The 51,425-nt window shown below is 43.6% G+C and carries 46 protein-coding genes and 1 riboswitch; of the genes, 7 read left to right on the top strand and 39 right to left on the bottom strand.

All coding sequences use genetic code 11. The features are described 5' to 3' along the window. Positions 1–575: 575 nt before the first annotated feature. The 14 genes from tyrS to purC form a co-directional block, all read right to left on the bottom strand. A complete protein-coding gene (gene tyrS, locus LKJ51_RS03060) occupies positions 576–1,829 on the bottom strand; it encodes a tyrosine--tRNA ligase (RefSeq protein WP_291978871.1) in 1,254 nt (417 codons plus the stop codon). Positions 1,830–2,481: 652 nt separating this feature from the next. After that, positions 2,482–3,480, bottom strand: coding sequence for a hypothetical protein (locus tag LKJ51_RS03065; protein ID WP_291980096.1), 999 nt, complete (start codon positions 3,478–3,480; stop codon positions 2,482–2,484). 335 nt (positions 3,481–3,815) lie between these two features. Further along, positions 3,816–4,370, bottom strand: coding sequence for a folate family ECF transporter S component (locus LKJ51_RS03070; protein WP_291978869.1), 555 nt, complete (start codon positions 4,368–4,370; stop codon positions 3,816–3,818). 57 nt (positions 4,371–4,427) lie between these two features. After that, a riboswitch (THF riboswitch) is annotated at positions 4,428–4,522 on the bottom strand. Positions 4,523–4,742: 220 nt separating this feature from the next. Next, positions 4,743–5,000 (bottom strand): hypothetical protein, encoded by a 258-nt coding sequence (locus tag LKJ51_RS03075; protein ID WP_291978868.1) that lies wholly within the window; start codon positions 4,998–5,000, stop codon positions 4,743–4,745. Positions 5,001–5,233: 233 nt separating this feature from the next. Then, complete coding sequence (locus LKJ51_RS03080) at positions 5,234–5,920, bottom strand: 2,3-diphosphoglycerate-dependent phosphoglycerate mutase (protein WP_291978867.1); 687 nt, start codon at positions 5,918–5,920, stop codon at positions 5,234–5,236. 121 nt (positions 5,921–6,041) lie between these two features. Beyond that, positions 6,042–7,298 carry a phosphoribosylamine--glycine ligase gene (purD, locus tag LKJ51_RS03085; RefSeq protein WP_291978866.1) on the bottom strand — a complete coding sequence of 419 codons (1,257 nt, stop codon included), beginning with the start codon at positions 7,296–7,298 and terminating at the stop codon, positions 6,042–6,044. A 407-nt stretch (positions 7,299–7,705) separates the two neighbouring features. Then, positions 7,706–9,244, bottom strand: a complete 1,539-nt coding sequence (gene purH, locus LKJ51_RS03090; RefSeq protein WP_291978864.1) for a bifunctional phosphoribosylaminoimidazolecarboxamide formyltransferase/IMP cyclohydrolase — start codon at positions 9,242–9,244, stop codon at positions 7,706–7,708. 3 nt (positions 9,245–9,247) lie between these two features. Further along, the gene (gene purN, locus LKJ51_RS03095; protein WP_291978863.1) at positions 9,248–9,826 is read right to left on the bottom strand and encodes a phosphoribosylglycinamide formyltransferase; all 579 of its coding nucleotides are present in this window, start codon (positions 9,824–9,826) and stop codon (positions 9,248–9,250) included. A 9-nt stretch (positions 9,827–9,835) separates the two neighbouring features. Further along, positions 9,836–10,873, bottom strand: coding sequence for a phosphoribosylformylglycinamidine cyclo-ligase (gene purM, locus LKJ51_RS03100; RefSeq protein WP_291978862.1), 1,038 nt, complete (start codon positions 10,871–10,873; stop codon positions 9,836–9,838). Next, positions 10,870–12,333: an amidophosphoribosyltransferase gene (gene purF / locus LKJ51_RS03105; protein ID WP_291978861.1), complete on the bottom strand. Its 1,464-nt coding sequence runs from the start codon at positions 12,331–12,333 to the stop codon at positions 10,870–10,872. Before purF ends, purM begins: the two co-directional genes overlap by 4 nt. Beyond that, on the bottom strand, positions 12,309–14,537 hold the full coding sequence (purL, locus tag LKJ51_RS03110) for a phosphoribosylformylglycinamidine synthase subunit PurL (RefSeq protein WP_291978860.1): 2,229 nt from the start codon (positions 14,535–14,537) through the stop codon (positions 12,309–12,311). Before purL ends, purF begins: the two co-directional genes overlap by 25 nt. Positions 14,538–14,540: 3 nt before the next feature. Beyond that, positions 14,541–15,221 carry a phosphoribosylformylglycinamidine synthase subunit PurQ gene (gene purQ / locus LKJ51_RS03115; protein ID WP_291978858.1) on the bottom strand — a complete coding sequence of 227 codons (681 nt, stop codon included), beginning with the start codon at positions 15,219–15,221 and terminating at the stop codon, positions 14,541–14,543. Next, on the bottom strand, positions 15,222–15,470 hold the full coding sequence (gene purS / locus LKJ51_RS03120) for a phosphoribosylformylglycinamidine synthase subunit PurS (RefSeq protein ID WP_291978857.1): 249 nt from the start codon (positions 15,468–15,470) through the stop codon (positions 15,222–15,224). Continuing rightward, on the bottom strand, positions 15,471–16,190 hold the full coding sequence (gene purC, locus LKJ51_RS03125) for a phosphoribosylaminoimidazolesuccinocarboxamide synthase (protein ID WP_291978856.1): 720 nt from the start codon (positions 16,188–16,190) through the stop codon (positions 15,471–15,473). It lies immediately after the preceding gene. Positions 16,191–16,876: 686 nt separating this feature from the next. On the opposite strand from purC, the gene LKJ51_RS03130 reads away from it, so the two are divergent. From LKJ51_RS03130 to LKJ51_RS03140, 3 genes are read left to right on the top strand one after another with little or no spacing between them, the layout of a single operon-like run. Beyond that, entirely contained in the window at positions 16,877–17,743 is an 867-nt protein-coding gene (locus tag LKJ51_RS03130; protein ID WP_291978855.1) for a homoserine O-acetyltransferase/O-succinyltransferase family protein, read from the top strand. Beyond that, positions 17,740–19,029 (top strand): O-acetylhomoserine aminocarboxypropyltransferase/cysteine synthase family protein, encoded by a 1,290-nt coding sequence (locus tag LKJ51_RS03135; RefSeq protein WP_291978854.1) that lies wholly within the window; start codon positions 17,740–17,742, stop codon positions 19,027–19,029. Before LKJ51_RS03130 ends, LKJ51_RS03135 begins: the two co-directional genes overlap by 4 nt. A gap of 22 nt (positions 19,030–19,051) precedes the next feature. Next, positions 19,052–20,287 carry a homoserine dehydrogenase gene (locus LKJ51_RS03140; RefSeq protein ID WP_291978853.1) on the top strand — a complete coding sequence of 412 codons (1,236 nt, stop codon included), beginning with the start codon at positions 19,052–19,054 and terminating at the stop codon, positions 20,285–20,287. 182 nt (positions 20,288–20,469) lie between these two features. Here the strand turns inward: LKJ51_RS03140 and LKJ51_RS03145 are convergent, their stop codons facing one another. After that, entirely contained in the window at positions 20,470–21,216 is a 747-nt protein-coding gene (locus LKJ51_RS03145) for an alpha/beta hydrolase (protein WP_291978852.1), read from the bottom strand. Positions 21,217–21,288: 72 nt separating this feature from the next. Here LKJ51_RS03145 and LKJ51_RS03150 point away from each other — a divergent pair, with 72 nt between their 5' ends. Next, positions 21,289–22,041: an NADPH-dependent oxidoreductase gene (locus LKJ51_RS03150; protein ID WP_291978851.1), complete on the top strand. Its 753-nt coding sequence runs from the start codon at positions 21,289–21,291 to the stop codon at positions 22,039–22,041. Between the two features lie 61 nt (positions 22,042–22,102). On the opposite strand, the gene LKJ51_RS03155 is transcribed toward LKJ51_RS03150, so the two are convergent. The 5 genes from LKJ51_RS03155 to LKJ51_RS03175 all read right to left on the bottom strand — a co-directional run bounded on the left by LKJ51_RS03155 (position 22,103) and on the right by LKJ51_RS03175 (position 28,091). Beyond that, positions 22,103–23,503, bottom strand: coding sequence for a DHA2 family efflux MFS transporter permease subunit (locus tag LKJ51_RS03155; protein WP_291978850.1), 1,401 nt, complete (start codon positions 23,501–23,503; stop codon positions 22,103–22,105). Between the two features lie 202 nt (positions 23,504–23,705). Then, entirely contained in the window at positions 23,706–25,001 is a 1,296-nt protein-coding gene (gene purB, locus LKJ51_RS03160) for an adenylosuccinate lyase (protein WP_291978849.1), read from the bottom strand. A gap of 57 nt (positions 25,002–25,058) precedes the next feature. Next, positions 25,059–26,174, bottom strand: a complete 1,116-nt coding sequence (gene purK / locus LKJ51_RS03165; RefSeq protein ID WP_291978872.1) for a 5-(carboxyamino)imidazole ribonucleotide synthase — start codon at positions 26,172–26,174, stop codon at positions 25,059–25,061. 1 nt (position 26,175) lies between these two features. Beyond that, positions 26,176–26,661, bottom strand: coding sequence for a 5-(carboxyamino)imidazole ribonucleotide mutase (purE, locus tag LKJ51_RS03170; RefSeq protein ID WP_291978848.1), 486 nt, complete (start codon positions 26,659–26,661; stop codon positions 26,176–26,178). A 248-nt stretch (positions 26,662–26,909) separates the two neighbouring features. After that, positions 26,910–28,091: an SAM-dependent methyltransferase gene (locus LKJ51_RS03175; protein ID WP_291978847.1), complete on the bottom strand. Its 1,182-nt coding sequence runs from the start codon at positions 28,089–28,091 to the stop codon at positions 26,910–26,912. Positions 28,092–28,227: 136 nt separating this feature from the next. Between LKJ51_RS03175 and LKJ51_RS03180 the strand changes: the two genes are divergently transcribed. Both LKJ51_RS03180 and pyrE read left to right on the top strand, forming a co-directional pair. Continuing rightward, entirely contained in the window at positions 28,228–29,283 is a 1,056-nt protein-coding gene (locus LKJ51_RS03180; RefSeq protein ID WP_291978846.1) for an AI-2E family transporter, read from the top strand. A 239-nt stretch (positions 29,284–29,522) separates the two neighbouring features. Then, a complete protein-coding gene (gene pyrE, locus LKJ51_RS03185; protein ID WP_291978845.1) occupies positions 29,523–30,176 on the top strand; it encodes an orotate phosphoribosyltransferase in 654 nt (217 codons plus the stop codon). A 279-nt stretch (positions 30,177–30,455) separates the two neighbouring features. On the opposite strand, the gene LKJ51_RS03190 is transcribed toward pyrE, so the two are convergent. From LKJ51_RS03190 to rsmG, 17 genes are all read right to left on the bottom strand, one after another. After that, on the bottom strand, positions 30,456–30,815 hold the full coding sequence (locus LKJ51_RS03190; protein ID WP_291978844.1) for an AzlD domain-containing protein: 360 nt from the start codon (positions 30,813–30,815) through the stop codon (positions 30,456–30,458). A 15-nt stretch (positions 30,816–30,830) separates the two neighbouring features. Then, positions 30,831–31,712: an AzlC family ABC transporter permease gene (locus LKJ51_RS03195; RefSeq protein ID WP_291978843.1), complete on the bottom strand. Its 882-nt coding sequence runs from the start codon at positions 31,710–31,712 to the stop codon at positions 30,831–30,833. A 275-nt stretch (positions 31,713–31,987) separates the two neighbouring features. After that, entirely contained in the window at positions 31,988–33,127 is a 1,140-nt protein-coding gene (locus LKJ51_RS03200) for a sensor histidine kinase (protein WP_291978841.1), read from the bottom strand. 28 nt (positions 33,128–33,155) lie between these two features. Further along, positions 33,156–33,845 (bottom strand): response regulator transcription factor, encoded by a 690-nt coding sequence (locus tag LKJ51_RS03205; RefSeq protein WP_291978840.1) that lies wholly within the window; start codon positions 33,843–33,845, stop codon positions 33,156–33,158. 320 nt (positions 33,846–34,165) lie between these two features. After that, positions 34,166–35,197 carry an LCP family protein gene (locus tag LKJ51_RS03210; protein ID WP_291978839.1) on the bottom strand — a complete coding sequence of 344 codons (1,032 nt, stop codon included), beginning with the start codon at positions 35,195–35,197 and terminating at the stop codon, positions 34,166–34,168. 136 nt (positions 35,198–35,333) lie between these two features. After that, the gene (locus LKJ51_RS03215) at positions 35,334–36,257 is read right to left on the bottom strand and encodes a type II toxin-antitoxin system antitoxin SocA domain-containing protein (RefSeq protein WP_291978838.1); all 924 of its coding nucleotides are present in this window, start codon (positions 36,255–36,257) and stop codon (positions 35,334–35,336) included. Between the two features lie 321 nt (positions 36,258–36,578). After that, positions 36,579–37,034 (bottom strand): DUF441 domain-containing protein, encoded by a 456-nt coding sequence (locus tag LKJ51_RS03220; protein ID WP_291978837.1) that lies wholly within the window; start codon positions 37,032–37,034, stop codon positions 36,579–36,581. Between the two features lie 122 nt (positions 37,035–37,156). Next, entirely contained in the window at positions 37,157–38,299 is a 1,143-nt protein-coding gene (gene guaB, locus LKJ51_RS03225) for an IMP dehydrogenase (RefSeq protein ID WP_291978836.1), read from the bottom strand. A gap of 216 nt (positions 38,300–38,515) precedes the next feature. Then, positions 38,516–39,709 carry a phosphopentomutase gene (locus tag LKJ51_RS03230; RefSeq protein ID WP_291978835.1) on the bottom strand — a complete coding sequence of 398 codons (1,194 nt, stop codon included), beginning with the start codon at positions 39,707–39,709 and terminating at the stop codon, positions 38,516–38,518. Positions 39,710–39,724: 15 nt separating this feature from the next. Next, positions 39,725–40,396 carry a deoxyribose-phosphate aldolase gene (deoC, locus tag LKJ51_RS03235; RefSeq protein ID WP_291978834.1) on the bottom strand — a complete coding sequence of 224 codons (672 nt, stop codon included), beginning with the start codon at positions 40,394–40,396 and terminating at the stop codon, positions 39,725–39,727. A 172-nt stretch (positions 40,397–40,568) separates the two neighbouring features. Next, on the bottom strand, positions 40,569–41,345 hold the full coding sequence (locus LKJ51_RS03240; RefSeq protein ID WP_291978833.1) for a DUF1129 domain-containing protein: 777 nt from the start codon (positions 41,343–41,345) through the stop codon (positions 40,569–40,571). A 228-nt stretch (positions 41,346–41,573) separates the two neighbouring features. Next, positions 41,574–42,671 carry a redox-regulated ATPase YchF gene (ychF, locus tag LKJ51_RS03245; protein WP_291978832.1) on the bottom strand — a complete coding sequence of 366 codons (1,098 nt, stop codon included), beginning with the start codon at positions 42,669–42,671 and terminating at the stop codon, positions 41,574–41,576. A 34-nt stretch (positions 42,672–42,705) separates the two neighbouring features. Continuing rightward, positions 42,706–42,906 carry a DUF951 domain-containing protein gene (locus tag LKJ51_RS03250; protein WP_291978831.1) on the bottom strand — a complete coding sequence of 67 codons (201 nt, stop codon included), beginning with the start codon at positions 42,904–42,906 and terminating at the stop codon, positions 42,706–42,708. A gap of 15 nt (positions 42,907–42,921) precedes the next feature. Further along, complete coding sequence (locus tag LKJ51_RS03255) at positions 42,922–43,809, bottom strand: ParB/RepB/Spo0J family partition protein (RefSeq protein WP_291978830.1); 888 nt, start codon at positions 43,807–43,809, stop codon at positions 42,922–42,924. Then, positions 43,796–44,566 (bottom strand): ParA family protein, encoded by a 771-nt coding sequence (locus tag LKJ51_RS03260; protein ID WP_291978828.1) that lies wholly within the window; start codon positions 44,564–44,566, stop codon positions 43,796–43,798. Before LKJ51_RS03260 ends, LKJ51_RS03255 begins: the two co-directional genes overlap by 14 nt. Positions 44,567–44,577: 11 nt before the next feature. Continuing rightward, complete coding sequence (locus LKJ51_RS03265; protein ID WP_291978827.1) at positions 44,578–45,552, bottom strand: nucleoid occlusion protein; 975 nt, start codon at positions 45,550–45,552, stop codon at positions 44,578–44,580. Between the two features lie 18 nt (positions 45,553–45,570). Beyond that, positions 45,571–46,296: a 16S rRNA (guanine(527)-N(7))-methyltransferase RsmG gene (gene rsmG / locus LKJ51_RS03270; protein WP_291978826.1), complete on the bottom strand. Its 726-nt coding sequence runs from the start codon at positions 46,294–46,296 to the stop codon at positions 45,571–45,573. Between the two features lie 614 nt (positions 46,297–46,910). On the opposite strand from rsmG, the gene LKJ51_RS03275 reads away from it, so the two are divergent. Further along, positions 46,911–47,894, top strand: a complete 984-nt coding sequence (locus tag LKJ51_RS03275; RefSeq protein ID WP_291978824.1) for an aldo/keto reductase — start codon at positions 46,911–46,913, stop codon at positions 47,892–47,894. 411 nt (positions 47,895–48,305) lie between these two features. Here the strand turns inward: LKJ51_RS03275 and LKJ51_RS03280 are convergent, their stop codons facing one another. Beyond that, a complete protein-coding gene (locus LKJ51_RS03280; protein ID WP_291978823.1) occupies positions 48,306–49,343 on the bottom strand; it encodes a hypothetical protein in 1,038 nt (345 codons plus the stop codon). A 231-nt stretch (positions 49,344–49,574) separates the two neighbouring features. Beyond that, on the bottom strand, positions 49,575–50,687 hold the full coding sequence (locus tag LKJ51_RS03285; RefSeq protein WP_291978821.1) for a PTS transporter subunit IIC: 1,113 nt from the start codon (positions 50,685–50,687) through the stop codon (positions 49,575–49,577). Positions 50,688–51,425 lie beyond the last annotated feature (738 nt).

A 51,425-nucleotide genomic window follows, 5' to 3' on the forward strand; every position in this document is an offset into this window, starting at 1 on the left:
ACCGCCGGCGTTCATCCTGAGCCAGGATCAAACTCTCATATAAAATATAAGAACTTGAATAGCTCTAATTCAAATTAATTAAGCGAATTGACTTCGCAAATGTTTTGCTTCAAATCATAATGATTGAAGACCCTACACATTTGATTCGTCGAAACTTTGTTCAGTTTTCAAAGTTCTACCTTGTTCAGCAACAAGAGCTGAACAACATTTAATATATTATCACATGTCTGTTTCACTGTCAACAACTAATTTCAATCAATTAGTTAACTCAGCAGCTCAATCAAACAGCTTTTATAATATATCATCTTGCCAAGAAGCAGTCAACACTTTATTTGAAACAAAAAGAATCAATTTTAGGACAAACAAAATATCCCGCTCTCAACAGAAATTTACTATACCTTCTTTTAGTGAGATCGTCAACATCAAAATCAGAGCGCTTCTCACCACCCAAACTCTAATCATGAACATTCACTACAAATTGTCCTGACATAGTTAATTAAACCTACTCCAAACTAAAAGGCACCCGCCATTCATAGTGACTAGGTGCCTATAATCTGAACATTTTAATTTTAAAATTATTTCACACGTACTAGGAAGTAGCGTTTCTTTCCCCGACGAACGATGACGAACTTACCATTAAAGTGGCTGTTTGGATCGATTTCAGCATCAACATCGGTAACTTTTTCTCCATTAATATGAATGGCTCCATTTTCAACATCTTGCCGTGCTTGCCGACGGGATGGTTCAATTTTGGTGTCATCAACTAACCACAAGATGATGTTCTTCTTCTCGTTAGTAACTTCAGCTGAAGGAACATTCTTAAAACCTTGTTCGATTTCTTCGGTAGTTAGGTCAGCAACATCTCCAGAGAATAATGCTTTCGTAATTCGTTGGGCTTCTGCTAATCCTTCTTCGCCATGAACGAACTTAGTTACTTCTTCAGCTAAGCGGCGTTGAGCTTCACGCTTCCATGGTTCGTTCTTTACCTTTTCGGCTAAGTCTTCAATTTCATCTTTAGACAAGAAGGTAAAGTACTTAAGGTATTTAACAACGTCGCGATCATCCTGGTTAATCCAGAATTGGTAGAACTCGTATGGTGATGTCTTCTTTGGATCAAGCCAAATTGCCCCACCGGCAGTCTTACCAAATTTTGTTCCGTCAGCCTTGAGCATCAATGGAATTGTTAAACCATAAACTTTAGTATCTGGGCCTTCTACCTTATGAATCAGGTCAATTCCAGCGGTAATGTTCCCCCATTGATCAGACCCACCAATTTCAAGTTGAACATCATTGTTTTGGTAAAGGTGAAGAAAGTCAACCGCTTGAAGAATTTGATAAGTAAATTCAGTAAATGAAATTCCTGAGCTAAGTCGACTAGCAACAACTTCCTTATTCAGCATTGTATTAACGTTAAAGAGCTTCCCAAAGTCACGTAGGAAGTCGATCATGGTGAAGTCCTTTAACCAAGAATAATTATCAACGATCGTAAAATTCTCTGTTCCAAAGAGCTTCTCCATTTGTTCGGTCAATGCTTTTTTATTGTGTTCTAGCTGTGATTCAGTTTGTAGAGTCCGTTCTGTCTTCCGTCCAGATGGATCACCAATTGCACCAGTACCACCACCAATAATAATTACCGGATGGTGCCCCGCAAGTTGAAACCGTTTCAGGATCATGAATGGAATCAAGTGGCCAATATGAAGGCTGTCACCAGTTGGATCGGTTCCGCAGTACAAGCCAATATTCTTCTTTGTCGTTAACTCTTTTAATGCTTCCTTGTCAGTGGTTTGGTTAATCGCACCACGCCATTCAAGTTCATCGATAATGTTCATCGTGTATCCCTCCTATAATGTCTGGATCAAAAAATCCCCGGCTTCATATCGAAGTCAGGGACGATTTACCGCGTTACCACCTTGAATTGCAACCGCCAAACAGCAGCTACCTCTCTAGTCGATAACGAGACGATCCGTTCATAGTTAAAAAGCTCCGTAAGTGTAATTCGTTCGCTAACCTTGTCGCGCTCACAACAACCGCCCGATCTCTAAGTGTCCAGTCAGTAAACTACTTAAATTACCTCAACGCCTTTAGATATTGCCGTCATTGTACCGGGGTTGAGGGGGAATGTCAAGAGTAAGAGTGTGAAGCCGTTAAAACCTTCCGGTGGCTAACGATTTCTCCACCGAACGGCGCCTTGCCGTCGGAGGTGGAGGTCGTTAGCTCGAGGAAGGTTAGACTGAACAGATCTTAGCTATGTTGCCTAGAACAATTTCTCCTGACAAAGGCGTCTTGCGCCTAGGAAGGAGGTTACTAGTTCTAGCGAGTCCCTGGCGAGCAGATCTCGACTATGTTGTCTAATCCACTGCTCAAGGAAGGTTAGGCTGAGCACATTCAGTCTATGCCACAGCAGTACGATAGAACGTTCTAACTCACATCACCTTTAAAACAACAAAGAGACCAGGTTCATCCCCAGTCTCCTCAAGCTAATTATTTATTTTCTTCGTCCTTTTTGGCTTTCTTATCTTTCTTTGCCTTTTTTGGTGTGTAAACTTCGTGGACGTATGCTTCACCGGTTAATTCAGCAACTGGTTTAAACGTTCCGGCAAAGTCTTCATCAAGGTTAGCCGTTTCCTTTGCTTTTTCGTAGTAAAGGGCACCGCTGGCAAAGATTACTGGTAAGTAAGCAGCAAAGCCAAGAATCATCAACAGTAATCCGATGTATACCAATGGATAAGTAGCTGTGTAAATACCCCAGTATGTTAATGCACCAAAGATAACTTCCCAAACAACCATTGGAACAAAGATGACAACAAGCATGATTAGTAAGTAGTTCCATTTCCGGCCGCCCATAAGCCGACGACTCGCTGTTAAGGCGTGACGCATTGATTGGCCAAGAAATTGTGGTTGCCGATCACGGTAAAGGAAGTTTGCTTGTGAATATTCAATTCCCTTCCAAGCCATCACAATGTCATTCAAGATCCGGCAAATGATTACTAATACTTGATTCTTTGCGACCAGGCCACCAATGATGTCTAGTGGTAGGCTCCAGAGGAAAACGAATAGTCCGGTATAAAGGATAATCCGCCATAATTGATTCTTCCGTAAGTGTTTGTAGTGCATCCAGACGGAACCAGCACTGACAATTTGTTCAGGGTGACGCACCTTATCTTGATAAGTAAACTGTGCGGCAGTAGTAAAGAATGAATAGAAGAATGACAGTGCTATTAAAATAACGACTGCGACTAATAATTCAAGTAATGCTAAACCGATTGCAGCAGGTGATGCCATCCCATACATAATCATCATCATGGCCATTCCCATTGAACTCAAGATTCCTTGAGCAAAATAACCAACAATAAATGATAAGGCAAGGAAAATAATCATCACTCCACCAAGGGGCCACATTGAAGCTTGATAATGTGGCTTTACCAGTCCCTTCAAGTCATGAATGAACTGTTTCAAAGATAGATGATAACGTTTCTTCATTTAAAACTCTCTCCAATTATTTCAGAATATATTTTTCATCTTAACACAAATCAAATAAAGCTCAATTTTCGAGCCGTTATTTTCATAAAAATTTCAAAAAGTGATTACCAACCCAACATTTAGATTTGTGTGTTAATGGTAATCACTTTATTTAATGTTTATTTAGTTTAACAGTAACTGAGTAAAAACGCGCTCAACCTAATCTTCCTAATGTCACATAGTTGAAACCTGCTTGTCAGGAACTTGCTAAAGCTAGCGACCTCCTTCCTAGGCGCTTAGTCGCCTTCGTCAGGAGAAATCGCTAGCTTTCCGCAAGTTCTCTGCTGACAAGTACTCTATTCATTTACCCTCAAATTAATCTTGCTTAGTCGCTGAAGGATAAGGAAAACGATGATTCCTTCGAGAGGCCAGGTGATGACTTCTTTGGGTAAGCGGATGAATAATAGTGCCCAGAATGTTTTTCCGGTACTGCCGGTATTCAGGCTCATAATGTAAATCCATAAGGTCGTAAAGATAACATTAGTAATTAAGATCTGGAAGAACTCATAGATTAGTGCCCGTTGCCAGGTAACCTTTTGATTATATAGGAACATCCCCGCAAGAACCCCAGAAACAAAGGCGGAAAAGGTAAAGCCAGGGAAAAAGGCCGTTCCCGAATTAAGAATAGTATTGCTAATAATGTCGGTGACAACCATCGCCCAACCACCGATCCATGGTCCGAGGTAATAGCCAATCAATGACGTCGCAATAAAGCCAAAGCCAAATTTAAGGATTGTGGGATCCCCAATCGACAATTTCCCCAGAACACCCTCAAGGGCAATCAGCATTCCAGCTAGCGTTAGCCTCTTCGTCGTGAAACGCGGGCCAGTAAAAGATAAAATTGATGTCATCTCAATCAACTCCCTACTTAAAAATATTTTGTTAGGGAGCACATTGACAGGTGTCTCTGTGGTGAATGCGGAATTATCAAGCAGCTCAGTGCTTCCTTCCGACGTTCACATTCCGTTCCGTCGGACAATAACTCGGTAATTCCTACCCCAACAACACATAATATACTATAACCACGGATATTATTCAATATTTTCTTTGAAATATATGTAATTTATGTTGTTAAGGATTGAACAATCGATATATAGTTCGTTTTTTACTTCAAACTCCCAACAATCCTCCAAAATAAAACAGCTTCCAAGATCCAGTAAAACTGAATTCTAGAAGCTGCTCCAATTTATAAAAACATGAAAATGAAATTATGTTTAATATTTCTAGTCTAACTTACCGGCGCTCCGTAAGATTTCTTGGGCTTTTTCGAGGTAGTGGTGCTCTGCACGGAATGCCTTAATCTTTCCACCCTTACTCTCATCCATTTCATCCAATTGCTTTTCGAGTTCTTCGAAGCCCTTCTTAAGGTCCTTAATAACGGGCTCTTCATCTTCCATGTAAATGTAGTGGTTTTCAGCATCCGCAATCTTCTTTGCGATCCGGTCCAATGCTTTTAATTGACGTTTTGCATAATCAGCCATAATAATAACCTCCTGATAAATATTTATTTATACTATTATTATATTTTTAATAATAAAGATATACAAGTAATAGCACTTGTCCTTGAAATTGTGGATGGATGTAAATCGATATTTTAATAATCAGTTATTATATAATGGCTCAAATACGTAATTTAATTATCTGTCAATTATTTTTGCGATAAACAAAAGAAGACTGGGATTTAACCTAGTCTCCTAAATCTTAATATCTTATTTTAGTATTTTTCCTTGCTTAATACGTTAAGTTTTTCATCGAAGTCATAAACAACTGGTTGACCAGTAGCCATTTCAAGGTTCATGATATCGTCATCAGAAATGTTTTCGATGTACTTGCTCAAAGCACGGAGAGAGTTACCGTGGGCAGCGATGATAATGTTCTTGCCATCAAGAAGCTTTGGAGCAATTTCATCTTGCCACAAAGGAATAACCCGTTCCAAGGTAACCTTTAAGTTTTCACCACCAGGAACAGTCCGTGGGTCCAAGTTAGCGTAACGACGGTCGTGCAATGCTGAACCTTCATCAGTAGCCTTTAGCAATGGAGGTAAAACATCGTATGAACGACGCCAAATGTGAACTTGTTCGTCACCGTACTTTTCAGCAGTAGCCTTCTTGTTAAGGCCTTGCAAAGCACCATAGTGACGTTCGTTCAAACGCCAAGTCTTGGTTTCAGGAATCCAAAGTTGGTCACATTCTTCAAGAGCGTAGTGCAAAGTCTTGATCGCACGCTTCAATACTGAAGTGTATGCGTAGTCAAATTGGATACCGTGTTCCTTAAGGGCCTTACCAGCGTTCTTAGCTTGCTCAACACCCTTTTCACTCAAATCAACATCGATCCAACCAGTGAACTTGTTAGCAAGGTTCCATTCACTTTGGCCGTGACGAATTAAAACTAGTTTTGCCATGTTTTAATGACCTCTTTCTTCTTAAAATCGCTATACTAAACAGCATTACTTAATCATTTTAATCCAAACGCCCAAAAATTCCAATAGGGGAAGCTCGGTTCTTGTGAAAAATGATTCAATTTTAGAGACCCGCTTTTGCACCAATATCATGTCGGTAAAAGCATTCAGGCTGATCGAGCTTTTCTAAATACCTGTAAACACGATCATGGGCTTCTTGGAGGGTGTCTGCCTGTGCAAGGACCATCAGCAAGCGACCACCGCCTCCCTTAAGATCCGTTAACGTCCCCGTTACATTAGCATAGTCGATCGCAACGTTTTCACTTTCAGGGAAACTCCCTAGCTTTTGCCCGTGAACCGGTTTTTGCGGATACCCCTTTGACGCTAAAACAACGCCAAAGCTGGCCTTAGAACTTTCCTTAATTTCCGGTAATGGTCGGTCATCAATTGCCGCATCGACTAACTGATAAAGATCCGTTTCTAACTGTGGAAGAACTACCTGGGTTTCTGGATCACCAAGCCGAACATTGTATTCAATCACCTTTGGACCTTCCGCGGTTAACATTAGGCCGATATAAAGGACACCATGATAATGATATTCTCCCTTTACCAACCCGTTAACTGTTGGCTCAACCACTTCATCAATCATCCGCTGGCGATCACTAGCCGCGAGTTGCGGAAGCGGGCTATATGAACCCATCCCCCCAGTATTCGGTCCCCGATCATTATCATAGGCCCGCTTATGATCCTGAGCCATTGGCAAGATCCGGTAGTGGCCGTTACTGATCACCACAAACATTGAATATTCTGGACCGACCAAACACTCTTCCAAAACAATCCTCGCCTGACCAGACGCAAACATTTCTTTAATCGTTTGGACAGCTTCATCGTGATTTTGGGCGATCACAACCCCCTTACCACCAGCCAGGCCATTTTCCTTGATCACTACCGGATAGCCAAACTGATCAACATGGTCCAGGATTGCCGTTTGGTCACGATAAGAAGCGTGCTTGGCAGTTGGAACACCGTAATTATTCATAAAATTAAGCGCGTATTCCTTTGACCCTTCCAACTGTGCCGCTCGTGCATCAGGGCCAAAAATCTTCAATCCAGCAGCATGAAATTCATCTACGATCCCGTCAACAAGGCAGTCTTCAGGGCCAACGAAAGTCCACTTTACATTCCGTTCCTTAGCGAATTTGATTAATCCAGCAAAGTCATCTTCAGCAATATCGACCGGTTCAACCCCAACAGTCGGCATCCCGACATTACCAGGAGCACAGTAAACATGGTCGACATGATCACTTTCCTTTAATTTCTTGGCAATCGCGAATTCGCGACCCCCTTCGCCAATTACTAGTAAGTTAACTTTATCTGTCATGAGATCCTCCTGAATGTGGTTGAGCTGGAGTGAACCAGAAATTGATTCATCAATTTCGTCTGTGAACCCACGCAAGGATGAGTAGGCTTTTGACTATCAACTTGTTGATGGTAAAAGCCACTCAGCTACTGCGCTTTGCACGAGTTTTCGTTCTACTGTTACATAGTCAAGATCTGCTCGCCGTGACCGCAACTTCCGCCTAGCTATCCCGTCCTTGATTGCAAGCCAATCATCGTCCGGGATTTTCTAGTGCTCAGTTGCTAATCCGTCACGGCTCACACTCTCTTTTAAACGTGCTTCGCCCAAGTTTCCTTGAGCTAGCAACCTCCTTCCTAGGCGCAAGCCGCCTTCGTCAGGAGAAATTACTAGCTTTCCGGAAACTCTTTGGAGCGAAGGCACTCTATTTTTTAATGTCTGAAATGCCTTACCCCCGTTGTAACCATGGCGATGCCGTATTTGTTGGCCATGTCGATGGATTCTTGGTCGCGGATGGAGCCGCCGGGTTGGACAACGGCTTTGATGCCGTGTTTGCCAGCGTATTCAACACAGTCGCCAAACGGGAAGAAGGCGTCGGAAGCCATGACGGTGCGGTCGTCGATATCGTCCCCGGCATGCTTGACGGCAATCTTTAAGGAGTCAATCCGGTTAGGTTGTCCTTCACCGACACCAAGAGTTCGTTCATCATTTGCCAGTACAATTGCGTTTGACTTGGCGTGCTTAACAGCCTTCCAGGCGAACATTAACGTCTTCAATTGTTCTTCGGTTGGTTGGACATCGGTGACGCACTTCCAGTCATGATAATCCTCTTTCAAGGTATCCTGCTCCTGCATTAGCATTCCACCCATTACTGAGACTACTTCATGCTTAGTTGGTTCATCTTTCTTACTAAAGTCAAGGCTTAGTAAGCGGATATTTTTCTTCTTTGCCAAAACTTCGTAGGCATCATCATCAAATCCAGGAGCGATCACGATTTCCAAGAAAATCTTGTGCATCTTTTGTGCAGTTGCAAGATCAACTTTCCGGTTAAGGGCAATCACACCACCGAAGATTGAAACGGTATCTGCTGCGTATGCCCGATCCCAAGCTTGTTCCAGGTTATCGCCCCGGCCAATACCACAAGGATTCATGTGCTTCATTGCAACTACGGCTGGTTCATCAAATTCGCGGATACAACGGAGTGCTTCATCAGCATCCTTAATATTATTGTAGGAAAGTTTCTTACCATGGAGTTGCTTAGCAGATAAGACGGAGAACGCTTTTGGCATTGCATCTTGGTATAACCAAGCCTTCTGGTGACTGTTTTCCCCGTAACGCATCGTTTCCTTCAAATCCCATGTCAAAGTTAACTTTTCTGGATCTTCTAGGCCATTTTTCTTAGTGAGGTATTGTGAAATTAAAGCATCGTAAGCCGCAGTGTGACGGAATGCCTTAGCAGCAAGTTGAGACCGGGTTTCTAAAGTAGTTGAACCATTCTCCTTAATCTCGCTTAATACCTGGTCATAATCATTTTGATCGACAACGATCGTGACGTCACGATAATTCTTAGCAGCTGAGCGGACCATGCTTGGGCCACCAATATCAATGTTTTCGATTGCGTCTGCTAGTTTTACATCCGGTTTTTCAATTGTTTGTTTAAATGGATAGAGATTAACACAAACCAAATCAATTGGCGTAATGTTAAGTTTCTTCAGAGTTGCCATGTGTTCTGGTAATTCACGTCGAGCTAATAACCCACCGTGAACATAGGGATTCAGCGTCTTTACTCGACCATCGAGGATTTCGGGGAAGTGGGTGACGTCTTCAATGCTGATCGTCTTTACCCCGGCATCATCCAGGACCTTCTTTGTTCCACCAGTTGAAACAATTTCAAAGCCGTTTTCCTCTAGGCCCTTAACAAAGGGAACCAAGTTTGTTTTATCAGATACGCTTACTAATGCTCGTTTCATGGGTTAATTCTCCTTTTCTAACTTTGTTAAAACCTGCTTAACTGCTTCTGGATAAAGCTGATGCTCAGTCTCGTGAACCCGGCTTTCCAACGTCTCAACCGTATCGTCCGCCAAAATCGGAACATGCCGTTGAGCGATAATCGGCCCGGAATCAAGGCCAGCATCAATATAGTGAACTGTGACCCCAGTTTGTTTGCGGTGATCATTAAATGCCCGTTCGATCGAGTGCAATCCTGGATATTCTGGCAACCAGGCAGGATGAAGGTTAACGATCCGTCGTTCATAGTGATTCAGGATTGTCGGTCCCACCACCCGGAGGTAACCCGCTAACGCAATAAAATCGATTTTGTAGCGACGAAGCAACTGTAATAGTTGTTTTTCGTACTCATCCTTTCCACCACACGACTTTACCGTGAAGCTTTCAGCCGAAACTCCTAATCGCTTCGCCCGTTTCATCACCGGTGCATCTGGGTGATTACAAAAGAGTAATGACAATTCTCCAGGAATATCACCGGCTTGAAAGTGTTTGGCTAACACTTCAAAATTCGTCCCGTTCCCGGACGCGAAAATAGCAACTTTCATTTTCAACCCTCACTTAATCTCAATCTTTGCGGCATTCTCAGGACGGTGACGGAGCTGACCAATCCGGTAGCTCTTCTCGCCTGCTCCCGTTAGCTTCTCTTGGACCAGATCAACCTTTGCTGGATCAACCGCTAACACTAAGCCAATCCCCATGTTGAAAGTCTGGAAGCAGTCAGCTAACGGTAATTGCCCTAATTGCTGCAAGTAGTCAAAAACTGGCAAAGACGGCCATGAGCGATGAACAATCACGGCTTGTAACTGATCGCCAATCATCCGGGGAACATTCTCGATTAATCCCCCACCGGTAATATGACTGACGCCCTTAATCAGCTTTTGCCGAATCAGCGGCAAAACTTGCCGGACATAGATCCGGGTTGGCTTTAAGATTGCCTCACCGACTGTCATCCCTTGAAGAACACTTGGTTGATTGTTAAGTCGGATGTCATGATCCTTAAATAAAATCTGTCGAACAAGTGAAAAGCCATTTGAGTGGATCCCGCTTGAAGGCAGTCCCAAGAGAACATCCCCCGCTTGCGGTAATTCCGTTGTTAACAATTGGTCCTTTTCTGCAACACCAGTAACCGTTCCCGCCAAGTCATATTCTTCTTGGGAATACATATCCGGCATTTCAGCTGTTTCGCCACCGATTAAGGCTACTCCTGCATCACGGCAACCAGCTGCCACACCACTCACAATTTCCGCCATCTTTTGTGGATCATTATGGCCGGTCGCAATGTAATCAAGGAAGAATAATGGTTCAGCCCCCTGAGCTAAAACGTCATTCACACACATGGCAACGACATCAATTCCAATCGTGTCGTGTTTTCCCAGCCGTTGAGCAATCAACAGTTTCGTCCCAACTCCATCGGTTCCGGAAACCAGGACGGGATGTTTCATGTGTAACTCGCCGAGATCGAACATCCCGCCAAAGCTACCAATGCCGCCAACAACTCCCGGTCGGTCAGTCGAGCTAACCGCCGCCTTAATTCGGTCAACCAATTCGTATCCGGCATTGACGTCAACGCCTGCTTCTTGATAGCGATTCATGATTCTCGTTCCTTTCGTGCCAGCTTTTCCTGTTCATTTAATGACTTCAAGTAACCTTCTTCATAATCATAAAGTGGTGTCGGGTAATCTCCATTAAAGTAGGCGACCGTTAAGCCACCATATGGAGCATCCCCTGCATCTGGAATGTTAATCGCCTTAATTAGGTTTTCGACACTCAAGAAATGAAGTGAATCGGCGCCAATCAACTCGCGCATCGTTGAGACTGAATAATGAGCCGCCATTAATTCTGAGCGGGTCGAAATATCAATCCCGTAGAAGCACGGAAACTTAAATGGTGGTGAAGCAATCAACATATGAACTTCCTTAGCTCCCGCATGACGAAGCATCTTAATAATCTGCTTGGAAGTCGTTCCCCGAACCAGAGAATCATCAACCACGATTACCCGTTTTCCAGCAACGACCCCACGAACGGCGGATAGTTTGAGGTGGACTCCCCGTTCGCGAAGGGCCTGCGTTGGCTGGATAAACGTCCGGGCAACATATTGGCTCTTGATTAACCCCATTTCGTATGGCAAGCCAGATTCTTCAGCATATCCCGAAGCTGCGGATAGTGAGGAATTAGGAACACCAATCACCATATCGGCTTCAATCGGGTATTGCTTTGCGAGCAACCGCCCCATCTGCTTTCGTGCATTATGAACAGTTACTCCATGAATGATTGAATCAGGGCGAGCAAAGTAAATATATTCCATTGAGCAAATTGCTAGTTGAGTATCCGTCGTGTAGTGGTCAATATGTAAGCCATCACGGTCAATGACAATCAATTCCCCCGGCTGAACATCACGAACAAACTTCGCATCAACAATATCCAATGCGCAGGTTTCACTAGCAACAACATAGGCACCATTCTCCAGCTGACCAATGCAAAGGGGTCGAATTCCGTTAGGGTCAAGTGCTGCAATCAACCGATCCTTTTGCAAAAGGAGGAACGCGAAGCCCCCGTGGACAATATTCAAGCTCTTTTTCAAAGCTGGAATAAAGCCTTCCTTGATGTACTTTCGGACAAGGTGAATAAGGATTTCGGTATCAGAATCGGACTGAAAAACCGCTCCCTCATCTTCGAGTTCTCGGCGCAGGGTAACGGCATTAGTCAAGTTACCGTTATGGGCCAACGCAACGGCGCCATCATGAAAATGGAACAAGAATGGTTGAACATTTGCAATCGAATTATGACCACTCGTTCCATAGCGAACATGGCCAATTGCAGAATCACCAACCAGCCGCTTCAGTTCATCCGGATTAGCAAAGACTTGAGCTAAAAGTCCCCGATCCCGGTGCTGGTACAACTCCTTGCCATCACTTGAAACGATACCCGCACCTTCTTGGCCCCGGTGCTGGAGAGTATGCAGTCCGTAATAGGTTAACTGACTAGCATCTGGAGCACCAAAAACGCCAAAAACGCCACATTCTTCATTTAATCCTTTGATTTCAGCTGGCAAGGGATCGCCTCCTCCCATAATTTTTGTAGTTCAGTAACGTTTTGATTAACTTCCGCATCCTTCAGGTGGGCCTCAAGCCAGTGGGTATTCGTAACCTCGCCGACTAACTGGGCATCTTCACCCAACGTCTTTTCAAATTTGGCCGCTTTCTCAACCGGAACAGTCACGATCAACCGTCCTGGCGTTTCGCTAAACAACTGGGCAGCTGATAAATGGCGAAGATTGAGGTTCATCCCTAAATCAGTCTTAAAGAGCGTTTCGGCCAGGGCAACACCAAGGCCACCCTCACTAAGGTCATGTGCACTAGCAACGTTCCCAGCTTGCATTTCACCAAGAAGCCGCTTCATATAATCATGAACGTGTTCCATCTCAAATGGCTTAACAATTCCACTAATATCGCCAGTCATCATCTTTTGGATCTCTGCCCCAGCAAAGTCATCATCTGTCTTACCAATCAGGTAGACTTGGTCTCCAGCATTTTGAGCAAATGAAGGAATAACGTGATCAATGTTCTTAACAAGGCCGACCATTCCAACCATTGGCGTCGGGTGGATTGCCTTACCGTTGTTTTCGTTATAGAGGGAAACATTCCCGGAAATAACCGGGGTGTCAAATACCCGGCAAGCATCTGCCATTCCCTTGACTGATTGGTGGAGTTCCCAGAAAATCTCGGGATCATTTGGGTCACCATAGTTTAAGCAATCGGTTATTGCAAGGGGTTCGGCGCCGCTAGCAATAATATTAGCCGCCGCTTCAACGAGGGCCATCTGACCACCAACTTCTGGATTAAGGTAAACAAACCGCCCATTCCCATCGGTAGTCATCGAAAGGCCCTTATGAGTTCCCCGAACCCGAAGAACACCGGCATCACTTCCGGGACCAACTACAGTACTGGTCCGTACTTGGGAATCATATTGTTGATAAAAGACCTTCTTATCGGCAATGGTTGATTGTTGTAAAAGGTCACGTAATGTTTGTTCGGCATCGGTAATTTCTGGAACCCAGGCAGGTTGTGTTTCAGCCTTAGTAATTCGTTCCGGCTTCTTTTCTTCACTCGCCTCTTCCAAAACATCGTCAGTCAAGCTGGAAACCGGAATGTTGCAAACTTCCTGACCATCGTGGTAGAGGACATAATCATGACCACTAGTGATCCGACCAATCGTCACCGCTTCAAGGTCATAGAAATCAAAGACCTTTTTGAGATCCCCTTCGTGTCCCTTATTTACACACAGGAGCATCCGTTCCTGAGATTCACTCAGCATGATTTCGTACGCTGACATGTTTGGTTCACGTTGGGGAACTAAATCAAGGTTTAATTCCATGCCGCTTTTTCCTTCAGATGCCATTTCGGCACTTGAAGAAACGATTCCGGCGGCACCCATGTCTTGAATACCGACTAACCAGTCTGGGTGCTTAGTAATTACTTCCAGGCAGGCTTCCAAGAGAAGCTTTTCCATGAACGGGTCACCAACCTGAACCGCTGAACGTTGGGTGGCATTCTCATCGCTAAAGTCCGCCGAAGCGAAAGTAGCACCATGAATACCGTCACGACCGGTCTTAGCACCGACGTACATCACAGCGTTGCCAACCCCAGCAGCCCTTCCTTTTTGGAGGTCCTTCTGATCCATCAGGCCAACACTCATTGCATTACACAGAATGTTGCCCTGGTAGCACGGGTCAAAAGTAGTTTCACCAGCAATCGTTGGGATCCCCATGCAATTACCATAGTCACCAATTCCGCGAACAGTCCCGGCAACTTTCATCCGCATTTTTGGATCAGTTAGCTCGCCAAAATGAAGCGAATCAAGTGAGGCAACTGGTCGAGCACCCATGCTAAAAATATCACGCAGGATTCCACCGACACCGGTAGCAGCACCCTGGTATGGTTCAACCGTTGTTGGGTGGTTATGACTTTCTGCCTTGAAGACAACGGCTTGACCATCATCAATGTCAACAACCCCGGCACCTTCTCCGGGTCCTTGAAGAACTCGCGAATTTTTATTCGGGAAGAGTCGTAATACCGGTTTCGACTTCTTGTAGGAACAGTGTTCACTCCACATTGCAGAAAACAAACCCGTCTCGGTATAGTTTGGTAAGCGGCCAAGGAGCTTGTCACTAATGTAGTTGTATTCGGCTTCACTTAAGCTCCAGTCTAAGTACGGCTTTTGTTCCTTAATTTCTTCAGGTGTCATTGCCTGCTTCATAGTCTATTCCTCCACCTTTGCGCTGCCAGTTTCTAGTAACGACTTAAATAACCGTAATCCTGCTGTACTGCCAAGGAGTGCCTCAACCGCCCGTTCTGGATGGGGCATCATTCCGAGAACATTTCCTCGTTCGTTAGTAATTCCCGCGATGTTTCGCAGGCTGCCATTCGGATTTTCTTCGGCATAACGAAAGACAACTTGGTGATTTTCTTCAAGTCGATCCAATGTTTGTTCATCTGCGAAGTAACTGCCATCCGCGTGGGCAATCGGCAAGGCAATTCGTTCGTGATCCTTGTATTGGCGGGTAAAAATCGTTTGGTTATTAACCACTTCTAGGGGAACCGTTTTGCAAACGAACTTTTGACTATCATTTCGTTTCAGTGCTCCCGGAAGCAAACCAACCTCGGTCAATATCTGGAATCCATTACAGGTCCCAAAGACTGGTTTTCCTTCTTTTGCCATCCTAATCACTGCCGGCATAATATTGGTGAACCGGGCAATCGCTCCAGCTCGCAGGTAATCACCATATGAAAAGCCACCGGGCAACATTACGGCATCAAAACCATCCAGGCTCTTTTCCTTATGTGAAACATACTCAACATCCGCATGACAAACGGAATGCAATGCTTCATAAAGATCAACATCACAGTTTGAACCTGGAAAAACAATCACCGCGATCTTCATTTAATCTTCCTCCATCACTTGGTACGTGTAAGTTTCCATGTTGAAGTTTACTAATAGCTGATCAGCAATTTCCTTCACGGTCTTCTCAACCGCATCCTTTGAACCATCAACGGTAACATCAAAGAACTTCCCAACTTGAACGTCCTTCACGTCATCGTGACCCAAGGTGTGAATTGCATCCTTAATGGTTTCACCTTGGGGATCAAAAACTGATTGCTTGTAGGTAACGAAAATCCGTACTTTTGTCATTTACTTATCCTCCGCAAGAACGTTTTGCAACCGTGCAAGAACCTGGTCATAAGTTTGGGTTAAGTCAGCGAGCTTCCGCCGGTAAACATCCTTATCCATGTGTTGGTCAGTCTTAATGTCCCATAAACGACAGTTATCTGGTGAAAATTCATCAGCCAAGACAATTTCACCGTTGCTCAACCGACCAAATTCAAGTTTGAAGTCAACCAGTTGCATCCCTGCCTTTTCAAACAGCGGTGTTAAAAGGCCATTAACTTCACGACAAAGCCCCCACATCTTTTCAAGTTCGGCATGTGTTGCGATCCCTAAGGCAATGCTTGCTGATTCATTAATGAATGGGTCATCAAGTTCATCACTCTTAAAGAAGGTTTCTTCAACTGGTTCAGGGAGCTTTTTCCCTTCATCAAGACCGTAACGGCTGGCAAAGTGACCGGCAATCACATTCCGCGTAACAAATTCGAGGGGGAACATATCACACTTCTTAACTAAATCTTCGTTAGCAGACAGCTTCTTAATAAAGTGGGTTTTGATTCCATTCTTAATTAAGTATTGGAAAACTAAATTTGAAATTGCGTTTGCTGCTTCACCTTTTCCAGCAAAGTGCTCCTTCTTCTTACCATTTAGTGCGGTTGCTTGGTCCATATATACGACCCGCAAAACATCAGGGTCATCAGTTTGCCACATTTGCTTTGCTTTTCCGGTATAAAGTAACTTTTCCATCTTAATTACGACTCCTTTGAGTAAAACACGAACTTTAAACGACGCATACAAGATTTTATTCGTTAAAGTCTGCCATTAATATACCCCCACCCACTTATCATTGTCAATATAATTTGTTAACTTTATTTAAATTATTCTTATTAATGTTCGTGTTTTACTATAAGATGAATTACTAAAGAGAATTTATTTAAGAAAATTAATCAAATTCCCGTTTTATGTTCTTCTAGTTTTCCTTTCAAATTATCTTTATTAATAATTTACAATTAAGATTGACTTCTCAAAAATTAAGATTAAACTAGTAAACAATTAAATTATGATTAGACTTTGAAGAGAAGAGTAGTGCCTAACCGTTTCAGCAGAGAGTCCTTGGTGATGAAAGAGGATATTCGGCAACAGCATGAAGATGAGCTCTGAGTCATCTAGCTTTGGTCATTGCGGCTAAGCTAGACGGATAGCAACCGTTACATTGCGGAGTATTCATTCAATTGAGTACTTAACGAGGTTGTTATTGCAAAATAACAATAAACTCAGGGTGGCACCACGAAATCCTTCGTCCCGTTGTTCTTAACAGAGCAATGGGACTTTTTTATTTTAGAGTGCAAGCCAGCAAAGGACTTGCGGTTGCCTAGTATCGGCGAATCTACCTCCCCATCAAGCTTAATCATATTCAGAAAGGAGAATCAGTAATGACAGCAAACGCTAAAAACGGGTTTTTACTCAGTAGCGGGCACTGGCAAAATCACTATCTTAATAATCCAGTATCAATCGCGGTGGTTAATCTAATGCCCACTAAGGAAGTGACCGAGCGACAATTTCTCGAAAGTTTTAATAAGTTTGAACAAGACGTTGAAATTACATTTCTCTACCCAGCAACCCACCATTTCAAAGGCGTTTCTTACTTAACGGTTGCTAAAACGTATGCCAGTCTTGTCGATGTTGAAAATTATTCATTTGACGGCTTAATCATTACTGGTGCCCCCGTTGAACAGCTTGATTTTCAACAAGTCGACTACTGGGAAGAATTCCGAACAATCTGCGACTGGGCTGAACGTCACACGAAGCAAACCCTTCTCGAATGTTGGGCGGCCCTCGGTGGACTTTATAACGACTACCAAATAAGCAAACGCCAATTACCGCAAAAGATTTTTGGCATCTATCAAGCAACAAAGGTTAATCATCACAGTAACCTAACTAATAATTTTCAAAACATTCAAATCCCACAGTCACGACATTCGACCCCGGTGGTTAATCCCGCGGCTCTCCCGAATGACTTGCAAATTATCGCAAGCAACCGGCAAATTGGGCCATTGATTTATTACTCTCCTTCTAAGCACCGGACATACATTACCGGTCATCCAGAATACGAGATCGACACGCTTGCGAAAGAGTATTACCGGGATCTAAAAAAGCGGCTCCCCATTCAAGAACCGCACAATTACTTTACTAACCTTCAAACCGGTAAAGTTAACTATTCGTGGCAACATTCAAGTCACCAAATCTATCAAAACTGGTTAAACACATTCACACAACAGAAAGTAGGTACATTAATATGAGTAATCAAGAACAAACACCAAAATACCATTTCGAAACCCTCCAAGTTCATGCTGGTCAAACAGTTGATGAAACTGGCTCACGAGCTGTGCCAATTTACCAAACCACTTCTTACGTTTTCAAGGATGCCAAACAAGCAGCCGACCGTTTTTCACTAAAGGAACCTGGCAACATCTATACCCGGTTAACTAACCCCACTACTGAAGTCGTTGATAAGCGGGTCGCTGCTCTGGAAAACGGCACTGCCGGAATTACCCTTGCGACTGGTTCAGCTGCCATCACCGCAGCAATTCTAAACATCGCTCAAGAAGGTGATGAAATTGTTTCTGCAAGTACGATTTACGGTGGAACCTATGACCTCTTTTCCGTCACTTTACCTAAACTAGGCATTAAAACCCACTTTGTTGACCCGGACGATCCCGAAAACTTCGCCAAGGAAATTAATGAACATACCAAGGCCCTTTATGTTGAAAGTATCGGGAACCCCGGAATCAACCTTGTCGACTTTAAGAAGATTGCTAAAATTGCCCACGATCATGGGATCCTCTTCATTGTTGATAACACCTTTGGAACCCCCTACCTTGTTAAGCCACTCGATCTTGGTGCTGATGTTGTTGTTCACTCGGCAACGAAATTCATTGGCGGTCACGGAACAACAATGGGCGGGGTCATTGTTGAAAACGGTAAGTTTGATTACAAGGCTAGTGGTCGCTACCCTGGCTTCACCACTCCTAATAGCCAATACGATGGCCTTGTCTTTGCGGATCTAGCACCGGCTGCATTTACAACTAAGGTTCGAGCAGAGACCGCACGTGACCTCGGTGCCACCATCAGTCCATTTAACTCATTCTTACTTCTTCAAGGTCTCGAATCATTATCACTTCGGGTTGAGCGGCACGTTGCTAATACCCGCAAAGTGGTTAAATTCTTGAATGATCACCCAAAGGTTGCTTGGATTAACTACCCCGAATTACCAGACAGCCCATACAAACCCTTGGCAGATAAGTACTTCCCAAAGGGCGTTGGTTCAATCTTCACTCTCGGTCTTACGGGAGGAGAAGAAGCAGGCAAGAAACTCATTAGTAACCTGAAGCTCTTCTCCCTGTTAGCAAACGTTGCGGATGCCAAGTCATTAATTATCCACCCAGCATCGACAACCCACGCTCAACTGAGTCCAGAAGAATTAAAGGCAGCCGGTGTTACCCCTGACCTCATTCGAGTATCGATTGGGGTTGAAAACGCTGAAGACTTGATTGCGGATCTGGATCAAGCGCTAGCCAAGATTTAATTAACCAAAGGAGGCGGAAAATATGCAGACGATTACGATTGGCCTTCTTGGCTTAGGAACCGTTGGCAGTGGCGTTGCCAAACTATTGCAGGAACATGCCGCAAAAATTGAACAAACGACTAACGTCCACTTCGTTCTTAAGCGCGTGGCAGTGGCCCACTTAAACAAGCCCCGGAAAGTTAGTCTCCCTGCCGAAACATCCCTCACGGACCAAATTGATGAAGTAATCAACGATCCCAAAATTCAAATAGTTATCGAAACAATGGGAACGATTAACCTTGCCCGCCACGCGATCATCCAGGCAATCTATAATCACAAGTCTGTCATTACCGCTAACAAAGACCTCCTTGCAATTGACGGACCACAGCTTGCACGGCTCGCCCAAAGTCGGCATGTTGATTTCCTGTATGAAGCTAGCGTTGCCGGGGGAATTCCAATTCTGCGGGTTTTGAGCAGTAGTCTGGTTACCGACCAGGTAAGTCAGGTTACTGGGATCATTAACGGTACCGCAAACTATATTCTTTCAGCAATGACCAAAGATAGTGTTAGCTACGAAAAGGCCTTAATGGCTGCCCAAGCAAAGGGATATGCCGAAGCGAACCCAACAAATGATGTTAAGGGAATTGATACCGCTAATAAACTTAGCATTCTGAGTCAATTTGCATTTGGCAAAGCCCTTAATCCAAAAAAGCTCGGCGTTCACGGCATCGATCAACTCACTGCGGAACAGTTGACCAGCGCGAAGCAATTCGGCTACACAATTAAGCTACTTGCGATTGCCAAACGATTGGACAATCAGCTCTACACCTTTGTTGGCCCGACCTTAATCAAACAAAATGATCAGTTAGCTAAAATTGACGGGGTTCAAAATGCAGTTGCCATTAAGAGTAACGCGCTAGGCTCAAGCGTCTATACTGGACCAGGTGCTGGCGCCAAACCCACAGCAAATAGCATCTTAAGTGATCTTGTTGCGGCAGCTAACGATATTTTAGATTACGATTGTGGGAGTGCCGCGTTTAACAATTATCATGAAGTACTCAAGCCGCATAAATTAAGTGAACTTCCCCAATCCTACCTAATTATAGCTTACGGTCAGTCAGCGAAGCCATCTAAGCAGATTAATTGGCAGAACGAAACCAGCGGGCAAAATTACTGGAGCGGTCTCACTCCCGTTATTACTCACGAAGAATTGGTCGCGTTGGTTAAAAACAACCATAAAATTAACTATTTACCAGTCTATAACACTTACCAAATCTAAAAATCAGGGAGAGTGGGACAGAACTAGCTTGTCTAGTTCGTTGTCCCACCTCCGCAAGGATGGCTAGGTTGGTCAAATGCTGATTTATCAGCGTTTGAACTGCCAGCCAGCTACTGCGCTGTTGTATTATCATATTTAAAATAGTCAAGAGACTGGGTTAATTTCCAGTCTCCTGATTTACTTTACTTATTAACAAATTCCGTCACAAGTTGCAGAATCTCATTTTCACGCTTCCCGACAAGCATGTGGTCCTCACCTTCAACCAGGTGTAGTTCACTCTTTGGTAAGATAACGTTATACTTCTTGGAAGCCTCGGGAGAAACAATCGCATCTGTAAGGCCATGAACCAGTAATGCCGGGCCCATAAAATGCTGAGCCGTTTCATAGATTGGGAGTAACTGGGCGGTCCGGAAGTATTCGCCGCTTACCGCTTCACCATGAACATCTACCGTTAACGGAATGTGGTTAGGATCATACTTTGTTCCCTGACATTCACCAAGCAACGCATCATCCTTTAGGGTTGCGGCAGGAGCCAACAGGACTTCCTTGCTAATAACATCCCGATAATAGGCTGCCAACATCGAAGCAACAACTCCACCTTGAGAATGACCAACTAAGTATATCTGTTGCGCCTTCATTTCCGTTCGGGCAAAGTCAATCATTTTCATACCATCCATAATTTCACTTAGGACGGTCATGTCAGTAAAAGCCCCATCACTCTGACCACAGCCAGCAAAGTCAAATCGCAGTGTGGGAATTCCGGCTTGATTTAGTGTCCGGGACAAGTCATATAGGAGGTTTCCTGCTTGATAACCTCGATCTCCCTGAAAGCCATGCATCAAAATTGCTACTCGTTCATTTTGTAAGTTATCCGTCCCCTCCAAAACTCCGCGGAGAGTAATTCCATCACGCTTGATCGTTACATCCATATCTAACGGCTCCTTTAGTTTTGTTCTTTCTTGTAATATTTTACTATACTTAAGGTTAGGAGGTGCTTCATTATGATTCACAACTTTACAACGGACCACCAGGTTAATCACCGTTCAATCCGTCAATTCAAGGATCAACCACTAACAACTGAACAGCTAACAACGATTTACGAAGCGGCAAGGCATACGTCATCTAGTATGTTCCTTCAGCAGTTCAGCATTCTTCGTCTCACTGACCCGAAAAAGCGCGCTGCTGTTCGAGAAATTTCCAAACAGCCATATGTCGGTGCTGAAGGCGAGCTCCTAATCTTTATTGCTGATCTTTACCGTAACCAGCAAATTCGTCACCAACTTGGGAATGACGGTGGTCGCCTGCACACGACAGATATCTTCATGCAAGCTGCAGAAGATACCATCTTAGCCTTACAAAATGCCCTTACTGCTGCGGAAAGTATGGGACTTGGTGGCGTTGTCCTTGGCTCCATCAAAAACGATCCGGAAAAGCTAATCCAAGTATTAGACTTACCGAAAATGACCTTCCCAATTCTCGGCTTACAGGTTGGGGTGCCTAATCAGGAGCCACAACTAAAGCCACGACTACCGCTTAATCAAATTACCTTTAATGATAATTATCCACGTGACTTCAAGCTAAGTTCGCTGAAAGAGTACGACCAAACCGTAACAACCTACTATGATTTACGGGATGCCAATAAACGAATCGACTCCTTTACTAAGCAAATCAATGGGGATAAGTTGAACAATCATCAGACTAGCCGCGACAAGTTGCTCCAGGCCCTTCATGACCAAGGGCTTGCCTTAAATTAACGGTTTAAACCACTAAAACAACCTAGGATTATTTCAAAGTGATAATCCTAGGTTGCTTTTTTTAATTCAAATCAACACCCTTTGACGTCCGTTGCTCCTTAGTCAGAGTAACTAACATAATTCCAACAATAATTACAGTAATGGTAAAGCCAAGTCCGTAGTGAAATCCGGTAACGAACTTAACAGGAGCACTCCCACTAACTGAGCGTTGCCCCATTCCTAGAAGACTAGTGGCAATTGCTGTACAAACAGCACCAAAGATCTGTTGAACCGTATTTAAGATGGTCGAACCATCCCCAGAATCTGCTGCTGAAAGGGAATTAAGGGCACCACTTTGCACTGGTGACATTGCTAGTGGTCCACCAATCATCAAAATAACATTAGCTGTAATAATGTACGCAATCGAAGTATGGACGGTACTAAATGCCAACATAACCGCCCCTATCAAAGCAATGATAAAGCCAAATACCGCTGGCTTCTTAAATCCCGCATAATCATAAATTCTCCCGGCAATGGCAGATGTTATTGCATTAACAACGCCCCCTGGCAACATGACAATCCCGGTCAAAGCAACGGGAAGGAGTAAACTATTTTGAATGTACATTGGTAGTAAGTACATTGCTGAGAGCATCATCCCAAAATCAAGCATGACAATCAAAACACAAATTGCAAAGTTCTTATCCTTAAGAGTTTGTAGTTTCAGAATTGGTACTGGCAATTTAATTTGCCGAACAGCGTAGGCTGCTAAAATAATGATCCCGACTATCAAGAAGGCTAATACCTGCCATGAGAGCCAGCCAAAGGTACTAGCAAAGCTGACACCAACAACAATACACGAACAACCTACTGCAGATTCAAAAATTGAAAGCTTGTCTACTCGTGGTCGGGTAACCTTTTCAATATTAACTAAGAACCTTAACGTAAATAACAAAGCAATGGCAAGAAACGGCACAAACAACCAGAAAATCCAATTCCAGGAAAGTTTGCCTAAGATAAAACCAGTTAGCGTTGGTCCAATAGCTGGTGCAAACATAATTACCAGCCCGTTAACACCAATTGCCGTCCCAATCTTCTGTGGGGGAAAGACCTGCATCGTAACGGCAAACATTAACGGCAAAATAAGGCCGGTACCGATCCCCTGAATCATTCGGCCAGCTAGTAAAGCCGGAAAGTTAGGCGCTAGTGCCGAAATAATTGCCCCCACCATAAAGTCAATTAATGCAAAACTAATAATTTGGCGGGTTGTAAACCATTTCGAAATAATACTAGATAACGGTAAGATAATTCCAATCACCAGCATATAACCGGTCACTAACCATTGAACTGTTGAAGTCGTGGTTGAAAAACTTTTTACCAGTGTCGGTAAGGCGATGTTTAGTGAGGTTTCACTAAACATTCCCACAAAGGCCCCTAACAGCATTCCTGAAATAACTAGATATGGGTGCTTAATTTTTTGATCCATCTATTTATAACCTCTTTTCAATTATATTTAAACGCAAAAAAGGAGTACCTATCTGGCTATAGATAGGTACCCCCTACTCCCCGTGTTAATATTGAGCAAATCAATACTAGACGTCTTTAAATAATTACGTATTAATAGTACTTTACAATATTCTGCTTTTTAAAGCTAGTGTTAAATTGCTCAAAAACAGAATTTAATTAGCTTAATCTAAACCAACCCGCTTAAAAATGTCATCAACGTGACGAAGGTGCCAGTGGTAGTCAAAGGCATCGTCAAGGTCTTCCTTAGAGAGTTGCTTTTGAATCGTTGGGTCAGCTTCAAGCAATGGCCGGAACGGAATCTGTTCTGCCCAGCACTTAGCAGTGTATGGTTGGATCAAATCATAAGCCGCTTCACGAGTCATCCCGCTATTAACCAGCTTCAAGAGAACCCGGCCACTGTAAATCAAGCCAAGAGTTTTATCCATGTTCTTCTTCATCGTTTCTGGGAAGACATCGAGGTTATCCAAGATCCGGCCAAAGCGACGGAGCATGTAATCAATTAAGGAAGTGGAATCTGGTAAAATCATCCGTTCAGCACTGGAGTGGGAAATGTCCCGTTCGTGCCAAAGGGTGACATCTTCCATCGCCGTAACAACATTTCCCCGAAGAACCCGGGCACAACCGGTAATGTTTTCTGAGCCAATCGGGTTCCGCTTATGGGGCATTGCGGATGAACCCTTTTGTCCCTTAGCAAAGTGTTCTTCAACTTCATGAATTTCGGTCCGTTGTAATGACCGAATTTCGGTTGCCATGTTTTCCAAACTAGTCCCCATTAAGGCAATTGCGGAAATGTATTCTGCGTGAAGATCACGGGGAAGGACTTGAGTTGAAATTTCTTGAGCCCGTAACCCAAGTCGTTCACAAACATACTTTTCCACGAACGGATCGATTTCAGCGAACGTTCCAACAGCACCGGAAATCTTCCCTGCTTCAACACCACGAGCAGCGTGTTCGAACCGTTCCTTATTCCGCTTCATTTCTGAATACCAACGGGCAGCCTTTAAGCCAAAGGTCGTTGGTTCCGCATGAACACCATGGGTCCGGCCCATGCAGACGGTGTACTTGTACTTCTCGGCCATCTTCTTCAGAACTGCCATGAAGTCGTCGATATCCTTGCGAATGATGTCATTAGCTTTCTTCAGACGAAGTCCCTGGGCAGTATCAACAACATCGGTACTGGTCATCCCGTAGTGAACCCACTTCCGTTCTGGACCAAGTGACTTTGAGACATCCCGGGTAAAGGCAATCACATCATGGTGGGTAACAGCTTCAATTTTAGCGATTCCGTCAACGGAAAATTTCGCATTCTTACGGATCTTTTCAACGTCTTCAGCCGGAATATGACCAAGCTTACTCCAGGCTTCGTCCGCCGCAATCTCAACTTCTAACCAACATTGGTATTGGGTTTCCAAGCTCCAAATTTTCGCCATTTCTGGACTAGTATAACGATCAATCATTAGTTAAAAATCCTCTCTAATTATTTCTCTCAATAACAATATACCATGTTCTGGGAATTATTTATCCCAAATATGAGTATCATCAATTTCTTCCAATGTCTTAGCGAAATCATCAGTCAAAATTGTCACGTGACCCATCTTCCGGTTATGACGAACTTCAGCCTTCCCGTAGTCATGGAAATGCCAATTAGGCTTCTTGGCAATCTCATTACGAACTCCCGCAACGTGTTGACCGAGGACGTTGACCATGACGACATGGTGGAGTAATTCAATCTTTGGTAATGGCCAGTTGCAGATTGCGCGGTTGTGGATCGCAAATTGGGAGAAGTTGCAAGCTTCAATCGAATAGTGACCCGAATTATGCGGCCGGGGTGCCAATTCATTAATGTATATTTCACCATCATTGCCGACAAACATCTCAACACCAAGGATCCCCCGTAAGTCAATCGAATGGGCAATCTTGACCGCCATTTGCTTAGCTTTTTCCTGCAGTTCAGGACTAATCCGTGCCGGGACGATACTAAGGTGCAATATCTCGTTATGGTGAATATTTTCGGAAACCGGAAAAACCGTTACTTCCCCGTTCTCATTCCGACCAACCATCACTGAGCACTCTAACTTAAAGGGAACCCAGCCTTCAAGGATTGCATCGCCAGTAGAAAGGATTCCCGAGCACTTTGCCAAATCGGCATCATCATGAAGGACTTCCTGACCATGACCATCATAGCCACCCTCACAGGTCTTCAAGACTGATGGATAGCCGATTTTCCTAACTGCTTTTTTCAAATCCGCCGCGTTTTTAACCGCCATAAACGGTGCCGTCTTCAAACCGGCATTACGAAGAAAGGTCTTTTCACGGATTCGGTTCTTAGTGGTGTATAACAGGTTAGTCCCTTGAGGAATATAAACCTTGTCAGCAACGTCCCGTAAGGCATTCAAGTCAACGTTCTCAAATTCATAGGTTAAAACATCCGACCGGCGAGCCAACTCTTCGATCGCCTTCACGTCTGCATACTCGGCCACGATCTGGTCGTCCGCCACCTGACCAGCAGGACAAGCGGGCGTTGGATCCAAAACGATGACCTTCATCCCCGTATACTTGGCATCCAATGCCATCATCTGACCAAGCTGGCCGCCACCAATAATTCCAATTGTCTGACCTTGTTGAATCATTTTAGTCAAGGTGTGCACCGCTTTCTACTGATTGATCGTGCATTGCTTTTCGGTAATCAAGAATCTGTTGTTGAATTTGTAGATCGCTAATTCCTAAAATCTGGAGTGCCAATAAGGCAGCATTTTTTGCACCAGCAACGCCAATTGCCTGAGTAGCAACCGGAATTCCTGCAGGCATTTGAACGATCGAGAGAAGTGAATCCATTCCTCCTAGCGCTTTCGTTTGACCGGGAATTCCAATAACCGGCAGTGGTGTGTTCGCAGCAACCATCCCCGGCAAGTGTGCCGCACCACCAGCACATGCGATAATTACCTTTGTCCCATTTTTTACCGCATTTTGCGCAAAAGCGAACATTTCATTTGGCATCCGGTGAGCAGAAATAACGTTCTTATCATAGTCAACGCCAAACTGATCAAGGATCTTGCATCCCTCTTTAACCGTTGGCCAATCTGACTTACTACCCATTACAATACTGATTGCACTCATAATTGGACCTCCTTAAAAACTGCTTTAAGGATAACAAATTATTTTTATGAATACAATATTTTTACGAACTAAATTTAATTTTAAAGATATATAGTTCGTGTATGCTAAAGATAAAAAATAATCTGGCAATGAATGTTGGTATTCGTTGCCAGATTGTTTGTGTTCTACTACAAAATAGTCTAGATCTGTTCGCCAGGAACTCGCTAGAGCTAGCAATTCTACTGCAGCATAGCCGAAATATGTTCGCCCTACTTTTCCTCGTAGATGTAATCCCTCGTCATTGGCAGGTTTTTGCCGGAAGCGCCTTTGGTAATAAGGTATTGGATAACGTCGATATTACCAGATTCGAAGGAAGCGGCGCAGGCTTGGAGGTAAAGGTCCCACATCCGGGTGAAGCGTTCACCCATCATGTCTTCGATTTGAGAACGGTGGGCATTGAAGTTCATGTCCCAGATCTCAAGAGTCCGTTGGTAGTGCCGCCGAAGCATTTCAATATCGGCAATCTGCATATCGTTTTCAATGATGTGACCGACCATTTCACCAAGACCTGGAATATAACCACCAGGGAAGATGTACTTGTTGATCCAACCGTTGTAAGCCCCACCCTGTTGACGGGTGATCCCGTGGATCAAGGCTACACCATCGCTAGCAAGATACTTATAGATATCTTTGAAGTACAGACCAAGGTTCTCCTTACCAACGTGTTCAAACATTCCCACTGAAGTAATGTAGTCCCATTTCCGGTCGCCAAGTTCACGGTAGTCAACCAGCAGAACTTCCGCAACGTCTTCCAGACCATCATCCTTGATCCGCTTTTGAACGAGGTTGAATTGTTCTTCGCTCAAGGTCACCCCGGTAACTCGCAAGCCGTATTCCTTAGCCGCAGTAAGCATTAGGGTTCCCCAACCACAACCAATGTCTAGCAAAGTCTTACCTGGCTTAGGATCAAGTTTCTTCAAAATATGGTGAACCTTGTCAACTTGTGCCTTAGTCAAGTCGTCACGGTTACCATGATCAAAGTACGCACAAGAGTAAGTTAAGGTGTCATCAAGCCATAACTTGTAAAAGTCGTTCCCAACATCGTAGTGACTTTGAACATCATTTTCACTTTCCTTTTCGGAGTGTCCCTGCTTTGGCAAAAACTTCCGGAACTTAGAATTGCGCATGAAACTACCGGCACTTTCGTACGCTGCTGTGATCAGCTTCTGAATGCTGCCGTCAATTTCAATCTTGCCATCCATATATGCTTCCCCAAGGGCAATGGAGGCGTTCTTCGTAACATCACGAATCGGAATCTTTTCCTTAAAGGTAATAGTTACTTCTGGTTCCCCGTCACCATAAACAACACTCTTACCATCCCAGAAAACAACCTTAACTGGAATATTAAATGAGTGACTTAACAGTGACTTATAGAACGTCTTTTCTAACATTTCGACGAATCCCTCTTTCAAAAAAGTATGAGATCATTATAACACTTCAATGCAAAATACTGCGATCTATTGTTTAGCCCGTTAATTGTTTGCTAAGATTAGGGTGATTAGTTTTTAAATTAGAGGAGGGGATACAATGACTGATGCTTGGCACCGGTTTATTGCTAATGTTAGATTACGTCGTTTCGTGGTCCTAGCCATAGTTATTTTTGCCCTGTGGCTGCTTAGACCAATGATGAACTTAATCCTGTTTACTTTTATCTTAACCTTTATCGTTGTCAGTTGGGTTCGCTGGGTTCAAAGGCATCTTCCACGAGTCTCAACGACCGTCACGGTAATCGTCACTTACATTGCATTAATCGCAGCAATCTATGTCGGGGTGACTCGCTACCTGCCAGTTTTGGTTAACCAGGTTATTAAAATGGCTAATTCCGTGGTGAAATTTTACAGTTCACAACAAGCAACTGAGATCATGCGCTACGTCAATCACTACATCAGCTGGGGCACAATTATGTCACAACTCAAACATGGGGTCACCATCGCCGTCAGCACGTTGACCAGCATCGGTACAATGACGATTACCTTCCTGCTATCATTTATCCTTAGCTTCTTCTATACCCTCGAACTAGATCAAATGAACGAGTTTTCGCGAACCTTCCGCGATAGCGACTATGGCTGGTTCTTTAGTGACATTGACTACTTTGGTAAAAAGTTCGTCAATACCTTTGGGGTAGTCCTAGAAGCCCAGGTCTTCATTGCAATTTGTAATACAGTAATCACAACGATTTGCCTCTTCTTCATGCACATGCCGCAAATCTTCGCCCTGGCCTTGATGGTCTTTATCTTTAGTCTAGTTCCCGTTGCCGGGGTGATCATCTCACTGATCCCCCTTTCAATGGTTGCCTACTCAGTCGGTGGGATCCGCGATGTGATCTACATTCTGATCATGATCTGTGTTATCCATGCCCTTGAGGCTTACGTTTTGAACCCGAAATTCATGTCGAGCAAAACAGAATTACCGATTTTTTACACGTTTATTGTCCTGCTAGTCGCTGAACACTTCTTTGGTACTTGGGGATTAATCGTTGGTGTCCCGATCTTTACCTTCCTGTTGGATATTCTTGGCGTTAAATCAATCAAGAAGAAGCACCACTCTCTTAAAATCCAGCATCACGAAAAAAATAAAGAATAATTTAGCCTTGACATTTTTCAACCTACAGGCTACTATATTCAGCAATGAAATACCTTTAACTTAGTCCAGAGAGGCTAGGAAGGATTTAATTGAACGTAATAAGTATCGATCTACCTTTCTAGTCCATTACTAGAGAGGTTTTCTTTTTATGTAATGGATGGGCAGTCAGAACCTGCGTCAATTATTTCAACTAGGTATTTTGAAGATACACTTTTGGATTCACCTAGGAGGAAATACTTATGACATACTCACAACGTGTTGCTAAGGCGCTATTATACATTAATGCAGTTACTTTAAGCCCCGAAAAACCATTCACTTGGGCTAGTGGAATGAAGGCCCCAATCTACACCGATAATCGCTTAACCATCTCATACCCAGATGTTCGTCAAGCAATCGTTAACGGAATGGAAGAACAAATCAAGCTCCACTTTGGCGACGTTGACGCAATCGCCGGAACCGCCACTGCAGGAATCCCTCACGCTACCGGAGTCGCTCAAGAAATGGGCCTCCCAATGGTTTACGTTCGCACTAAGCCAAAGGACCACGGTGAAGGTAAGCAAGTAGAAGGTGTCCTTCACGAAGGCGAAAAGGTTGTCGTTGTTGATGACCTCATCTCAACCGGTGGCAGTGTTCTCAATGCCGTTCACGCCGTTGAAAATGAAGGTGCCGAAGTTATCGGTGTCGTTTCAATCTTCACCTACCAACTTCAAGCCGCTGAACAAAACTTCATGGCCAACGACCTTCAATACTTCTCAGTAACCAACTACACCACCCTCATCAACCTCGCTAAAGAAACCGGCCTCATCAGCGCCGAACACCTCGAATCCCTCCAACAATGGCGCCAAAACCCAATGCAATGGAGCAACGATAGAGAATTGAAGATTGCAAAATAGAGAGCGTGAAGCCGTTAAAACCTTCCGGTGGCTAACGATTTCTCCTGACGAAGGCGTCTTGCGCCTAGGAAGGAGGTCGTTAGCTCGAGGAAGGTTAGGCTGAACGCGTTTCGACTCGGTTGCAGTAGAACATAACTCTAGCAAGTTCCTGGCGAACAGATCTCTACTCAGTCGCAGTCGAACTCCAAATCTAATTAACACCCCCAAAAAAACGAAGTACTCCAAATAACTTTAAAAAAGGGCAGACATGACAATCGTCATATCCGCCTTTTTCTAATTTTATAGAACCATGTTTAACAACCAAACACCAACCAATCCCGCAATTACTGAAATTGACATTGACCGGGTAAAGTAGGCAATGATCATTACAATCACCGCTGCGATGATCTGGTCCGGGTGATCATAGGGAACAAAATGATAACCCTTCGTAGTAATAAAGATGTTTTTAATTACCAACGCAGTAAACAAACTGATTGGCACGTACTTCATCCATTCATTAAACCATTCAGGAATCTTTCTTGATGAGAAAAAATGAATTGGAAAATACCGTGGAATAAATGCCGCAAATGCCGCAAAAATAATCACGACAATATGGTAAACGATTTGATTACTAGCGATTCGAGATACTAAAAAATCCATACTATTAGTCTCCAATTAATCATGCTGCTTTGATTCGGGTAAGTGAGAATCAGTTGACTGTTCCTTTTGTTGTTCTTCTTTTTCTTCCAGAACTTCTTCTTCCTCGGCCCTTTGGTCTTCAACCGTAATCCGGGTAGCCCGTGGTCGGAAGAGCTTGGTGAGGAACCAGTTATCATCAGGCTTCTTTGAATGGTTCCGGACTGTATTTTCAATCAAGAAACCAACAAACGAAGCAATTAGCGTGGCAATAACAACACCGATAATACTGTGCGTAATCACCATGAAGAAGATGGCTAAGACTGCTGAAAGCAAACAAATAATCAGCGTTAAATGACTGCGCATTTGCATCACAATCATGTAAATAAAGAGCGCCGTCAAAGCAAAGTCAACCACTTCAAGGTTAATCGAAATCGTGCTCCCGATTAACCCTCCAACCATGTTCGAAACTGACCAAGAAAGCAATGAATAGTGCTCAACTAACAATGCATCTTTTGGTTTCCACTTCTTATCAGTGGCAAATTTCAAATAGTTAACTGCATAGTTTTCGTCGTTCATCGACACGGCAAACAGCCAGATAAAGTGCTGTGATTCGGATTTGATATATTTTGAAAGACTTGAGCCGAGCAAAGCATACCGCAATTCAAGAAAGAAAAGGGTCACGAAGATCGAACTTAACGGTGCGTGAATCGTTAGGAGCGATGCCAGAATAAACTGGGCACCACCAGAGAAGACCACGATCGAGACGATCAACGTCATGATAAAGTTAAAACCCGCCGCATGCAATAAAATACCACAAGCTACCCCAATTGGAACATAACTTAAGCAAAGTGGCATTGCAATGCCTAAAACTTCTAGCCAGCGTGCTTTTTCGGGATTAATTTGTTGCGCTTTAGCCACAGAATTTCCTCCAATAAAATGTGTTTGAGGCTGGGAATTAACTCAGTCTCTTTACTATTTTAAAGATGATAATGCAATAACGCAGTAGCTGGCTGGCAGTTCAAACGCTGATAAATCAGCATTTGACCAACCTAGCCATCCTTGCGGAGGTGGGACAACGAACTAGGTAAGCTAGTTCTGTCCCACTCTCATAACCATCCTTCAGTTTAACACATTCAAAAACGGCTGAATATAAAAACATCAGGATTAATTGCGAAGTCCTGATGTTTTAGCTACTAATTCTTTTTAGCTTGTGCTTGTTTCAAGGGTAAGGTAACGATAAAGCTGGTTTCATCTTCATCAGACGTTACCTGGACGCTACCATGGTGGAGGTCAACAATACTCTTAACAATTGCTAGGCCTAAACCAGTCCCACCGGTTGCTCGTGAACGTGATCCTTCTGCCCGATAAAACCGTTCAAATAGGTGATCAATTGATTTTGCCGGGATTGGGGTTCCGTCATTGCTGACCTTAACTCTCACCTGCTCTTGCTCCTGACGAGCGGTAATCTTGATGTAACTGGCGCCATTGCCATACTTTAAGGCGTTCGCAACCAAATTACTGAATACCCGTCCAAGCTTCTCCGGATCGGCTTCGATCATCAACGGGTTCGGTTTTACCGATGACTTAATTTCGATTCCCTTATGCTGGGCCTCAAGCTCGAAGCTAGCAGTTAACTGTTCCAATAACTGGTTAAGATCAATTTTCATAATATTAACCGGACTGCCGTGCTGCTGAACCTTAGTATATTCAAAAAGGTCCTCAACCAGGTTCTTCATCTGTTTGGCCTTCTCGTAAGCAATATGAGTGTATTTAAGGATATCCTCTTCATTTCGATATTGCTTATCCTCAACCAAGCCCAAATATCCAATGATACTGGTTAATGGTGTCCGCAAGTCGTGACTGACGTTAGTAATCAGCTCATCCTTTGACTTTTCAATCTTTCGTTCGTCATCCATTGACTGCACAGCACTATCAACCAGGGCATTCACGCTTGTAATCACGTGCTGTTCGCTTCCCTTGAGGCGGAACGGAATCCGGTGATCCAAATGTCCCTGGGCAATATAATGTAATTCACGGATAATGTGGTTCATCTGATAGAGATGATAACGCCGACGCAATCGCCACCAAACAACCCAGATATTAATCACAACAAGGATCGCGATTAATATCCGCTGGTAACTCCAGATCTGTGCTTGCATCGGGCCAATCCGCATTGATTGTTTAATCATAAAGATCCCGCTAGTGATGCCCGGATTACTCTGGATAATATCCTGGGCAATCGTGATAATTGCCATATCCAATAAAACCAGCAGGATTACCGTGACGACCCCTTCCAGGATTAACGAACTTTTTTCCCGTCCCGTTAGTTTCAAATTGTCTCCTCCATCATTTCACTACAGACTAATGATTTTCAACCTTGTAACCAACACCCCAAACGGTTTGGATAACCTTTTCACCATTAGTTGCTTCTTCGATCTTATCCCGCAAGTGGCTAACGTGAACCATTACGGTCTTAGCAGAAACAACGCTTTCCTGTTGCCAAACCCGTTCAAAAATGTCATCAGCAGAGAAGACCCGGTTCGGGTGACTAGCTAGTAAGTAAAGGATGCCAAATTCTAACGCGGTCAATTGGATGGTATCCCCCTTGATCGTTTTAACCTCGTGGGAATCCTTGTTAATTGTCAACGGACCAACATTTAAGATATCTGGAGTGTCGTTCGTTACTTCTCCTTGACTCCGACGTAATAATGACTTTACTCGCGCCATTACTTCAAGTGGGTTAAATGGCTTGGTGACATAATCATCAGCACCACTAATTAACCCTTGGATCTTATCCATATCGGCAGTCTTAGCTGAAAGGACAAGAATTGGAATATCTGAGTCTTTCCGTACTTGCTTAATCACTTGCATCCCGTCCATTTCTGGCATCATTAGATCAAGGATGATCAAGGCAATATCAGGATTTGTATTTAACTTTGTCAGTGCTTCCTTGCCGTCATAAGCAGTGACTGGCTCGTAGCCTTCATTGCGAATATATATTTCCAACAATTGAACGATTTCTTTATCATCATCGACTACTAAAATCTTCATTCTTTATCCACCCCTTGAATACAATTCTTCCTAATTAACCATTATAAGCGTTTATTGATCCCAGCGGTGGCATTTCAGGGAATAGTTTAAAGAAAATTTAGGAGAAAGAGTGGGAAAAGGGATGAGAAAATTAGCATTCTCATCCCTTTATTTTTATTAGTCTTTAAGTCTACATAGTCTAATCGCGGGAAACAACCGGAGCCTTCGAGGCTAACGCAGCGAAGCAAGCCTATTTGGCTACGAACGACTCTGATGATTGCATCATCATTCATCGTTCTAGGTTAGCCCACCAGGCTCCCGAGAAGGTTGTTTCCCAGCTTCTATTCATCAATATCCACCGGCTCCAAGCCAAGGCTCTTCCGCAAAGTATTCGATACTCGTTGGCGTTCGTTATAGGAAACATCTTGGAATGATTGGCCATCGGAATCGTCATCGGTTCCTTGGACGTGGCCCTGCTGGATATTCTTCGTTGCCTGACGGTAGGACTTGGCAAGAGTCATCATGTTATCAAAAGTCAAGTCGGTATGAGCATTCTTTGAAACCGTCTTTAAGAACTTCTGGTTAAGAACGGTCTTATAAGATGCAGACTTTTTCAATAACGCCATGATCACCATCTTCTGCCGCTGTTGACGACCGTAGTCACCCTTTGGATCATCATATCGCATCCGACAGAACTTCAAGGCTTTCGTTCCGTTCATATGCTCAGAAACGCCCTTTGTAAAGGAATAGCCTTCATACGTAAAGGTAAGCGGTGAAGTAACGGTAACCCCACCAACCTGGTTAATTGCTTGCTTCATCCCTGCCATGTTAACCAAAGCATAGTAGTCGATTGGAATATTGAAATACTTCTGAACGGTATTGATTGTTTCCTTTGTACCGCCATATGCGTAGGCCGCGTTGATCTTTGCTGGTGATTCATCTTCGTATCCTGGCAAGTTAACCTTCATATCCCGCGGAATACTCATTAACGTGGTCTTCTTGGTTTGCGGGTTAACGGTCATCACCATAATGGTATCCGTCCGTCCCTTATAGGTTCGCCCTAAGTCACCCGTATCAGTTCCCAGTAAAAGGATTGACACTGGTCGTTTCTGTTCAAGGACCTTTTGCGCGTTTCGCCGCTTAGTAGCCCCCGCTGACGTAAACATTTGGTCACTCGTCTGCTTGGCGTTATACCAAGCCAGGCCACCAAAGATCGCAACAAGGATTAATAAAATTAAAATGATAATTCCAAAAATCTTTCTTCCACGATGATTTCGTGGCCCGTTGCCATTGCCTTGATTATTACCACAGCGAATCCGCCGCTGATATTCAGCCCGGGTCAACGGAAATTCATTTTCCGATTGGTTATTCATATCGTCTCTCCAAATTAATTATTAATTCATAATCACAGATAGATTCTATCACGTTCTCGAAAATGAATCACATTTCATCCGGATATTATTAACTATCTTTCACATGACGTAGGTAATAATTGATATATCAATTTCATTATTCCTCTATTCCACGTTTAAATGTATCAAAAATCAATTGGTCCTTAATCACTTCTCGATCTGGAGTTAGATACCATGGTGAACCTGGCCGATGAGTTTGCTTGCTTAGTCGAGCAGCGTTGTAGTTAATGTAATCTTCGTTCACTTTACTTAGAAGATCCACAATCTCGCTATCTTGTGAAACTAGGTTATAGTCATCCATCGCTTCTTTATCTGGTTTATCAATATCCAGAACAGTCTGACCATTAAATTTATCATGTACTTCCGTTATTAATGGACCATATTGAAAGTGAACGATTGCTGAAGAAAATAATTTATTTCTGGTTGCGGCTAAAAATCTCCCATACGCAATATAGAGCAGTTTAATGACCTTCATTTGCGTTAACGGATCAATATTTAAATTGCTATCCCGTGCAAAGTAGTTTTCAACTCGTAACCAATTGGCTAATTGTACGGCCGTAAACTTAGGCTGTTCCTTTTGTGATTCAACAACACCATCATTATTACTTAGATAAGAATTAACCTTTGAAATCAACTCATCAGAGTAATCATTCTTTTCATCAGCAATATAGTGTTGGAGCACATCATCGCTAGCAATGAGTGATTTTAGCAGTCTATTATTGGCTTTAGTAGGAAACGCACCAGCTTCGTAAAGAGCGATGGTGTTTGGACTTAATCCAGTTAGTTCAGCTAAATTACGTTGAGATAGTCCTACCTTAGCACGGTACTGCTTTATCTCTTGTGGTGACAACAAGCCCATCTCATCACGATATTGTTGACGAGCTATTTCGGCAGCTTGATCATCCAGCTCCTTATCTGGAATCAGTTCATTGGTGTTACTATCAAAAAGAGCCGGTGCCGTTACTGTGTACTCATGTCCGTTAATGGTATAAGTAGTTGTGAAGTTCTTTTGGTAAGTCATATAAACCTCCTCCTTTAATAATCAAGATGAAAACTGATAAATACCACTATCGGTATACGGACTCGAGGTCCCTTGTGAAGAACTAATTACTCCACTCTTCCAATATATCACGATTGTTTTTAAATTATCTTTTTAATCAGGTTAGTTTAGTATACACTCATTTTTGATAATTTATCCTTGACTAATCGTAGGAATCGACTTAATAGCTTCGATTGTTGAAATTCCATTTTGTTTTCTCTCTTCTCATCAACTGGAAGTTCTCTAAACACTGGGCAATAAGTACTCATCTACTAGATTCACTATCATTTAATGTCAAGGATTTTAATAATGTAAATTAAATAAACTAACAATTAGGTAAGTCATCCCACTAGCAATCACTGGTCCTGCAGCAACTCCCTTAAAGAGGACCACTCCAATAATCGTTCCTAATACTAGCATTACCGTGATCTGGGGAACATCTGCTAACTGATCAATCCCGTATTTTGAAAGGATCGCAACTGCAATTCCGGCAATGATTGCAACCCAACCAGGGATCGATCTAAAAGCGGCTGTCAGATCAGAAAAGCCAATTTGCCCTAACGCAATCGGTACTAAGATGGCAACCGAAATAATCGTGACTCCCCCATTGATTCCCTTTGAACCAACGAATGATAACCACTTGGTAGTTACCGGTGTCAATTTCATAACCATCACAACAACAGTCGCAATTATTAGTGACATATTCCGTCCCCAATATGCGATCGCTAAAATCAAGAGTAAGAATAACCAACTTTCCATCCACTTTTCCTTCTTTCATCTAGACACAAAGAATCTCCAAATATTCGTTAATAACGAACATTTGGAGATTTTATTACTTAATTAACGCAGAAAACGTGTTCGTCAGGATGCTGACTCACACTCTATTTGTAGTTCGGTGCTGCCTTAGTAATTTGAACATCGTGAGGGTGAGATTCACGAAGACCGGCATTGGTAATTTGAACAAATTGGGCATTTTCAATCATCGTTGGGATGTCAGGAGCACCAACATAACCCATCCCTGAACGAAGGCCACCATCAATTTGGAAGAGGACATCGGCAACGTCACCCTTGTAAGGGACACGTGCTTCAATTCCTTCTGGAACCAACTTGTTAGCTTCGTTAACGCCACCTTGGAAGTAACGGTCTGAAGAACCATGAGCTTGTGCCATAGCACCAACAGAACCCATTCCACGATATGCCTTGTACTTCTTACCGTTATCTTCGTAGACGTCACCAGGTGCTTCAGTAGTACCGGAGAGCATTCCACCGAGCATTACGGCGTTTCCACCAGCAGCCAAGGCCTTAACAACATCACCAGAGTACTTAATACCACCATCGGCAATGATTGGCTTACCGTATTCACGAGCAACTTGTGCGGCATCGTAAATTGCAGTGATTTGTGGGACACCGACACCGGCAACAACCCGAGTAGTACAAATTGAACCAGGGCCGATACCAACCTTAACTACATCAACACCAGCATCATAAAGAGCCTTTGTAGCTGAGCCAGTAGCGACATTTCCGGCAATCAAAGTAACGTCTGGGAAGTGATCACGGATTTCCTTGATCTTCCGGAGAACACCAGCAGAGTGACCATGGGCGGTATCAATTACGATTGCGTCCGCACCAGCATCCAATAATGCTTGTGCCCGTTCAAATGTATCACTAGTCACACCAACCGCAGCGGCACAAAGCAAGCGGTTCTTGTCATCAACCGCTGCCTTAGTTGCACTAGACGGAACCACAACACTCTTAACGTTAGCGACTTCACCAGCTTGAGCTTGGATGGACATGTTCTTGTGAACAACCCCAAGTCCACCTTGTAACGCCATTGCAATGGCCATTGCTCCTTCAGTAACGGTATCCATTCCGGCACTGATGATCGGAATGTTTAACTTAATGTTATCTGCTAACTTCGTACTAAGGTCAACCTCGTTTGGTAAAACGTGGCTTTCTGCAGGAATCAAAAGGACGTCATCAAACGTTAACCCTTTCTTGACAAACTTAGTATCCCAATTTGACATGTGACTAGACACTCCTTTTTTGATTTTGATTAGCTATACTTTACTAGCAATTTTGCCAAAAATCAACAAAAACAGTAAATTAATTGTCATTCACTCACATAATGTTCGGCATTTAGTGGAAATTACCGAATATTTAGTTAAAAATAGCCACAATTTACAAGAAAAGTTCGCTAGTTAAGTGGTTACATTTTAACCTCTAATCTAAAAATCCGTTTTTCAATCATTCCTTACTTCATGATAGAAGCTCGTTCCCTTTTCGGCCTTGACGTTAAAGTTATCCAAAACTGTTGCTCCAAGATCCGCAAACGTTGCACGAACACCAAGTGACTGGTTACTTTCCTTCATCGTTGGCGAGTAGACAAGCAGGGGAACATTCTCCCGAGTATGGTCAGTCCCCCGGAAGCCAGGATCGTTCCCGTGATCAGCCGTAATAAGTAGTAAGTCATCAGGACGCATTTCATCAAGAACATGACCCAAGCGTTGATCAAATTCCATCAGGGCCTCGCCAAAGCCCTTTGGATTCCGCCGATGACCGTACTTAGCATCAAAATCAACCAGGTTGGTAAAGCAAAAGCCAGTGAAATCTTCCCGCATTACACTATCAAGATGATCCATCCCATCAGCGTTACTTTCATTATGAAAGCCACGGCTAATTCCCCTACCAGAGAAAATGTCGTTAATCTTGCCAATCCCAATTACGTCATAACCGGCATCTTGTAGCCGCTCTAGATCGGTTCTTCCCGTTGGTGCCAAGCTGAAGTCATGGCGATTGGCCGTGCGGACGAAATGATTCTGATCAGGACCAATATAAGGACGCGCAATCACACGACCAACCGTATACTCTGGCCCATTTAGCAATGTTCGTGCATACTTACAAATCTTGTACAATTCATCAACCGGAATTACTTCCTCGTGAGCAGCAATTTGCATTACTGAATCGCCCGAGGTATAGATAATTAATTCTCCAGTCTTCATTTGACGTTCGCCATAGTCATGGATTACTTGTGTTCCGGAATATGGCTTATTAACGATCACTTTTCGGCCAGAATAGCCTTCAATTTGTTTGATTAAGCTTGTAGGAAAACCGTTGGGGAAAGTATCTAGTGGTTTAGTTAATGGCAATCCCATCATTTCCCAATGACCATTCATACTATCTTTTCCGGCTGAAATTTCTGCCATTTGACCATAATCACCAATTGCTGGTTTAGCAACCGGTACCCCTTCAACCGGTATTTTTCGGAGGTTACTCAACCCCATTTTACCAAGGTTAGGCAGCTTTAAGTTTCCCTGATAATATTCACCAACATGACCGAGAGTATCAGCTCCAACATCATCAAATTTAATTGCATCCTTTGCCTGTCCAGTCCCGACCGAATCAAGAACAATCGCAAATACTCGTTGATATGTCATTTATCCTGCCCCCTATTATTCCTGTGCTTCATTAAGAATCTTAACCGAAGCAGAGACTCCCAATCGATCCGCGCCCGCTTCAATCATTGCCAGCGCCTCATTATAACTATGAATTCCTCCAGCAGCCTTTACCTTTATTTCGTCGCCAACAGTTTGTCGCATTAGTTCGACATCGGCTACTTGCGCTCCGGAACTGGAAAAACCGGTAGAAGTTTTAACGAAGTCTGCTTGACCAGCAATCGTCAATTTGCATGCTCGGATCTTTTCTTCATCCGTTAGCAGTGCTGTTTCAATAATCACTTTTAAAATCCGCTGTTCCTGATGAACCGCATCCGCTACAGCCCTAATATCAGCCATTACCGCATCATCATGCTTTGCCTTTAGTTCACCGATATTAATCACCATATCGAGCTCGTCCGCACCATCTTTGATTGCCTGCCGTGCCTCAAAAACCTTGCTTGCCGTTGAAGTTGCCCCGAGAGGAAAGCCAATGACCGTACAAGTGTTGACTCCTGTTCCGTTTAATTCTTGGTGAACCCGCTTAACCCAGTAGGGATTAACACAAACGGATGCTGTCCGGTACTTAATTGCCTCCTGAACCGTTTGATCGATCATCGTCGCTGTTGCTTCTGGTTTAAGCATCGTGTGATCGAGGTACTTTGCTAACTGACTGCGATTTAACTTCATCTTCTATCACGCCTTTTTATTTTTGTATGCGCTTTCATATTATCAATTTCTTAGTTAAAAAGCCACTATCAGGAAGAATTAAGCAACATCAACCAGATCTAAAAAAGCGGAATCGCTACTATAAACCCTAAAATTGGATTTAACGTTGCGTTTCCGCTTTTTAATTACTAATTTACTTACGCCGATTACCCCGGTTACCGTAGAAAGCACCGGTAATGTGATACTTGCGACGGAAGACGATATCTCCACCGAAGGCAAGAACACCAAGAATGATGTAAGCCCATGCGTTCAAACGTGGGTTAATTACGTTTGGTAACAAGCTTGAAGCCATGTAGACGGCTAGCCAAACAACCAGACCGAATGCCACGGTCAGGATCCGGAACCATAGTGACTTAGCTTGAACCCACTTACCGTTCTTCTTGACTGGTTGTAACTGGGAGGCCACGTAACCATATAAGAGACCACCAGAAACTGACACTAAGATAATTGCCAACAGGCCACTGCTACCATAGTGGGTCATCTTCATTGTATTTGGTGATAGCCAGAACATCAGGCCAAACATAAAGGTAAAGATACTAAAGAAGATTACCATGTTATCAATTGCTAGTAGCTTGATTGACTGCTTGGACATATGGTTAGCCTGGTTATTCTTCTTTGGATCCTTCAAATCCTTAACATATTCGGTTGGTGTTCCGAACAATGCCTTAGCGGTCTTACCGGTCTTCTGTCCTTCCTTAAGTTGGGTAATTGTATCCTGAACAATCTCAGGCCGCTTTTCCTTTGCGACGCCTTGACGTTCGAGTTGCTTGTTTAGTTGGAAGACGAATTCTTCGTTTTTCTTTGTTAAATTGTGTTTACTAATTGCATTTCCTGCTTCACGCCGGTCTTCTTTAAGGTGTTCTTTTTGTCGTTGACCAGCTTGAGCATTCCGTGGTTGGTTTTCGCTCACAATGAGACTCCTCTCTTATTGCTTGATATGGATGGTTCTACTGCGACACAGTCGAAACAAACGGAAACAAGTTTCTTGGTTCACTCCCTCGCCCGAGTTTCCTACTGCTACATAGTCAAGATCTGCTCGCCCTAACCTTCCTTGAGCTAACGACCTCCACCTCCGACGGCAAGACGCCGTTCGGTGGAGAAATCGTTAGCCACCGGAAGGTTTTAACGGGCTCGCACTCTAAACATTGAACCTAAACTCCACAATGTCGCCGTCTTGCATGACGTAATCTTTACCTTCAAGGCGGAGTTTACCGGCTTCTTTGACGGCGGCTTCGGATCCGAGTTTGTCGAGGTCGTCGAAGCTCATAACTTCGGCACGAATGAAACCACGTTCGAAGTCAGAGTGAATGATTCCGGCAGCTTGAGGAGCCTTGGTGCCCTTCTTGAATGTCCAGGCACGGGTTTCGGGACCACCAGCGGTAAAGAAGGTTTCAAGGCCAAGAAGCTTGTAGGCAGCACGGATCAAACGGTTCAATCCTGGTTCCTTAACCCCTTCCATTTCAAGGAAGTCAGCCTTATCAGCTTCGTCCATTTCGGCGATTTGTTCTTCAGCAGCGGCAGCAACACCGATTACTTCACCATCGCCCTTAACGTGTTCCTTGATTTGGTCCATGTACTTGTTAGCATCAGGATCAGCCATGTCATCTTCAGAGATGTTAGCAACATAAAGAACTGGCTTACTGGTTAGCAAGAAGAGTCCCTTGACGATTTGCTTTTCATCATCGTTAAAGTCAATTGACCGCACACTCTTGCCGTCTTCAAGAACCGGCTTAATCTTGTTTAACACATCTAGTTCAGCCAAAGCATCCTTATCGCGACCCTTAGCAGCACGTTGAACTTTCGCTAAACGCTTATTAACGGCATCCAAGTCAGCCATTACCAATTCCAAGTTGATAGTATCAATATCATCAATTGGATCAACCTTCCCGGTAACACTAGTGATGTCGTTATCATCGAATGCCCGCACAACGTGAACAATCGCATCGGTTTGCCGAATGTTTTCCAAGAACTTGTTACCAAGTCCTTCACCCTTACTGGCACCCTTAACGATTCCGGCAATATCAGTAAATTCAAAGGTCGTTGGCACGATCTTCTTGGCTGGGATAATTTCGTCAATCCGTTGAAGGCGGTTATCTGGAACTTCGACCATCCCCACATTTGGATCAATCGTTGCAAATGGGTAGTTCGCCATTTCGGCTCCTGCTTTAGTAATTGCGTTAAACAAGGTTGACTTACCAACGTTTGGTAACCCAACGATTCCTGCAGTTAATGACATAAGTTGTTCACTTTCCTTTTCAATTTATTTTTAATTAGTCTTCTGAATCGGTAGCATTTTCCAGGACCTTCTTGAAGCCCTTATCAAACTTTTGCCGCGTCATCATTACAATGTGGCCGCAACCAGTGCATTGGATCTTAATATCCGCACCGACACGCGTGATTAACCACCGATTGGTACCACACGGATGTTGCTTCTTCATCATTACAATATCACCCTTATCATATGCTGCCATCAGTGATCATCCTCCCTAATCTAATGAAATATTCAAAACTTCCATAATTCGGTTAAAATCATCGACCGAAGTATACGGGATCTCAATCTTCCCGGTATTCTTCTTCCGACTTGGTGCCACCGCAACCTTCGTCCCAAACTTACTTTGAAGTTGCGATTCAGCTTCACGAACGTAAGCTGGTTTACGTTGACGCCGTTTAACCTTTTTCTTCTCAGCCGTTCCGTTCATCTGTGCAACTAATTCTTCAAGCTGACGGACGGTTAAGTTCTTCTCAACAGCACGTCGAGCAAGTTTAACCAGTTGTTGCCGATCCTTCAACCCTAAGAGTGTCCGCGCCTGGCCCATCGAAAGCTTGCCGGCAGAAACTAATTCCTTAATTTCATTTGGCAAACCTAATAATCGAAGGTAGTTGGCAATATATGGTCGACTCTTACCCAGTCGTTCAGCAACCTGCGCCTGCGTTAATGAGAGTTTGTCCATTAACGTTTGATAGGCCTGGGCTTCCTCTAAAGGAGTTAGGTCTTCACGTTGGAGGTTCTCCAAGACAGCAACTTCCATCATCTTTTCGTCACTCATTTGCCGAATAATGGCTGGAATAGTTGACTGGTGAGCTAGCTTAGAAGCCCGGAAGCGCCGTTCACCGGCAATCAGTTCATAGCGTTTCAACTTGGGATCCGGTTGCCGCAAAATGATTGGCTGGAACACTCCCGACTTCTGAATTGAGGATGCTAGTTCGCGGAGTGCCTTTTGGTCAAACGTCCGTCGCGGTTGGTATGGGTTAGGCCGAATTAATGACAATTTAACGTCTTGAACGGTTTCGTTATCATTAATCTCGTTCAAATCGTTCTCTTCAAAGAGCGCCTCGATCCCGCGACCTAATCCGCTTTGTTTATTTTTCGCCATGACGAGCTAACACTTCCTTTGCTAATTGTTGGTAAACCTTTGCTCCCGTTGACCGTTTATCGTAATCAACAATTGCTTGTCCGTGACTCGGTGCTTCAGACAACCGAACGTTCCGGGGAATGATCGTTTCATAAACCTGATCGCCAAAGTACTTCTTGACTTCGGCGTTAACCTGCTGCCCCAAATTTGTCCGCTTATCGTACATTGTCAAGAGGACACCTTCGATCTTTAGGTCAGAGTTAAAATGCTTACGAACCAGCTTAATTGTATTTAACAGTTGGCTCAGTCCTTCAAGAGCATAGTACTCACTCTGAACGGGAATCAAGATCGAATCACAAGCAGTAAACGCGTTGATCGTCAAAAGGCCTAGCGAAGGGGGACAATCAATCAAAATATAGTCATATTCGTCTTTAACGTCCCCAAAGGCATCTTTCAGCCGCGTTTCCCGGGCCATAAGGTTAGTTAACTCAACCTCCGCACCGGAAAGAGCAATCGTTGTGGGAACAATATCTAGGCCGTGGTGGCTAGACTTCAAAATGACATCTTTCAGGTCAACATCATTGATTAGGACATCGTAGACGCTTTCCTCAATGTCCTTTTTGTCAACCCCCAAACCACTCGTGGCGTTTCCCTGAGGATCCAGGTCAATCAAGAGAACCTTTTTGCCAGCATCCGCTAAACAGGCCCCCAGGTTAACACTGGTCGTCGTTTTACCAACGCCACCCTTTTGGTTTGCTAGTGCAATAACATAACCCATCTTTTTCCCTCCTACTGTTTCTTCGGAATCTCAATGACTAATTGGTATGTATCATCATTATCTTCTTCATGGGTGGTAACAGTGAAGCCATTGTCGGTTGCTAATTTAATTGATTTCTTAATTGTATTCAATGCCAAGCGAGCATCGTTAGCTTTAGCCGATTGCTTGCTTGCAGTCTTCTTCCGCCGCTTGCTGGTCTTTATCTTTTTCTTCGGCGTTGCTTGTTTTTGGTCCGCAACTTGCTTTTCAGTAGTAGGCTCTTCTGTCGGCATCCCCTCAAGGTCAGCCAATTCCTGCCGCTTCTTTTCAGCTCGCTGTTTAGCAATTTCAGATGGTAATGGACGGCCAAGAAGCTTGGCAACTTCATCTTCGGTCTGCCGAACAGTTAACCGTTCATTAACAACCCGCATGAGCATTTCACGCTGCTGCTTTTCGTCTAAGTCCAGCATTGCCCGCCCATGACGCTCGGAAATCCGGTGATCGAGGATTGCAGTTTGTACCGGCTTAATCAGTTTTAACAACCGCAACTTATTAGCAACGAACGATTGACTCTTTCCCATCCCCTTAGCTAAAGCGGACTGGGTCAAGTGGTTCAGATCCATCAATTGCCGATAAGCCTGGGCCTCTTCAACAGAGCTTAATTGTGACCGCTGAAGATTTTCAATTAAAGCAAGTGAGGCGGTCTCCTTGTCACTCATCTTTTCAATAATTGCTGGAACGGTATCCCAGTTTAATAATTTCACCGCCCGATAGCGCCGCTCACCAGCAATGATCTCATACTTTGCCGACTCGTATTCACGAACAATAATTGGCTGCAACAAGCCGTGTTCGTCAATTGTCTGCGCTAATTCACGGATTCCGTCTTGATCAAAGACCTTCCGTGGCTGATAGCGGTTCGGGATAATTTGGTCAACCTTAATTTCAACAACCTTATTCTTCGTATCACCAGAATGATCTTTACCGATACCGAATAATGAAAAAGCCATTTTCTCTCTCCCTCACTTTTATTGAATTGGTTTCTTGTTTGGCAACCCAGGGCGTCGCGGAAACTTCTTCGGCGTTGCGGAAACCTTATCAATCACGATAATGTTGCGTTCCTCATCAGTTCCCGGCAGTTCCAATTTTGCTGTCTGCCGAATCTGGCCCCCAAGTTTCTTAATTGCCGTGCCGCCTTGTTGGATTTCTTCCGCCGCTGCACTGGCCTTGTAGGCAATAAATTCACCACCGACCTTAGCAGCAGGCAGACATAGTTCACTCAGAACAGATAATCGTGCAACCGCTCGAGCCGTCACCACATCATACTGCTCACGGTGGGTACTCTTCTTATCACTAAACGTTTCCGCCCGGTCATGAACAAGGGTCACAGCAGATAAGCCTAACTTTGTTACCAATTCCTGCAAAAAGGTGATCCGTTTATTCAGTGAATCCACAATCGTCACCTTTAATTGTGGGAAGGCAATCTTTAGCGGGATCGAAGGAAAACCCGCACCAGCACCAATGTCACATAGGTTTAGGTCGTCATTCATTAGTTTAGGCTCCGCAAATGCTCCCGTAATGGAATCATAGAAGTGTTTAAGGTAAACTTCCTTTTTTTCAGTAATTCGTGTTAAGTTAACGTGCTCATTAGTCGCAACTAATAAATCGTAATAATCAGCAAACTGCTTCATTTGTGCATCATTGAGATTAATCCCATGATCCGCTAAAGCTTGCTGAAATTGTTCTGGATTCATTTTAACTTCTCCTTTCGTGAAACAATTTTGTTTCACGTCTTTTACTACTGTAACTTAATTAAAGGGGATTTTCAAGAGGAAAAGAGTGCTTTCGCCCCAAAGAGTTTCCGGAAGGCTAACGATTTCTCCACCGAACGGCGTCTTGCGCCTAAAGAGTGAACCAGAAAACTTGTTTTCGTCTGTGAACCTTCACAAGGCTAACTAGGATTCTGACTACCAACTTGTTGGTGGCAGAATTCAGTTAGCTACTGGGGAAGGAGGTTGCTAGCTCTAGCAAGTCCCTGGCGAGCAGATCTTTGCTATGTAATAGTACAATTGTTAGCCCTAGGAAACTCGGGCGAAACTCATTTAGACTATGTCGCGGTAGAGCGTTAGACGGAGATTGCGGTCACGGTGAGCAGATCTTTGCTATGTAATAGTAGAACCACTTTATCAAAGAAAAAAGGCCAGCGTTTCATCGCCAGCCTCTCGCCCCTGCCAAGGATCACTATTCTATAATTTTTCTTAAATCGCCGCAATCATCTCGATCTCTTATCGCCTTCAATGCCAATTCACGATATAATAATAGTTACAGCATGTATTCGCTTACAAGTAAATTGAAGGGAGCTTTTATAATGGTAGAAACAGTTAAAATTGGTCACTCAGATGTTACGGCAAATCCGCTTGGCCTCGGGACTAACGCGGTTGGTGGCTACAATCTTTTCCCCGATCTCAAAGATGAAGACGGAATTAAGCTAGTTAGAGCAGCTCTTGATAACGGCATTAACCTTTTGGATACCGCCTATGTATATGGTCTTGGGCATTCAGAAGAACTTGTCGGTCAGGCAATCAAGGACTATGATCGTCACAAAATCGTGATCGCTACTAAAGGTGCCCATGACTTTTCAACAGGTGAGGAAGTTATCAATAACGACCCGAAGTTTCTAACTGATCAGGTTAACAAGAGCTTGGAACGGTTGGGAACCGACTACATTGATATCTACTACATTCACTTCCCGGATCATGACACACCAAAGGCTGAGGCAGTCGGTGCCCTTCAAAAGCTCCGTGAAGAAGGAAAAATTCGTGCAATTGGAATTTCAAACTTTAGCCTAGACCAAATTAAAGAAGCAAACGCGGACGGCTATGTTGACGTTGTTGAAGATGAATTCAGCCTTCTCCACCAGGATCACCTGACGGAGGGGATGCTCGATTACCTTCACGATCACCAAATCAGCTTTGTCCCATACTTCCCGTTAGCTTCTGGATTGCTCACTGGTAAATACGTTAAGGACGTTAGTTTCCCAGAAGACGATATTCGGAGTCAAATTGCCGACTTCAAGGAACCTCGATACAGCAACATCCTCGATGCCGTCGACAAAGTTCGTGAAATTGCCGATGCTCACCAAGCAACCGTAGCGCAAACCATCTTAGCTTGGTACCTCAAGAACCCACTAATTTCCGTTGTCATCCCTGGTGCCAAGAAAGCCAAGCAAGTCATCGCTAACGCTAAAGCAATGGACATTACATTGTCAGATGACGAATACCAAACAATCGAATTAGCCTTCAACCACTTCAAGAACACCAAGAGCGGAAAATCGTTGAAGGACCCGGATTAAAATAGAGTGTGAAGCCGTTAAAACCTTCCGGTGGCTAACGATTTCTCCACCGAACGGCGTCTTGCCGTCGGAGGTGGAGGTCGTTAGCTCGAGGAAGGTTAGGCTGAACCGATCTTACCTGTGTTACCTAGAGCTCTAGCTCGAAGCGGTGAACCAGAAAACTTGTTTTCGTCTGTGAACCCTAGCAAGGATGACTAGAACTTTATGGATATAAAGTTCAGTCAGCTACTGTGAAAGGCTAGTCTAAACAGATCTCAACCACACCCCAATAAAGCCAAAAATGAGTCTGTGACATAAATTACATTACCTAGGAAATACAAACAATGCAGTACACAAATGGGCTCCAGTGCTCGGAAAATTCCGAACGCCGAAGCCCTATTTGTGCTTTCTAAAGACTAGCTACGCTCCCTATTATTTATCTTTATTACCAATTCCCAACATTGCTAAGAAGCTCTTGCCAAGAACTCCTGATTGTTTCTTTTCTTTGTACTGCTTTCGACTAACGGTTCTGGGATGTTCTGAAGTTACTGCAGGACGCTCTCGAACATGATGTTCACGAGTTCTTTCATGTTGAACCTGTGGCCCATTCCATTCAACTTTTGATTGTTTTCTTTGTGGTTGGTCACTTTCTGGTGTTTCTAAAGCTGGTTCAACTTTTTCAACTTTCTCTGTATGAGGTGTTTGTGCCTGACTAGCAGGATTAAACTCTGGCTCAGTTACATATTCAGGTTCATTTTCTCCCGAATCAACAGCATCTAGCGCACGTTCATATGCTTCACGAGTAGCCTGTGCTGGATTCTCACTAGCCTTAACAGTTGTAGTATTAGAATCACTTAAGTCGTTTAAGGCCGGTGAAACTGAACCCAACTCTTGATTGATACTATCAATATCTGCTAATAGTTGTTCGATTGATGGTTCTTCGCTTTCATCGTCAGCAGCTGAATTGTCATCCTCTACTGTTTCCGAACTATTCACTGGTTCAGTAGGTGTGGCCAAGGAAGCCGCTTCTTGCACAGAACTATTAGTATCACTAGTTAATGATTCTGTGTTTGCCGGCTCAGGTTCAGGAATATTAACAGAAAGAGAATCTGCAGCAGATTCGGGACTTACAGGGGCAGCAGGGATTTTGCTCTGAACCGTTATTTGTGGTTGAGCCTCCGCCGCACTATCAGTTGAACTACTAGAAGCCGCTGAAACAGCTGTACTCATTTGTTGAGATTCATCCTTAATTTCAAATACCGGCTCATCACTAGCTACCACTTGATTTTCCCCTGAATCAGCAGCATCCGTTGCCGCCTTTTTAGGCTGAGCTTTTCCCTTCTTGATCGAGAAGACTGGCATCCCTGCAGAGGAATCGTCACTGTTGCTAGTAACATCAGCTCCCTTAACAGTATTGATATCAAATGAGATTTTCTTCTTGTTATCACTATCTGAACCGTGATTATTCACCGTGATTAACCTCCCCGTGGTTTCTACGCTTCAATATATTCTATCACTATTTTAAACGAAAAAGGTGCTGTAACATAAGTTATATTACCTAGATGAAACACAAACGACGCAGTACACAAATGGGCTTCAGTGCTCGGATAATCCGACCGCTGAAGCCCTATTTATGCTTGCGGGGGCGTGAAAACGAAGTCATGAATGACTTCTGTCACGCGCCCTTATACCAATTAAATATTAAACGAGTTCTAGGTGTAATTGATTCTCACCGATGTAACCGGCCTTCTTCAATAAGAGGTAAAAGACAACGGATAGAACGGCTGGAGTGACAACCCCAAATGTCATATAAGTAGCAAACTGATCCCATCCTCTTGATAAGTAAGCGATTGGAGCGATCAATGAGTTTAGACCAAGTCCACCAAGAGTGTAAGTAGACCGGAAGCCAAAGAGAACGGTCGCTACCGGTGCACAAACTGCAGCTGATACCACGGAAGGTACGAGCAAGTATGGGTTAATCAAGAGGTTCGGGAATTGAACCTTTGGTGTAACCACCCCTTGAGCTATATTAGCACCCAAGTTGTTTTGTCGCCACGACATTGCGGTAAAGGCAACGAACTGTGCAGTAGTCCCAATCAAAGCCGCGGCAGATGATACAGGATCCAGAGTTAACGCTACGGCAAGAGCTGCGGATGAAGCGGGTGTCATTAAGAAGAGCGCCCAAACTACAGAGATGACAGCGGAACCTAATACTGGTGATACTTGCATGGTATGTGCAATGTAGGCAGATACCGCAAGCAATGCTGGAGTAACTACAGAAGCAACAACGAGGCCGAAAGCAATTCCAACAGCTAAGGCACCAAATGGTACAAGGACCATGTCTAGTGGGGTCTTCCCAGTTAGGTACTTACCAACTAGTGTAGCAACAACAGCGGCCAACACTGCGGAAACTGGTTGACCAGTGGTAAAGACTGGTGAGCCAACCACAGACACTGCTGCTTGACCAGTTGCGGTAGCTCCATGGACTGCGGCTGTTGTAAAATGCACCCCATTAGCACCAACAGTAGCTGAGATCATTGAAGCGAATGTTACTAAAGTATTAGTATTCATCTGTGAAGCAACCGCAACCCCAATAGCAGGCGCTAAGAGGACTTGTGCTTCTGCACCAACTAAAGTTAACACGTGAAGTCCGGTTAAGTTCCCAACGGTTTGAGTTAATAGTCCTCCTCCCAAGACGACCAAAATAGCATTAGCCACCGCCGCAAAAATTCGGTATGCCGCCTCTTTTAGTTCTGATGAGTTAGCATAAGTTGCACTTGCTTGTTTTGCATTAACTTGAGTGTTTTCCATCATTAACGCCTCCTTAAATATTTTTGATGTTGTTGATTCTACATGGGGACGTTAATGAAATCAATAGTTTTTCTAATTAATTTCTAATTTATTTTTTATTTTAATTCCAGCCATATATCCTTAGTCGTTGAAAACGAATTCATAATTTAAAATAAAAAGCGGAGACTAATTTCAAGTCTCCGTGCTTCCGCTGAAGGGATAATTAAGTAATGCTATTGTATCAAGATCCGTTAGATTGTGTTCTGTAGCTCTTCAATGGGAGAACTAAGCTGAGATTATTATCGTAAGGGCTCTGTCAATATGGCCTTCTTAAATTAAGTAATTAGCTAAACATGCTTTTCAAGGAAACTAAAATGTTTTATGTGGAGTGGGGTGTGTTTTTGTTAACTTTTTACAGATTAATATCAACATACTTCAACGTAGTTTATTATGAGAAGATGTTCGATGAAAAATTACTTAATATCCCTTCACACCTTTAGTATAGATTCTCCGCTTTCAAAGGTCAAACTAACCGCGTCACATCAATGATAAAAGCGCTTTTATCAATCGAACATATTCAGTATATTTGTCCTAATACTCATGAATAACAATTCACTTTTGCTTACTTAGAATTAGAAAAAGGCCAGAAAATTTTTCTGACCTTTTTTGAATGGCTCTACAATATCTGGTGTTGATATAGAAATTTCACTTTCTATACCAATACCAGATTTTTACATTTAAACTAAAAAACAGAGGTCCCCT

It is taken from the genome of Limosilactobacillus sp., from assembly GCF_022651205.1.
Classification (GTDB): Bacteria; Bacillota; Bacilli; order Lactobacillales; family Lactobacillaceae; genus Limosilactobacillus.

Coding starts and splice junctions, on each gene's coding strand:
- purB (WP_291978849.1), bottom strand. CDS start 25,001: ATGATTGATCGTTATACTAGTCCAGAAATGGCGAAAATTTGGAGCTTG.
- LKJ51_RS03190 (WP_291978844.1), bottom strand. CDS start 30,815: ATGGATTTTTTAGTATCTCGAATCGCTAGTAATCAAATCGTTTACCAT.
- LKJ51_RS03215 (WP_291978838.1), bottom strand. CDS start 36,257: ATGACTTACCAAAAGAACTTCACAACTACTTATACCATTAACGGACAT.
- purK (WP_291978872.1), bottom strand. CDS start 26,174: ATGATTCAACAAGGTCAGACAATTGGAATTATTGGTGGCGGCCAGCTT.
- LKJ51_RS03145 (WP_291978852.1), bottom strand. CDS start 21,216: ATGGATGTAACGATCAAGCGTGATGGAATTACTCTCCGCGGAGTTTTG.
- purQ (WP_291978858.1), bottom strand. CDS start 15,221: ATGAAGATCGCGGTGATTGTTTTTCCAGGTTCAAACTGTGATGTTGAT.
- LKJ51_RS03130 (WP_291978855.1), top strand. CDS start 16,877: ATGACAGCAAACGCTAAAAACGGGTTTTTACTCAGTAGCGGGCACTGG.
- rsmG (WP_291978826.1), bottom strand. CDS start 46,296: ATGAATCCAGAACAATTTCAGCAAGCTTTAGCGGATCATGGGATTAAT.
- LKJ51_RS03135 (WP_291978854.1), top strand. CDS start 17,740: ATGAGTAATCAAGAACAAACACCAAAATACCATTTCGAAACCCTCCAA.
- LKJ51_RS03265 (WP_291978827.1), bottom strand. CDS start 45,552: ATGGCTTTTTCATTATTCGGTATCGGTAAAGATCATTCTGGTGATACG.
- purS (WP_291978857.1), bottom strand. CDS start 15,470: ATGACAAAAGTACGGATTTTCGTTACCTACAAGCAATCAGTTTTTGAT.
- LKJ51_RS03175 (WP_291978847.1), bottom strand. CDS start 28,091: ATGTTAGAAAAGACGTTCTATAAGTCACTGTTAAGTCACTCATTTAAT.
- LKJ51_RS03230 (WP_291978835.1), bottom strand. CDS start 39,709: ATGACATATCAACGAGTATTTGCGATTGTTCTTGATTCGGTCGGGACT.
- LKJ51_RS03205 (WP_291978840.1), bottom strand. CDS start 33,845: ATGAAGATTTTAGTAGTCGATGATGATAAAGAAATCGTTCAATTGTTG.
- LKJ51_RS03150 (WP_291978851.1), top strand. CDS start 21,289: ATGATTCACAACTTTACAACGGACCACCAGGTTAATCACCGTTCAATC.
- purN (WP_291978863.1), bottom strand. CDS start 9,826: ATGAAAGTTGCTATTTTCGCGTCCGGGAACGGGACGAATTTTGAAGTG.
- LKJ51_RS03155 (WP_291978850.1), bottom strand. CDS start 23,503: ATGGATCAAAAAATTAAGCACCCATATCTAGTTATTTCAGGAATGCTG.
- purM (WP_291978862.1), bottom strand. CDS start 10,873: ATGAATCGCTATCAAGAAGCAGGCGTTGACGTCAATGCCGGATACGAA.
- purC (WP_291978856.1), bottom strand. CDS start 16,190: ATGGAAAAGTTACTTTATACCGGAAAAGCAAAGCAAATGTGGCAAACT.
- LKJ51_RS03260 (WP_291978828.1), bottom strand. CDS start 44,566: ATGGGTTATGTTATTGCACTAGCAAACCAAAAGGGTGGCGTTGGTAAA.
- purD (WP_291978866.1), bottom strand. CDS start 7,298: ATGACAGATAAAGTTAACTTACTAGTAATTGGCGAAGGGGGTCGCGAA.
- tyrS (WP_291978871.1), bottom strand. CDS start 1,829: ATGAACATTATCGATGAACTTGAATGGCGTGGTGCGATTAACCAAACC.
- deoC (WP_291978834.1), bottom strand. CDS start 40,396: ATGAAGTTAAATCGCAGTCAGTTAGCAAAGTACCTCGATCACACGATG.
- LKJ51_RS03080 (WP_291978867.1), bottom strand. CDS start 5,920: ATGGCAAAACTAGTTTTAATTCGTCACGGCCAAAGTGAATGGAACCTT.
- LKJ51_RS03065 (WP_291980096.1), bottom strand. CDS start 3,480: ATGAAGAAACGTTATCATCTATCTTTGAAACAGTTCATTCATGACTTG.
- LKJ51_RS03210 (WP_291978839.1), bottom strand. CDS start 35,197: ATGAATAACCAATCGGAAAATGAATTTCCGTTGACCCGGGCTGAATAT.
- LKJ51_RS03250 (WP_291978831.1), bottom strand. CDS start 42,906: ATGGCAGCATATGATAAGGGTGATATTGTAATGATGAAGAAGCAACAT.
- LKJ51_RS03140 (WP_291978853.1), top strand. CDS start 19,052: ATGCAGACGATTACGATTGGCCTTCTTGGCTTAGGAACCGTTGGCAGT.
- LKJ51_RS03075 (WP_291978868.1), bottom strand. CDS start 5,000: ATGGCTGATTATGCAAAACGTCAATTAAAAGCATTGGACCGGATCGCA.
- purL (WP_291978860.1), bottom strand. CDS start 14,537: ATGAAGCAGGCAATGACACCTGAAGAAATTAAGGAACAAAAGCCGTAC.
- LKJ51_RS03070 (WP_291978869.1), bottom strand. CDS start 4,370: ATGACATCAATTTTATCTTTTACTGGCCCGCGTTTCACGACGAAGAGG.
- LKJ51_RS03255 (WP_291978830.1), bottom strand. CDS start 43,809: ATGGCGAAAAATAAACAAAGCGGATTAGGTCGCGGGATCGAGGCGCTC.
- purH (WP_291978864.1), bottom strand. CDS start 9,244: ATGAAACGAGCATTAGTAAGCGTATCTGATAAAACAAACTTGGTTCCC.
- LKJ51_RS03275 (WP_291978824.1), top strand. CDS start 46,911: ATGGTAGAAACAGTTAAAATTGGTCACTCAGATGTTACGGCAAATCCG.
- ychF (WP_291978832.1), bottom strand. CDS start 42,671: ATGTCATTAACTGCAGGAATCGTTGGGTTACCAAACGTTGGTAAGTCA.
- purE (WP_291978848.1), bottom strand. CDS start 26,661: ATGAGTGCAATCAGTATTGTAATGGGTAGTAAGTCAGATTGGCCAACG.
- pyrE (WP_291978845.1), top strand. CDS start 29,523: ATGACATACTCACAACGTGTTGCTAAGGCGCTATTATACATTAATGCA.
- LKJ51_RS03180 (WP_291978846.1), top strand. CDS start 28,228: ATGACTGATGCTTGGCACCGGTTTATTGCTAATGTTAGATTACGTCGT.
- LKJ51_RS03285 (WP_291978821.1), bottom strand. CDS start 50,687: ATGATGGAAAACACTCAAGTTAATGCAAAACAAGCAAGTGCAACTTAT.
- guaB (WP_291978836.1), bottom strand. CDS start 38,299: ATGTCAAATTGGGATACTAAGTTTGTCAAGAAAGGGTTAACGTTTGAT.
- LKJ51_RS03220 (WP_291978837.1), bottom strand. CDS start 37,034: ATGGAAAGTTGGTTATTCTTACTCTTGATTTTAGCGATCGCATATTGG.